Below are 54,147 nucleotides of genomic sequence, written 5' to 3' on the forward strand. Positions count from 1 at the left end.
ACGAAACTGGATTGCCGCGCTTCGCTCGCAATGACGATGGTGAGCTCGACCTCCTCGCCCTCGAGCCGCACGAGCGCGCGGCGGCCGGTCTGTTCCTCGGCTTCCAATATCCGGTCGAGATCCCCGGCATCTCGAACGTCCAGTTCCTGCGCACCGCACTGAACGCGCAGCGCCGCGCGCGCGGCGAGCCCGAGGTCTCGGCCGGCGACTTCCTGCGCATCAGCCGCCAGCAGGCGGACGCGCTCGGCATTTCGATGGACATGCTCAAGCGCAACGTGAACGTCGGCTTCTCGGGCGGCGAGAAGAAGCGCAACGAGATGGTGCAGATGGGCATCCTGAACCCGAAGTTCGCGGTGCTGGACGAGACCGATTCCGGCCTCGACATCGACGCGCTGCGCATCGTCGGCGAGGGCATCAACCGCATCATGCGCGCGCCCGACAAGGCGGTGCTGCTCATCACCCATTACCAGCGCCTGCTCGACTATGTGAAGCCCGACGCAGTCCATATCCTCGCCGACGGCCGCATCGTGAAGACCGGCGGCCCCGAACTCGCGCACGAGCTGGAGCGCGAGGGTTACGCGCAGGTGGCGGCATGATTTTGTTCACGCGAAGGCGCGAAGGCGCGAAGAAGGTTTGTTCACGCAGAGGCGCGGAGAAACGCAGAGGCGCAGAGATGTGGTCGCGCCGCGTCAGCGGCTCTCAACCTCTCGCCGGTTCCGCTTGCCGCCACGCCCGTAATGTGCGGGCGCTTCGCGCAAATCCACACACCTCTGCGCTCTCTGCGCCTCTGCGCGAACCCACTTCTTCTCTTCGCGCCTTCGCGCCTTCGCGTGAACCAATCTTCGCGAGCGTCGCCGCATGAACGCCGCCCTCACGCTCCCCTCCCCGCGCGAGGAAGCGTGGCGCTGGAGCGACCTCGACACGCTCCGCGCTGCTGCCGAAACCACACCCACCACGACGGGGATCGATCCCGCGACGCTGTTTCTCGACATCACCGGCCCGCGCCTGCTGTTCGTCGACGGCGCGTTCGAGCCGGCACATTCGCGACCCGGCCCCGTCCAGCTGACCGCTCTGGAAATGGCCGGCGACCACCCGCTGGGCCGCTTCGCGCAGGGCGAGGGCTGGGTACTGCGCCTCGACGCCGCGGCCGCAACCGATCCGATCCAGATCGTCCATCTCGGCACCGGCGGCGAGAGCCACCTCCCCGCCCACATCGATATGGCCGACGATGCCGTCGCCACGGTGATCGAGACCTATGCCGGCCGCGGCTGGGCCAACCGCCTGCTCCACGCCTCGCTGGGCAAGGGCGCACGCCTCCAGCGCGCCGTCCGCCTGCTGCAGGACGAGGGCTTCGTCTCGCTCCGCGACGAGGCGCAGACCGGCGAAGCGGCGAGCTATGTCGCCACCTTCCTCGGCGCCGGCGGCAGCGGCAGCCGCATCGACGGCTTCCTCCGCCTCGACGGCGCCGGCGCCTATGCCGAGATGGGCGGCGCGCTTCTCACCCGCGCCGAGCAACGCCAGGAAGCCGCGGTCGCGGTCCACCACGCCGAAATCGAGGGCACCAGCCGCCAGATATGGCGCGCGGTCGCCGCCGACGCCTCGACCGCCAGCCTCGCCGCCCGTGCCGAGGTCGCGCGTCACGCGCAGAAGACCGATGGCGAGCAGTCGCTGCGCGGCCTGCTCTTGAAGCGCACTGCGACGGTGAACTTGAAGCCCGAGCTCGAGATCTTCGCCGACGACGTGAAGTGCGCGCATGGCGCCACCGTCGGCGAGCTCGACGCCAGGGCGCTGTTCTACATGCAGTCGCGCGGCATCCCGGAGCCGCAGGCCAAGGCGCTGCTCACCCGCGCCTTCGTCGCCGACGCGCTCGACCGGATCGGCGACGAGGCCGTGCGCGAAGCCTTCGCAGCCGACGCCGGGAAATGGCTGGAGGCCGCGCTGTGAGTGGCATCGATAATATCCTCCCCGGCTGGGCCTATCTCGATACCGCCGCGACCTCGCAAAAGCCGCGCCCCGTCATCGACGCGATCACCCGTGCCTATGACCGCGACTATGCGACGGTGCATCGCGGCGTGTACCAGCGCTCGGCCGACATGACCCTGGCGTTCGAGGCCGCGCGCCGCCGCGTCGCGCGCTTCATCGGGGGCCAAGAGAACGAGATCGTCTTCGTCCGCGGCGCCACGGAAGGCATCAACCTTGTCGCGCAATGCTGGGCCGGCACGGTCCTCAAGCCCGGCGACCGCATCCTGCTCAGCCAGCTCGAGCATCACAGCAACATCGTCCCCTGGCAGATGGTCGCCGAGCATACCGGGGCGGCAATCGATGTGATCCCGCTGACCGAAGACCATCGCATCGATCTCGACGCGATGGAGCGGATGCTGACCCCGGCCCACAAGCTGGTCGCGCTCGCCCATGTCTCGAACGTGCTCGGCTCGGTCCTCGACGCCAGGCGCGCCGCCGCGCTCGCCCATTCGGTCGGCGCCAAGCTGCTGCTCGACGGCTGCCAGGCGGTCCCGCGCCTGCCGGTGAACGTCGCCGATCTCGACTGCGACTTCTACGTCTTCTCGGGCCACAAGCTCTACGGCCCGACCGGCATCGGCGTGCTGTGGGGGCGCTACGCGCTGCTCGATGCGATGCCGCCCTATCAGGGCGGCGGATCGATGATCGACCGCGTGACCTTCGCGAAAACGACCTACGCCCCGCCGCCGGGCCGGTTCGAGGCGGGCACGCCGCATATCACCGGCGTGATCGGCCTCCATGCCGCGATCGACTATGTCGACGGCATCGGCCTCGACCGCATCCACGCGCACGAGACCGCGCTCGTCACCCAGGCGCGCGAGGCGCTGGCTGGACTCAACAGCGTGCGCGTCTTCGGTCCTGCCGACAGCGCGGGCATCGTCAGCTTCGCGGTCGAGGGGGTGCATCCGCACGATGTCGCCACCATATTGGACGAAGCCGCTGTCGCGATCCGCGCGGGCCATCACTGCGCGCAGCCGCTGATGGACTCGCTGGGCGTGACGGCCACCGCCCGCGCGAGCTTCGGGGTCTATAACGGCGCGGCGGACATCGAGGCATTGGTCAAGGGTATCGAACGAGTGACGAGGATCTTCGGGTGAACGAGGCAGGCAAGATCGAGGTCGAGGAAGTGTCCGCGGTGACGCCGCCGCCCCGCGCGCGCGTCGAGGATGCCGAAACCCCGCGCGACACCTTCGAGCGCAAGCGCGACTATCTCGAAGGCTTCCTCTCGCAGAAGCCGAGCGACCTCCCCGCCGGCGAGCCCGGCGGCGCGACGTATGACGCGATCATCGACGCGCTCAAGGAGATCTACGATCCCGAGATCCCGGTGAACATCTACGACCTAGGCCTCATCTACAATGTCGAGGTGACCACCGACGGCCATGCCGTGGTGACGATGACGCTCACCACCCCGCATTGCCCGGTCGCCGAATCGATGCCGGGCGAGGTCGAGCTGCGCGTCGGCGCCGTCCCCGGCGTCGGCCATGCCGAGGTCAACCTCGTCTGGGATCCGCCCTGGGATCCGCAGAAGATGAGCGACGAGGCCCGGCTCGAACTGGGGATGCTGTGATGACCGAGGTGAAGACCCGCGCCCGCCCCGCCGCGATCCTGCTGACTCCCGCGGCTGAGGCGCGCATCGCCGACCTCATGTCGCGCGCGCCCGAGGGGGCGATCGGCGTCAAGCTCTCGACCCCTCGCCGCGGCTGTTCGGGCCTCGCCTATTCGGTCGATTACGTGACGGCCGCGAATCCGATGGACGAGCGCATCGACACCCCCGGCGGTACGCTGTTCGTCGATGGCGGCTCGGTGCTCTACCTGATCGGCTCGACGATGGATTGGGTCGAGGACGACTTCACCGCCGGCTTCGTGTTCATCAACCCCAACGCCAAGGGCGCGTGCGGCTGCGGCGAGAGCTTCACTGTCTGACGAAGCGCCCAAGTCGAATGCAGCTCGCAACGCGGCCATCGCCGCTGCTGTGCTGCTCGCGCCCGGCGGCTTCATCCTTGGCGGCCTGCTGATCGCGCGTGCGTTGAAGAAGCGGCGCGAGGCGAAAGATGCGGCCCCATAAACCCTTCCTGCCAGGGGAGGATCGGAAGCTCCCTTTTCCCTTGCAATGTTGGAATTCGCCTGCTGCACTTCGGCTGCCGGGCCATGTCCCGGCCGCTCTTTGATCCGTGGATCACCCGCCGTGCGAACCCGTTGAATCTGTCAACTTCGTCAACCCGCCGGCGCTCGCGATAGTGTAAAGCTAGTGTAAAGTTTCAGCCCGCGAACGTCTCGATCGCTTCCCCTGGCCCCGCCGCCCGGCCAAAATACCATATGCGATAGCCCAGCCCGCAAAGGGGAGGATTGAGGTCGGCGCTCCGTCCGGAGCCTATACCGCAAACAGCTGCCCGATATCCCTGAACGCCTTGAACTCCAGCGCATTGCCCGCCGGGTCATGGAAGAACATCGTCGCCTGCTCGCCCGGCTTGCCGGCAAAGCGGATATGCGGCTCGATCACGAACTCGGTTCCCGCCCCGCGCAGCCGCTCGGCGAGCGCGTGCCATTCGTCCCAGTCGAGCACCAGCCCGAAATGCGGCACCGGCACCGCATCGCCGTCCACCGCATTGCGCAGCCGCACCCCGGCGCCTTCGCCCTTGTGCAGCACCAGCTGGTGCCCGCGAAAGTCGAAGTCGATCCAGTGCCCCGGATCCTCGCGCCCCTGCGGGCAGCCGAGCAGCCCGCCATAGAAGGCCCGCCCCGCCTCCAGATCGTCGACCGGGATCGCGAGGTGGAACAGCGGGGTGGTCATCACATCCATCCTTCCAGCACCTGATCGGGCGGGCGGTGGCCATCGGCCCAGAAGCGGATATTGGCGATCACCTTCTCGCCCGTCGCGTGCCGCCCCTCGAACGTCGCGCTGCCCATATGCGGGGTCATCACGACATTGGGCAGCGCCAGCAGCCGCGGGTCGATCTGCGGCTCGAAGCGCCACACGTCGAGTCCCGCCCCGGCCAGCCGCCCCGCCTCCAGCGCGTCGACCATCGCCTCCTCGTCGACGATCCCGCCACGCGAGGCGTTGATCAGATAGACCTGCGGCCCGAGCAACCCGATCCGCCGCGCATCGATCAGCTCGCGGCTGTCGTCGTTGAGCGGCGTATGGATCGTCAGGATATCGATCGCGCCCAGCATCGCGTCGAGATCGGCGTGCCAGGTCGCCCCGAACTCGGCCTCGACCACTTGCGGAAGCCGATGCCGGTTGTGATAGTGGATCGACAGGCCGAACGCCCGCGCACGCCGCGCCACCGCCTGGCCGATCCGGCCCATGCCGACGATGCCCAGCTTCTTGCCGCCGATCCGATGCCCCAGCATTCCCCCAGGCGACCAGCCCTTCCAATGGCCCGATCGCACCAATTTCTCGCCCTCGGCCAGCCTCCGCGTGACCGAGACGATCAGCGCCATCACCATGTCGGCAGTGTCTTCGGTCAGCACGCCCGGCGTATTGGTGACCACGATCCCGCGCGCCCGCGCCGCTTTGAGGTCGATATGGTTCACGCCCGCGCCGAAATTGGCGATCAGCTTCAACCGCTCGCCCGCTTGCCCGATCAGCTCGGCATCGATCGTGTCGGTCACGGTCGGCACCAGCACATCGCAATCCGCCATCGCTTTCGCGAGCGCCGCGCGGTCCATCGCCGCATCGGACTGGTTGAGGCTGGCATCGAACAGCTCGCCCATCCGCGCCGCGATCGCGTCGGGCAGCTCGCGCGTCACGGCCACGCGGGGCCGGGCGGGTCGGGGCGATTGTACCATCCCGGCCCGGATGGCCCTCCCGCCGCCGCCAGTCAACGGTTGATGCGGTGCGCACCCTCGACGTAAACGGAGCCTAGGCTTTTGGGGGTTTGGAATGTTGCGGACGTTGCTCGGGATTTTGGTGGCGATCGCCCTCGGCGCCGGCGCAGTCACGCAAGCATGGGCGCAGCAGCGCAAGCCGCCCTATTATGCGTCGATCAGCGCGGGCAAGGCGAACATGCGCACCGGCCCCGGGCGCAACTATCCCACCAGCTGGCTCTATCAGCGCGCGGACCTGCCGGTGAAGGTGGTCGAAATCTACAATGACTGGCGCAAGGTCGAGGATCCGGACGGCACCCAGGGCTGGATGCTCGTCGGCCTGCTCTCCGCCCAGCGGACCGCGGTGGTCGTCGGAACGATCGTCGAGATGCGCGACAACCCGCGCCTCAACGCCCGGGTCAACTGGCGCGCGGCGCCCGGCGTGGTCGGCCGCATCAGCAAATGCCAACGCGGCTGGTGCTGGTTCGACGTCAAAGGCCGCGGCGGCTATGTCGAGCAGAACCGCATCTGGGGCACCGAACCGGGCGAGGAAGTGCCCTGAGGGATCGGTCGCCCCGGCCGATCACGACTGGTTTTCAGCGTCGGGCAGCGCGCGGAAGCGGACCGGTATCCAGTCGCCCAGGCGGACGCCGCTGAGAAAGGCCAGCACGCCCGTCACGAACAATGCGAAGGTCAGCGGAAGCGCCAGGAGGACATCGGTCAGCCGCTGAGCCGAATTTTCCGCGCGCTCGCCGCGATCGATCCCGAACAGGCTGAGGCCGTCCTCGACCGACCAGCCCGGCCACTCGCCGCCCGTCCTCCATTCCCAGAATTCGATCAGCAGGATTCCCGGAGCCGCGAGCGCCGCGACCAATCCCACGCTGACCAGGGCTTCGGCGGCCAGCTGCCGTAGACGCGAACGACCCGATCCCGCAACGTCGCGCTGCAAGGCCGCGCTGTCACCTTTCGCAGCTTGAATCGATCGCGGAGAGGCCTGGTGCAACGGCTCCCCGGCGAGCAAACGCCGCGCATCCGGGTTCAGACGCTCGGCGCAATAGCCGTCGATCCACGCGATCGTCCCGGCGTCGAGATAGTCCGCGAACCCGCCGACCTTGCCGCGCCGCATGCGCGAGGCATCGGCATTGGATCGGTCATAGGCCCGCCCCGGCACGCCCTGGGCCTGCTCCATCCGCCGGAGCTTCTCGAAGCTGGCCGCATCGACCGCCCGTTCGACCAGCTCGCGCGCCACCGGAAGATCGAGAAAACGAAGCGTCGCGATCGTCTCCTCGACCGGCGCGGCGCTCAGCCGTTCATATGCGACCACCTGATGCGGCCGCCAATGCATCGCCAGACCCCAGTTGTTCAGGTAGCGCACAAAGCCGGGCAGGCCATGGCGGCTATCCCGCACGAAATCCTCGATCTCGCCGGCATAGTCCTGCTTGTGGTGCTTGAGATGAAAATAGGAGGAGACGACCACATCGTGCGGATTGCGGACCATGAACAGTACGGGACAGCCATCCGCGGCGAGTTGCTGCGGCATCAGATGCGTCGCCGCGATGAGTGGAAGCCGTGCATCCCTTTCCCGGCGATGGAATGCGGGAATGCCCCGCACGGGATCGAGGTCGTAGTTCGGAACCAGCCCGAACATGCTCGTCAGGTCGATCTGGCTGTGCTGCCGCAGACTGCTGAGGTAGGAAGCAAGGATGAACCGATACCAGGTCCTTCCGCATTTGGGGTAGGAGGCGAGCAGGGTGACGCCGCCCCGCCTTATCCGGGACAGCTCCCTCGCACGATGAATATAGCTGGCGGAATACCGCGAAATTCGCCGAATCATGATGCCGATCTCCACTCGCATCCTAGGGCTGGGGTGGGACCGGCAAAAACGGCTATCGGGATTACTTCAAATGGCCGGCAGGCCGGCAACCGGTGCCAGATGATCCCCAATTGCTCGGGACAGGTTTACTCCGACAAATAGTTGCGGCAGCCTTCCGCTACAGCTAGCGTGCTCCCAGCGCGTCGTGCGCGATGGGAGCAGGATGGATATGTCCGATGGCTGGACTCGGCGGCGCGCGCTCCGCGCCGGCGCCGCGCTGGGCCTCGTGCCCGCAGTTGCGCGGGGCGCGGAACGCCAGGGGGTTCACGCGGAACCCTTCCCGCTTCGCCAGGTCCGCCTCAAGCCCTCGATCTTCCTGACCGCGGTCGAGGCAAACCGCCGCTATCTCCTCTCGCTCGACGCCGACCGCTTCCTGCATAATTTCCGCGCCGGCGCCGGAATGGAACCGAAGGGCGCCGCCTATGGCGGGTGGGAGGCACGCGGCATCGCCGGCCATTCGCTCGGCCATTATCTCAGCGCCCTGTCGCTGATGCATGCGCAGACCGGCGACCCCGCGCTCAAGGAGTGCGCGGCGTATCTCATCGCCGAGCTGGCAGCGATCCAGGCGAAACAGGGGGACGGCTATGCCGGCGGCACGACGGTCGAGCGCGGCGGCAAGACCGTCGACGGCAAGATCGTCTATGAGGAACTGCGCCGCAGCGAGATCAACTCGACCGGCTTCGCGCTGAACGGCGGCTGGGTCCCGCTCTACGCCTATCACAAGGTGTTCGCGGGCGCGCTCGACGCGCACCTTCATGCCGGAATCGCCGGCGCACTGGCCGTCGCCACCGGCCTTGGCGACTATCTCGGCACGATCCTCGAAGGGCTCAGCGACGCCCAGATCCAGCAGATCCTGCACACTGAGCATGGCGGCCTCAGCGAATCCTATGCCGAGCTGCATGCGCGGACCCGCGACCGCCGCTGGCTGGGGCTGGCGGAGCGGTTGCGGCACCGCGCGATCGTCGATCCGCTTGAGGCGGGCCGCGACGAGCTCGCCGGCAAGCACGCCAATACGCAGATACCCAAGATCGTCGGCGACGCGCGGCTGCACGAGCTCACCGGCAACCCCGCTTATGCGCGCACCGCGCGGTTCTTCTGGACGATCGTGACGCGCGACCACAGCTACGTCATCGGCGGCAATTCGGACCACGAGCATTTCGGCCCGCCGCGCCAGCTTGCCGGCCGCCTCGACCAGCAGACCTGCGAGGCGTGCAACAGCTACAACATGCTGCGCCTCACCCGGCACCTTTATGGCTGGAACGGCGACGCCGCCTATTTCGACTTCTACGAGCGCGCGCATCTCAACCACATCATGAGCCAGCAGGACCCGGCGACGGGCATGTTCACCTATTTCACCGCGCTCGCGCCGGGAATGGGGCGAGTCCATTCCAGCCCGACCGAGGATTTCTGGTGCTGCGTCGGCTCGGGCATGGAAAGCCACGCCAAGCATGGCGAGAGCATCTATTGGAAGCGTGGCGATGCCGTCGCGATCAACCTCTATTATGCCTCGACCCTGCACGCGCCCGAGGCGCAGATCGACATCGATACCGATTTTCCCCTCGGCGACGCGGTGCGGATCGCCGTGGCGAAACCGCCGCGCACGCTGGCGTTGCGCGTGCCGGGCTGGTGCGCCGCGCCGCTTTGCCGCGTCAACGGCCGCACCGCGGGCACGCGCGAGGGCAATTATCTGATGCTCACCGGCCTCAAGCCCGGCGACCGGATCACGCTGTTGCTGCCGATGCCGCTTCGGGTCGAGGCCATGCCCGACGATGCCGATCTCGTCGCCTTCCTGAGCGGCCCGCTGGTGCTCGCGGGCGACCTCGGCCCCGCCGCTTCACCCTGGGAGGGAACGGACCCGGCGCTGGTCACCGATCGCGCGGCACCGACGCTGGTGCCCGCCGGCACCCTGCACCGCTACCGGCTGGGCAGTCAGGGCCGCCCCGGCGATCTCGCGCTCGCGCCCTTCTTCGCGCAGCACCGCAATCGCACCGCGGTCTATTTCCGCCGCTTCGCCACCGCCGAATGGCCTGCGCAGGCGGCCGCGTGGGAGCGCGCCGCACGCGAGCGCGCCGATCTCGCGGCGCGGACGGTCGATCTCATCCGGCTCGGAGAACAGCAGCCCGAGGTCGACCATGGCTTTGCTGACAGCGGGGCATCGGCGACCGTGCCCCACATCACCGAGCGCCACCGGCGGGTAAACAAGGGCTGGTTCGAGTTCGACCTTACGACCGGGCCGGGGCCGCTCGCGCTTCAGGTCTCCTATGGCGGACGCCAGCGCGACAAGGATTTCCGCATCCTGGTCGACGGCCATCTGCTCGCGAACGAGCGGTTGCCCGGCCAGCCGACCGTCGCGCGCAACCTCAAGACCTATCCCCTGCCCGCAGACCTCGTGCGCGGCAAGCCGAAGCTGCGCGTGCGATTCGAGACCGACTCCAGGGACCAGGCCGAAGTCTATAGCGTCCGCCTGCTGCGCGCGGTCGATCCGGGCTAGTTCAGCAGCTCCACCGCCATCGCCGTCGCCTCGCCGCCGCCGATGCACAGCGAGGCCAGCCCCCGCTTCTGCCCGTTGTTCTGCAGCGCCGCGAGCAGCGTCGCCAGGATGCGCGCGCCGCTCGCCCCGATCGGGTGGCCCAGCGCGCACGCCCCGCCATTGACGTTGAGCACGTCGTGCGCGATTCCGAGGTCGCGCATCGCGATCATCGCGACCACCGCGAAAGCCTCGTTCACCTCGAACAGATCGACGTCGCCGATCCCCCAGCCCGCCTTGTCGAGCGCCTTCTGCATCGCGAACACCGGCGCGGTGGTGAAGCGCGCAGGCAAGTGCGCGTGCGCCGCATGCGACACGATCCGCGCGACCGGGTCGAGACCCAGCTTCTCGGCGACCGACGCACGCGTCAGCACCAGCGCCGCGGCACCGTCCGAGATCGACGAGGCGTTGGCCGCGGTGATCGTGCCGTCCTTGGCGAAGGCGGGCTTGAGCGTCGGGATCTTGGTGGGATCGCCCTTGGCTGGCTGCTCGTCCTTGTCCACCGTGACCACGCCCTTGCGGGTCGAAATCTCGACCGGCACGATCTCGCGGTCGAACCCGCCCGACTGCTGCGCCTTCTGCGCGCGCGTCAGGCTGGCGATCGCGAACGCGTCCTGCGCCTCGCGCGTGAACTGGTATTCGGTCGCGATCTCCTCGGCATAGGTGCCCATCGCGCGGCCCGGCTCGTACGCGTCCTCGAGCCCGTCGAGGAACATGTGATCGAACAGCCGGTCGTGCCCGATCCTCGCACCGCCGCGATGCTTCATCGACAGATACGGCGCGTTGGTCATGCTCTCGAGCCCCCCCGCGACGAGCAGGTCGACCGATCCCGCCGCCAGCGCCTCGGCGCCCATGATCGCGGCTTGCATGCCCGAACCGCACATCTTGTTGACCGTGGTCGCCTCGACATGGTCGGGAAGGCCTGCCTTGCGCGCCGCCTGCCGAGCCGGCGCCTGGCCCAGGCCCGCGGGCAGCACGCAGCCCATATAGATGCGCTCGACCGCCTCGCCCTTCAGCCCCGCACGCTCGACCGCCGCACCGACCGCCGTGGCGCCGAGCTCGGTCGCGGTCGCATCGGCCAGCGCGCCCTGCATGCTGCCCATCGGGGTGCGGGCATAGGAGACGATGACGACGGGGTCGGTGGACATGAAAGCCTCTCCGCGAGTTTGACGTTGGCCGCGATCTAGGCGCGGGATACCGCAAATGCAAAAAGGAGGCGACATGCCGCTACACGAGATCCTCAGCTGGTTCGCCTCGATCAGCGGCATCATCGCCGCGTTCATGGTCTCGCTCGACAACGGGCGCCGCGTCACCGGCTGGGGGTTCGCGCTGTTCGTCCTGTCCAGCATCGCCTGGATCGGCGGCGCTCTGCTGAGAGACGACGAGCCGCTGCTGTCGCAGAACCTCGTCATGTTCGGCATCAACATCTTCGGCGTCTATCGCTACCTGATCCGGAAGAAACCCGTTGATTGAACCCTGGATGTGGCCCGCCGCGCTCGGCGTGCTCGGCCTGATCTTCGGCAGCTTCATCGCCACGGTCGCGCTGCGCTGGCCGGAGGGGCGGAGCGCGCTGCGCGGCCGCTCCGAATGCGATTCGTGCCACCGAGTGCTGCGCGCGCACGAGCTGGTGCCGCTCTTCAGCTACGCGCTGCAGCGCGGCCGCTGCCGGGCTTGCGGCGGAGCGATCCATCCCGGCCATCCGGGCGTCGAGATCGCGGGCGCGCTCGTCGGAGTCGCCGCCGGCCTCGTCGCGCCGGGCTGGGAAGGCGTCGCGGGCGCGGTGTTCGGCTGGCTGCTGCTCGCGCTCGCCGCGCTCGACCTCGCTGCCTTCTGGCTTCCGAACATCCTGACCGGCCTTCTGGCCGTGACGGGGATCGTCGACGGCCTGTTCTTCGACCCCGGCTGGCCCGACCGCATCCTCGGCGGCCTGCTCGGCTTCGGCCTGCTCTACCTCGTCGCCTTCACCTACGCCCATGTCCGCGGACGCGAAGGGTTGGGCGGCGGCGATCCCAAGATGTTCGGCGGCATCGGCCTGTGGCTCGGTGCGACCATGCTCGCGCCGGTGTTGCTCGCGGCCAGCCTCATCGGCCTCGCGGCTGCGCTCGCCATACGCATCTCGGGCCGCAAAATGGAGATGACGAGCCGCCTCCCGCTCGGCACATTGCTGGCTGTCGCCGCCTTTCCGGCGTGGCTCTATTCGACGGGAATCTAGAGAAGATGCGCGAGATACTCGACCGCCAGCGCGCGGCGTTCATGGCCGAGCTGCCCGTCTCGATCGAGGTCCGGCGCAACCGCCTCCGCCGCGCCGCCGCGATGGTGAAGGATAATGCCGCCCGCTTCTGCGACGCGCTGAGCGAGGATTTCGGCCATCGCAGCCCGCGCCAGTCGATGATCACCGATATCGTCGCCTCGGTCTCCCCGCTCAAACACGCCGAAAAGAATGTCGTGCGCTGGGCGCGGCGCGAGAAGAAGCCGGTGATGTTCCCGCTCGGCCTGCTCGGCGCCCGCGCCTGGGTCGAGTACCAGCCCAAGGGCGTGGTCGGCATCATCGCGCCGTGGAACTTCCCGGTGAACCTGGTCATGTCGCCGCTCGCCGGGGTGTTCGCCGCGGGCAACCGCGCGATGGTCAAGACCAGCGAGTTCACCCCCGCCACCGCCGCATTGTTCGAGGAGCTCTGCCCCCGCTATTTCGACCCGGCCGAGCTCGCCTTCGTCAGCGGTGGCCCCGATGTCGGGCAGGCCTTCTCCGCCCTGCCCTTCGATCACCTGCTGTTCACCGGGGCCACCGGCATCGGCCGCCACATCCTCCACGCCGCCGCCGACAATCTCACCCCGGTGACGCTCGAGCTCGGCGGCAAGTCCCCCGCAATCCTCGGCCGCTCGGCCAATCTCGCCCAGGCGACCGAGCGGGTGGCGATGGGCAAGATGCTCAACGCTGGGCAGATCTGCATCGCACCCGACTATCTGATGGTCGCCGCCGAGCAGGAGGCCGAAGCGGTCGACGGTCTGGTCCGCGCCGCGTCCGCGATGTACCCGGCGCTGCTCTACAACCCCGATTACACCGCGATCATCAACGACCGGCATTTCGCCCGCCTCACCGCGGCGATCGACGACGCCCGCGCCAAGGGCGCCGAAGTGATCGCGGTCAACCCGGCGAACGAGGACTTCGCCGCGTCCAACGCGCGCAAGCTCCCGCTCCACATCATCCGCAACGCGACCGACGACATGACGGTGATGCAGGAGGAGATCTTCGGCCCGGTCCTGCCCGTCCGCAAATATGACAGCATCGACGGCGCGATCGCCGAGGTGAACCGCCGCGACCGCCCCCTCGCCCTCTATTATTTCGGCGCGGACGAAGCCGAGCGCCGCCGCGTGCTCGACCGGACGATCTCGGGCGGTGTCAGCCTCGACGACACGATCTTCCACGTCTCGATGGAGGAACTGCCCTTCGGCGGCATCGGCCCCTCGGGCATGGGCGCCTATAATGGCGAGCCGGGCTTCCGCACCTTCAGCCACGCCAAGTCAGTGTTCAAGCAGTCGCGGCTCGACGTCGCCGGTCTGGGCGGCCTCAAGCCGCCCTATGGCAGGAAGACCGACGCCGCGATCAGGCGGCAGCTCGGCTAAGATAGAGTGGGTATTCTTCTCATCCTCCCCCGCCAGGGGGAGGTGGCAGCCGAAGGCTGACGAAGGGGGAGGAAGCACAGCGATAGCGGCGGCCGTCCGCCCACTCCGTCGCTGCGCGCCACCTCCCCCTGGCGGGGGAGGATCGAAGCAGGTTCTCTAAAACCCCCGCAGCCACTCCGCGATCATCGCCCGCCCCGCCGCGACCGCATCCGGCCCGTGCCGCTCATGCTGGGCGCGCAATTGATCGAGCGTCAGCCCGGCCTCCCCGACATAGTCCTCGGCCCCGTCGAGCCACTCCTCGAAGCGCCGATCCTCGCCCATCTCGGCATGGAACTGCAGCGCCAGCAGCTCCGGACCCCGGCGGAACGCCTGATGGCGATAGGCGTCGGTCGAAGCAAGCAGCTCGACATTCTCGGGCAGCGGGAAGGTGTCGCCATGCCAGTGCAGCACCGGCACGCCCGCGACATGCCGCAACGGCGACTCCGCCCCCGCCGCATTCAGCGCGACCGGCGCGAAGCCCACTTCCTTGACCGGCCCCGGATAGACCTTCGCCCCCATCGCCGCGGCGATCATCTGCGCGCCCAGGCATACGCCCAGCGTCGGCAGGCCGAGCGAGATGCGGCTCGCCAGCCGGTCGATCTCGCAATCGATCCACGGGTTGGCGTCGCGCTCGTACACGCCCATCGGCCCGCCCATCAGGATCAGCAGGTCGGGCGCGTTGAAGTTGACCCGCGCGAACTCCGGGTCGGTCACGTCGATCCGGTCGAGCGCATAGCCCGCTTCCTCCACCGGCTGGCGGAACCCGGCGATGCCCTCATAGGGCGTGTGGCGGATGATCAGACCCTTCTTCATGCCGCCAACGTAACCAGATTGCAGCTCCGCTCGAAACAAGCGTTCATTTCCCCGGTTCGTGCTGAGCTTGTCGAAGCACTGCCTTCTTCCTGCCGGACGCGGACAGACCCTTCGACAGGCTCAGGGCGAACGGGGTCGCGCGATCAATCCCCGGTCAGGATACGGTCGACCAGCTGCTTCACCGTCGGCACGAACCCGTTTGAATAGAAGGGGTCGCGCTTGAAATTATACGCGGCGTGGCCGGCGAACATCAGATTCTGGTCAGTGTCGCCGCCATGCGCGATGTCCTGCAGCGTCTTTTGGATGCAGAAGCTGCGCGGATCGGCCAGGCGCCCGGTCGAATTGGTCTCGGTATCCGCCCAGGACGAGAAGCTGCACTGGCTGAGGCAGCCCATGCAGTCGGCCTGATCCTTGCGGATCGTCTGCTTCTCCGCCGTATCGACGAAGATCAGCGTGTTGTCGGGGGTCTTGAGCGCGTCGGTGAAGCCCAGCCCAACCCATTCACGCGCGCGCAGCAGGTCGCCCCGCGTCACCCAGAAATTCTTGCCCTTGACCCCCGCGTCGAGCTGGAAGGTGTGGTCGCCCGCCTCTTCGGTCGAATAGGGGATCTGGCGCTCCGAGCGCGCCTCGAGGTTGCGCAGGAACGGGTTGCGCACCGCCGATGAATAGAATCCGGTGGGGGAGAAGCGGTGGAGCAGCACGTCGCCCTCCTCGATCTCCATCAGCTTGGCCTTCCACCCCTCGGGAATCGGGCTTTCCTGAGTCAGCAGCGGGCGCGTGCCGAACTGGAAGGCGATCGTGCCCAGCTCGGGATTGTCGATCCAGTCGTTCCAGTCGCGCAGATACCAGACGCCGCCCGCCATCACGATCGGCACGTCGTCCGAAATGCCGCCCTCGCGCATCACCGCGCGCAGCTCTTTCACGCGGGGGTAAGGATCCTGCGGCGCGCGCGGGTCCTCGGCGTTGGACAGGCCATTGTGCCCGCCGGCCAGCCACGGATCCTCGTAGACCACCGCCGCCAGCCATTCCGACGCCTTGGAATAGGCGCGCTTCCACAGCGCGCGGAACGCACGGCCCGAGGAGACGATCGGCAGATAGTTGACGCCATAGGACGCCGCGATCTCGCTCAACTTGTAGGGCATGCCCGCACCGCAGGTGACGCCCGCGACCATGCCGCGCGTGCGCTCGAGCACGCCGTGCAGCACCCGCTGCGCGCCGCCCATCTCCCACAGCACGTTGATGTTGATGGCACCCTTGCCCCCGGCGATCTCGAACGCGCGCTTCACCTGCTGCACCGCGCCCTCGATGGCGTAGGCGATCAGCTCCTCATGCCGCTCGCGGCGGGTCAGCGCGTTATAGACCTGCGGGATGATCTTGCCTTCGGCGTCGTAGCTGTCGGCGTTGACCGCGCTCACCGTGCCGATCCCGCCCGCCGCTGCCCAGGCCCCCGCCGAGGCATGATTGGTCGCCGCAACCCCCTTGCCGCCCTCCACGAGAGGCCAGACTTCCTGACCATTGTAGATGATCGGCTTCAAACCCTTGAACAACGAAGACCCTCCGGAAAAATTCGCGCGACTCTAGCCGCGATCGCCCCGCTTAGCGAGGGGAATCAGGAGACCTTATCCCAAGGCCCCGGGGCGCCCCACGGCCTCCGCATAGAGCGCGGCATAGGCGGCGATCATCGCCTTCTCGTCGAACAACGCACGGGCGCGCGCCTGGTTCGCCTTGCCCAGTGATGCGCGCACTTCGGGCATCGATGCCAGCGTCTCGATCCGGTCGCGCAACTGCACCGCGCTCCAGTCCTCGGAGATCAGGATCTGGTTCTCCGGCGCGATCATCTGCGCGACGTCACCCACCGGGGTCGACGCGACCGGCAGGCCCGCCGCCATCGCTTCCATCACCGCGATCGGCTGCTGCTCGCTCTTGGACGAGAGCGCGAAGATGTCGAACAGCCCCATATAGCGATGCGGCTCGGGCACGAAGCCGGGCAGCAGCACGGTCTTCTCCAGCCCCATATTGTCGATCGCATCCTGGATCGCCTCGCGCTCCGGCCCCTCGCCGACGATCACAAGCTGCGCGCGGCTCTTCATCCCGCCCATCGCACGCACCAGCATCGGCAGATCCTTGACCTCGCGCAGCCCCGCCACGGTGCCGACCACGACATGACCGGGCAGCCGCTTGAAGCCGGGGATCGCCCGCGCGTCGGGCTTGCGCGCATAAGCCGCGACGTCGATGCCGTTGGAGATGCGATGGACGCGCGCCGCAGGCTGCTTCCATGCCTTCTGCGCCACGCGCTCGAGCAGGTGCGAGGGCACCACCAGGCCATGCGCCGCGGGCAGCGCGATGCGGCGGTACATGTTGCGCACCGGATTGAGCCGCGCCGCCTCGTCGGCGTTGAAGCCGTCCTCGTGATGGATCACCGGCGGCACGTTCTTCGCGAACACCCGCTTCGCCATCACCCCGTCGATCGCACCCCAATTATAGGTGAGCACGAGGTCGAACCGCGCCATGAACCTGGCGATCGCCTCATAGCGCGCGACCGAAGGCTTGCCCGTCAGCGGCGGCGGGTTCTGCGCGATCTCGTAGCGGATGCCCCTGGCGATCGCGTCGTGCGCGCCATAGGCGCCCTCGACGCCCGAGACGATGACATGCTTCGCCCGGTCGCCGAACGCGTTCATCAGGCGGACGGCGCGCGCTTCCTTGCCGCCCAGGTCGAAGCTCGAATGCAGATGGAGGATGTTGAGAGCCATGCTGGGCGTGCTGCTTAACGCCCAATCCCGTGCCTTGCGAAAAAAAATCTGCGCGCCCGTCGATTCCGCCATCCTTCGCTCGTCGGGAAGATGACAGCGCGATCCCGCGCTGGCCAACGAAGGAGACCATCATGCGCAAGATCAACGCGACCGCCTTTGTCAGCCTCGACGGCGTGATGCAGGCACCCGGCGGCCCGGAGGAAGACCCCACCGGCGGCTTCGCATTCGGCGGCTGGACCGCCAGCTATTGGGGTCGGGACGAAATGCTGTGGCGCGCGATCGACGGCGTGTTCACCCGCCCGATCGACCTGCTGCTCGGCCGCAAGACCTACGACATCTTCGCCGCGCACTGGCCGTATATCCCGACCGATCCCGCTGCCGAAGGCTATGTCGAGGATCACGCCAGGATCGCCACGTTGTTCCGCCGCATCACCAAATATGTCGCCAGCCGCTCGCCGCTCGATCTCCAGTGGGAGAATAGCGAACAGCTTCAGGGCGATGTCGTCGATGCCCTGCGCAGCCTCAAGCAAAGCGACGGGCCTGATCTGCTCACCCAGGGATCGAGCGACCTGCTCCAGACCTTGTGGGCGGCGGATCTGATCGACGAGCTGCGGCTGTTCATCTTCCCGGTGACGCTCGGCAAGGGCAAGCGCCTGTTCGGCGCCGGCACGATCCCGGCCAGCTTCGAGATGGTCGAATCGCAGGTCTCGCCCAGCGGCGTCGTCATCGCCAGCTATCGCCGCGCGGGCGATGTCGAGGTCGGGTCGTTCGAGCTGCCCGAGCCGACCGAGGCCGAACTCAAGCGCCGCGCCGCGCTCGGCGATTGATGCCGGACGGGGCGGGCTCGCGTCCCGCCCTGCCGGTCAGGCGACCCGCGCCAGCAGCCGCTCGATCCCCGCGACGGCCTCGGGCTCGTCGAGCGTCGGGGCATGGCCGGTGCCGGGCACCGTCACCAGATCGCACCCCCTGGCCCGTTCGCGCATCGCCTCCGCGGTGGCAGGGGCGAGAATGTCCGAATTGGCGCCGCGCACCACCAGCAGCGGCTTGTCCCTGAGGCCATCGAAGGCGCGCCACATGTCCGGCCCCGCCTCGTTGCCCGGTACGCGGAACGGCTCGGCGATCTTCATGTCATAGTCGAGGACGATCCGGCCCGCGCTGTTGAGCCGGTAGAGCCGCTTGGCCATCGCCAGCCAGTCCTCGATCCCGTACGCCGGATAGACGTCGCCATTGGCCTCGGCGAGCGCGCGCGCCGCGTGGATCCAGGTCGGATGCCAGTTGGCCTTGCCGACATAGCCGCGAATCCGGCCCAGACCCGCCGCATCGATCTCCGGGCCGACGTCGTTCAGCACCGCGCCCGCGATCCGCTCGGGATGGGTCGATGCCATCAGCATCGTCAGGATCCCGCCGAGCGAGGTGCCGACCGCGACGAACCGCTCGAGCTTCAGCTCGGTGATCAGCGCCTCGATGTCCTGGAGATAGGTCAGCGGCACATAGCTCATCGGGTCCTTGGCATAGGCGCTCTCGCCCCGCCCGCGCAGCTCGACCGCGATCACCCGCCATTGCCCCGCCAGCCGCGCCGCGAGCGCCTCATAGTCGCGCGCATTGCGCGTCAGGCCCGGAATGCACAGCAAGGGCGGCTTGCCGTCCGGCCCCGGATAGTCGCGATAGTGCAGCCTCAGGCCGTCACCCGACCACCAATAGCCGTCGGTATAGGGAGCAAGGTTGCGCGCAGTCGCCATCGCGCCCCATATCGCCGCATGGCCGATTTCCCGCAAGCGCCGAGCTACGTTGCCGATCCCGCGATCCTCAAGCTCGGCGACGCCTTCTACGACGCGGTGGAGGCGGCCGACTTCCCCCGGGCCATCCTCCGCTTCCGCAACGATCGCGCGGCAGCCGAGATCGGGCTTGCAGGGCTGAGCGACCGCCAGTGGCTCGATCATTTCGCCCGCTTCCGGCCGCTCCCCGGCAACCTGCCCCGCCCGCTGGCGCTGCGCTATCACGGCCACCAGTTCCGCACCTACAATCCCGAGCTGGGCGACGGCCGCGGCTTCACCTTCGCGCAGATGCGCCGGCTTGACGGTGCACTGCTCGAACTCGGCACCAAGGGCTCCGGCCACACGCCATGGAGCCGCTTCGGCGATGGCCGCCTCACGCTCAAGGGCGGCGTGCGCGAGGTGCTGGCGACCGAGATGCTCGAGGCGCTGGGTGTCAAGACGTCGCGCAGCTTCTCGCTCATCGAGACCGGTGAGGCGCTTCAGCGCAACGACGAGCCCTCGCCCACCCGCTCGGCGGTGCTGGTGCGCATGAGCCTCGGCCATATCCGCATCGGCACCTTCCAGCGTCTCGCCTATTTCGGCGACACCGAGAATATGCGGCGGCTGGTCGATTATTGCCTGGCGGAGATGTACGGCGTCGAGCCGGGCGAGGATCCTGTCGCGCAATTCTTCGAGCTGGTGGTCGAGTCCACCGCCGCGCTGGCGGCGAGCTACATGGTCGCCGGCTTCGTCCATGGCGTGCTCAACACCGACAATATCAACGTGATGGGCGAGAGCTTCGACTATGGCCCATGGCGCTTCGCTCCGACCTTCGACCCCGGCTTCACCGCCGCCTATTTCGACCATGCCGGGCTCTACGCCTTCGGCCGCCAGCCCGACGCGATCCTGTGGAACGTGGCGCAGCTTGCCGTCTCGCTGCGCCTGATCAGCGAGGCGCCGCCGCTGATCGAGCGGCTCGAGCGGTTCGAGCCGCTCTACCGCCGCCACTATGCCGCCCCGCTCCTGCGTCGCCTCGGCCTCGCCGGCGGTGAGGCGGATGCGGATCGCGCCTGGCAGCTCAAGGACGCGATCGACGAGACGCTGATCGCGACGCAATGGCCGATCGACCGCTTCTTCTTCGATGGTTTTGGCGGCGCGCTGCCCGCCGGCTACGGCGCCGAGTGGGACAGGGTTCGCACAGCACTCGCCGGCTTCCCTCCCCTTCCCAGCGGCCGCGCGCATCCCTATTTCTCCGATGCCGAGCCATGCTCGATGCTGATCGACGAGGTAGAGACGATCTGGTCCGCAATCGATCGCGACGACAACTGGAGTCCGCTCCACGCCAAGGTCGCGGCGATCCGCCGCCTGGGTGAGGCACTGGGCAGTCGGACAGCGCATCGGTGAGGTGGAATCGCGCCGTCACTTGGTGCTAGAGCGGCCTCATCCTCAGGGGTCCAATCCGAAGAAAGAACAAATGTCCGGATCCGAAATCATCTCGACCGAACCTGCGACGGGCGCGGTCCTCTGGCGCCGCCAGATCGGCGACGTCGATGCCGAGGTCGCCGCGGCGCGGGCCAGCTGGGCCGATTGGGCCGCACGCCCGCTCGCCTACCGGATCGAGGCGCTGCGCCGCTTCGCCAACGTCGTCCGGCAGAAGTCCGACGCCTTCACCGACCTGATCGCGCGCGAGACCGGCAAGCCGATCTGGGAAGCGCGGACCGAGGTCGAGACCGTGATCGCCAAGGTCGACATCTCGGTCACCGCCTTCTCGGAACGCACCGGCCAGCGGCGGATCGATGCGCCGATGAACACCCGCCTCGCATTGCGGCACAAGCCGCATGGCGTGCTCGCCGTGCTCGGCCCCTATAACTTCCCGGCGCACCTCCCCAACGGCCACATCGTCCCGGCGCTGCTTGCGGGCAATGCGGTGGTGTTCAAGCCCTCCGAGAAGACCCCGGCAAGCGGCGCCTTCCTGGTCGAGTGCTTCCACGCCGCGGGCATTCCCGAAGGCTGCGTCCGCCTCCTGATCGGCGGGCCGGACGAGGGCAAGGCGCTCGCCGGGCATGACGGGATCGACGGGCTGCTCTTCACCGGCTCGGCGCGCACCGGCATCGCGCTCAACCGCGCCTTCGCCTCGAAGCCCGAGAAGATCCTTGCGCTGGAGATGGGCGGCAACAACCCGATCCTCGTCTGGTCGACGCCGGACATCTATTCCGCCGCGGTGCTCGTCATCCAGTCGGCCTTCACCTCCGCCGGCCAGCGCTGCACCGCCGCGCGGCGGCTGATCGTCGACGAGAAGCTCTACGACCCGCTCCTCGAGGAGGTGAACAAGCTGATCGGCCGCCTCATCGTCGGCGAGCCGCACGCCGATCCCGCGCCGTTCATGGGCCCGGTGATCGACAACGACACCGCCGACCTGCTCACCGAAAGCTTCCTCGAGCTGTCCTTCCGCGGCGGCCGGCCGCTGCGCCACATGGAGCGCCCGGTCGACGGCCGCCCCTTCGTGACTCCGGCGCTGATCGACATGACCGAGGCGAAGGAGAAGCCGGACGTCGAGCTGTTCGGGCCGATCCTTCAGGTGATCCGCGCCAGGACCTTCGAGGACGCGATCGCCGAGGCGAACAACACCCGCTACGGCCTTTCCGCATCGCTGGTGAGCCAGGATCCCAAGCTCTACGACCAGTTCTGGGCAAATATCCGCGCCGGCATCGTCAACTGGAACCGGCCGACCAACGGCGCCAGCTCGGCGGCGCCCTTTGGCGGGATCGGCTGGTCGGGCAATCACCGCCCGAGCGCCTTCTACGCCGCCGACTATTGCGCCTACCCGGTCGTGTCGTCCGAAGCGGAGCAGGCGCGCGTCAGCATCGGCATCGGCCTGCGCGAGGGGTGAGCGCACGGGCAAAGTCGCTGATCGTCACCGGGGGCGGCCGTGGCATTGGGCGCGCCACCGCGCTCGCCGCGGCGAGCGCGGGCTGGGCGGTGACGCTCAGCCATGTGTCGGACGCGCAGGCGGCGCAGGCGACCGTTGCCGAGATCGAGGCCAAAGGTGGCGCCGCGCAGGCGCTGCGCGCCGATGTCCGCGACGAAGGTGAGGTGATCGCCCTGTTCGACGCCGCTTCCGCTCGCTTCGGCGGGATCGACGGCGTGGCGGCCAATGCCGGCATCGTCGATCAGGCCGCGCCGCTCGCCGACATGACGCTCGACCGGTGGCGCCGGATGATCGACATCAACCTGATCGGTGCGCTGCTCACCGCACGCGAGGCGGCACGGCGGATGCCGCTAGACCGGGGCGGGCGCGGCGGCGCGATCGTGCTGGTCTCGTCGATCGCCTCGCGCCTCGGCGCACCCTTCGAATATGTCGACTATGCCGCGACCAAGGGCGCGGTCGACACGCTCACCGTCGGCTTGTCGAAGGAACTTGCTCCCCATGGGGTGCGCGTCAACGCGGTGCGCCCCGGCCTGATCGAGACCGATATCCACGCCAGCGGCGGACGGCCCGGCCGCGCCGGAGAGCTGGGCGCGCAGACGCCGATCGGTCGCCCCGGCACCGCGCAGGAAGTCGCCGATGCGATCCTCTGGCTGCTCGGCGAGGAGGCTTCCTATGTGACCGGCTCCTTCCTCGATATCGGCGGCGGCCGCTAGTGTATCCACTGCCCTGCGACGAACCGCGGAACCATGCCCCCCGCAAATGAATTATGCGCCGCGTGACCTTCCTGCCCGACGCATCTCCCCGTTTCACCCGTGCCCGACGCCTCCACCGCGAAGCCGCCAACTGCCTGGCGCTTGCCGTGGCGCAGAAGGACCTCGCCTTCGCGGGCGAGCTGATCGACGAAGCGATGCGCCTTACCCGGCGCGCCCGCGAGCTTGCCGCCTAGGGTTCCCAAAGATTCCCTAGGCTAGCCCCAAGCAACCATCGGTTGCCGCGAACGTCACCGCGGCCCATCTGCCACCCATGGCTTCCCTGCTCGATCCTTCCGCGCGCGGGCGCGTGATTCTGGTCGGTGCTGGCCCGGGCGATCCGGGCCTGCTCACCGTGCGCGCCGTCGAGGCGCTGAAGGCGGCCGACTTGCTCGTCCATGATGGGCTGGTCGATCCGCGCGTGCTCGACCTCGCGCCCCAGGCGCACCGCATCTCGGTCGCCAAGCGCCGCTCGAAGCACACCGTGCCGCAGGACGGGATCAACGCGCTGATCATCGCGCATGTGAAGACCGGTGCGATCGTCGTTCGCCTCAAGGGCGGCGACCCCTTCATCTTCGGCCGCGGCGGCGAAGAGGTCGAGGCGGTGCGCGCCGCCGGCCTGCCCGTCGAGGTCATCCCCGGCGTCAGCGCCGCGCTCGGCGGCGCGGCCGAAGCGATGCTCCCGCTCACCCATCGCGACTGGTCGAGCGCGGTCACCTTCGTCGCGGGCCAGTGCAAGGGGCTGACCGATCAGGACTGGTCGGGCCTCGCCGGCAAGGGTCGTACCCTGGTCATCTACATGGGCGTGCAGACCTGTCCTGACATCGCCGAGAAACTGATGCGCGACGGCGTCGCCCCCGACATGCCGGTGGCGGTGCTCGAGCGCGCCACGCTCGACGGCAGCCGCGCGATGAAGACGCTGCTCGCCGATCTCGGCCCGATGGTCGAGCGCGAGAAGGTCCAGAGCCCCGCGATCATCGTCGTCGGCGAGGTCGTCGCGCTCTCCGACGCGCAGGACAAGCTCGCCAACTGGGCGAAGAAGGCCGAACTGATGCACGGATTCGACTTGTGAAGATCCTCACCGGAAACGACCTGCCCACGGGCGACGTCACTTGGTGGACCGGCACCGGCTGGTCGCGCCATGTCGAGGACGCCGTCGATGTCGGCGACCAGGGCGAGGCGATCGCCCATGCCGAGGAAGGCGCGCGCCGCGTCAACGGCCCCTACGTGATCGACGCCACGCAAACCCCCAAGGGCCCGCGCCCCGCGCACATCAAGGACCGCATCCGCGCGCTCGGCCCCACCGTGCGCCCGGACCTCACCTTGAAGCCCGCGGATCCGAATGCGGGGAGCTGGGTGATATGATCCAGATCCGTCGCCCCAGCGGAAGCTGGGGCCTCCCTCCCCAAGCGATGCGTTCGCGGCGCGAGACCCCAGCTTTCGCTGGGGTGACGAGGTAAGCGATGTACAAATACGACGAATATGACCACTCGATCGTGGCCTCGCGCGTCGAGGAGTTCCGCGACCAGGTGAATCGCCGCCTCGCCGGCCAGATCACCGAGGACCAGTTCAAGCCGCTCCGGCTGATGAACGGCCTCTACCTCCAGCTCCACGCCTATATGCTTCGCGTCGCGGTGCCCTATGGCACGCTCGACAGCCGCCAGATGCGTATGCTCGCCCACATCGCGCGCAAGTACGACCGCGACTACGGCCATTTCACCACGCGCCAGAACATCCAGTACAACTGGATCAAGCTCGAGGACGCGCCCGACATCCTCGCCGAGCTGGCGACAGTCGAGATGCATGCCATCCAAACCTCCGGCAATTGCATCCGCAATATCAGTTCGGACCAGTACGCCGGTGCCGCTGCAGACGAGCTAACCGATCCGCGCCCTTGGGCCGAGCTCCTGCGCCAGTGGAGCACTTTCCACCCCGAATTCAGCTACCTCCCGCGCAAGTTCAAGATCGCGGTGATCGCCGCGGAGGAGGATCGCGCCGCGATGCGCCTCCACGATATCGGCCTCCAGATCGTCGAGAAGGATGGCCGCCACGGCGTCGCCGTCTATGTCGGCGGCGGCATGGGCCGCACCCCGATGATCGCGCCGCTGATCAAGGATTTCGTGCCGTTCGAGGAGTTCGTCAGCTATCTCGAGGCGTGCCTGCGCGTCTACAATCGCTATGGCCGCCGCGACAATATCTACAAGGCGCGGATCAAGATCCTCGTCCACGAGATTGGCGCGGAGAAATATGCCGCCGAGGTCGAGGCCGAGCATGCGCAGGTCAGGAAGCTCGACATCGATCCGCCCCGCGCGGAGTTCGACCGCATCGCCGCGCATTTCGCCGACCCTGCGTTCCAGACCGGCCTGTCCGACGACATCGACCGCAGCGATCCCGACTTCGCCGTCTGGCTCGACCAGAATGTCGCCGCGCACAAGCAGCCCGGCTACGCCATCGTCAACATCAGCCTGAAGCCCACCGGCGGCATTCCCGGCGACGCTTCCTCCGCGCAGATCGACCTGATGGCCGACCTCGCCGAGAAGCACAGCTTCGACGAACTGCGCGTCACCCACGCCCAGAACATCGTGCTGCCGCATGTGAAGAAGGCCGATCTCTACACCATCTGGCAGCAGCTGCGCGAAGCCGGCCTGGCCGAGGCGAACCTCGGCCTCGTCACCGACATCATCGCCTGCCCCGGCCTCGATTATTGCAGCCTCGCCAACGCCCGCTCGATCCCGGTGGCGCAAAAGATCGCGACCCGCTTCGCCGATCTCGACCGCCAGCGCGACATCGGCGAATTGAAGCTCAAGATCAGCGGCTGCATCAACGCCTGCGGCCACCACCATGCCGGGCATATCGGCATCCTCGGCGTCGACCGGAAGGGCGTCGAGAACTACCAGCTCTCGCTCGGCGGCTCGGGCGCAGAAGACGTGTCGCTTGGCCAGATCACCGGCCCGGGCTTCAGCGAGGACGGCATCGTCGATGCGGTCGAGAAGGCGACCAACGTCTATCTCGCGCAGCGTCAGCAGGGCGAGCGCTTCGTCGACACCTATCGCCGCATCGGCATGGCCCCGTTCAAGGAGGCCATCTATGGCTGATCCGCATCTGCGCTTCCGTACCGACGACGCGCATGACGAGCCGGCGGTGACGCTCGACTCGTTCCTCGGCCAATCCAACGCCACCGCGGTCCGCATCGAAAGCGGTGAGGATGCGCGCGCGCTCCTGCCCCACCTCGACCGGCTGTCGCTGGTGGAAGTCAGCTTCCCCAAGTTCCGCGACGGCCGCGGCTACAGCTCCGCGCGCATCCTGCGCGAGGCTGGCTATACCGGCGAGTTGCGCGCGCAGGGCGATGTGCTGGTCGACCAGATCCCGCTGATGCGCCGCTGCGGCTTCGACAGCTTTGCGCCTGAAGCGCCGGTCGACGAAGCGACGCTCGCCGCCAGCCTCGCGCGCTACGACTATGTCTATCAGGGCGCGGCCGACCTCGCCGTGCCGGTCTGGAAACGGCGGCATGGCTAGCGTGACCGCCCGCAAGATCGACCGCATCGATACGGCTCCGGCCTTCACGGAGCGCGACGCCCTGCGTCTCAACAACCTCTTCCGCGGGGTGCCCACGGTCGAGATGCTGCGCACCGTGCTCGCCGAGCAGATGGTCGGCGAGGTCGCGATCGTCTCCTCTTTCGGCGCGGAATCGGCCGTCCTCCTCCACCTCGTCGCCTCGATCGATCCGTCGGTGCCGGTGATCTTTCTCGATACCGGCAAGCATTTCCCAGAAACGCTCGCCTATCGCGATGAACTGGTCGCGCGCCTCGGCCTCACCGATCTGCGCATCGTCACGCCCGATGCCGAGACGATCGCGAAGAGGGACGAGACCGGCCTGCGCTGGTCCTACGATCCCGATGGCTGCTGCGAGATCCGCAAGGTGATCCCGCTCGACAAGGCGATGGCCGGCTTCGACGCCAGCATCACCGGGCGCAAGGCGTTCCAGGCATCGACCCGCAATGCCCTTCCCCGGTTCGAGGTGGACGCGGCGGGCAAGCTCAAGATCAACCCGCTCGCCGACTGGACCAAGGCCGATCTCGACGCCTATTTCGTCGAGCACGATCTGCCGCCGCATCCGCTGGTGGCCGAAGGCTATCTCTCGATCGGCTGCGCGCCCTGCACCAGCAAGGTGAAGCCGGGCGAAGACCCGCGCTCGGGCCGCTGGGTCGGCTGGGACAAGACCGAATGCGGCATCCACACCCCCGTCGCGGACGGCGATCCCGACCAGCCGGTATTCTGATCGGTCACGCGAACAGCGGCGCGCTCACCAGCATCAGCAGCAGGCTTCCGATCATCGCGATCGACGCATGCCCGAAGCCGGCGGCGAGACCGCGATCGAGATGTTGCGCGAACCAGCGCGCCTGCACCGATCCGAAGATGAGCAGCGTAATCGCGCCAAGCGCCAGACCGGCAAGCTGGACCTCGAACCAGTCGATCTGGATCAATATCCCCGCCACGCTCATCATCAGCGCGAACGGCGCAGCGGCATAGCATTGCGCATAGAAGGGGCGGCGCAGCGTATCGCGGGTCAGCCCGCGGTGCTGGGCCCGCACCATCTCGGTCGCGAACACGAGCGGGAAGACGCTGAAGACCACAAGGCGCATCAGTAGCAAGCTGGTGTCATCGTCCACCAGAGCGGCCAGCCGCTGGTGGCTGGCGATCAGCGGGCTGTCCCCCACCACGAGCAGCTCGAGCGCATGCGCGAGAAGAAGCGAAACCAGCAGGAAGAGCGGCGGACGCAGCGTATCGACATATTGCTCCGCCTCGGCCTGTCCGAGCTCATGGTCCGAATAGTCCATCATCCGGACCGGCCGGGTCAGCGCGCGCCACAGCGTGACCGGATAGAAGATCAGCCACGACATGACTTCGTAGAGGAGTTCGTCGAGCGACTTCAGCAATTGCGCGAAATGCATTGCGACGAACCCTTTCGTGCCGGGAGCAGCGCTTCTATTCCTCATTCATGGGCTGCGGAACCGCGACTCGGCAAGTGCCGTATCGCTGCTGCAACGACAGGGAGCACATTGATGAAGACCGGATATCCTTTCCTTGCCGCAGCAGCGCTCGCGGGGACGGGCTTGCCCGCCGCCGCGGCGGCGCAGGACACGCCTTATGACCTTCGCGACATGGTCTATGCCCGCGCTGGGCAGGCCGAAGCCGAATTGCAGCGGCGCGGCTATGTCGCCGTGCGCTCCGAGACGGGCAGCGACCGCATCTGGACCAATTGGTGGAACGCCGATCGCCGCCAGTGCGTCTCGATCGTGACGCGCAACGGCCGCTACGATTCGATCGTCACCGCGCCCGCAGCCGATTGCCGCGGCGGCAACCGGCCCGGCCGTCCCGATCGCCCGGGCTGGGGCGGCGGCCCCAACTGGCCCGGCGGGCGGCCGATCTCGCTCGGCCTCGTCTGCTTCGGCGAGGGACAGAAGCCCGGCGCGGCCAATCGCTGGGGATGGCAGTGGAATTGGGACAGCGGCCGCTACGACTTCGGCAACCGCACCCAGCTCACGACGCAACAATTCGATGCGTCGGTGATGATCCAGCTGTGGGACGGCGGCGGCCGCATCCGCCTGCCGCGCGCGCTGATCCCGCCGATCCATTCGGGCGGCAGCACGCGCGACGGCTGGTGGGACCTGTACGATGTCTCTCAGGACCGCGGCCAGATCCGTGCCACCTATCGCCTGAATGGTCCCAACAGGCCGCGCGTGACGATCGACCGGCGCAGCGGGCGAATCCGCATCCAGGGCATCTACAACTACGGTTTCAACGGCAGCTGCGACACGATCGACGGCGCGCGCCACCAGCGTTTCTGACCCGGTTTCCGCCGGTCGCCGCGCTCCGCGCACCGTTGGTCGCGGGCCATCGGCCGGTCCTGCCGCCAAATCGCCCCTTGTCCGTTGGGAGGCCGCCGAAGCGCGCGGGAATCTCCCGTGCGCCGGAAAAAGGGATGCCTTCTATGCGTAAAACCACCCTGGTGCTGACGGGCCTGGCCGCGCTCACGCTCGCCGCCTGCTCGAAGAATGACGAGGCCGTCGCCTCCGCGCCGCCGCCCCCGCCCGGCGCGGTCGCCGGATCGGTCGCCGCCGACCGCGACGGGGACGGCATCATCGACGGCTATTACACCGCCGATGGCATCTATCACCCCAACGCACCCGCGCTTCCGCCGCCTCCGCCGCCGGCGCCGACCCGGCGGGGAGAACGGGGCTGATCGTCATGCTTCGGGGGATGCGGCACGCCCGCATTCCCGTCGCTTTCGCCGCCGTCCTGCTTTGCGCCGCCGCGGGCGGCGCTGCCACGGCGCAACGCGCACGGGTGGCAGACGCCCGGATGGGACCGGTCGCCACGGCGATCCGGGCCGAAGCCGGCGGCGATCTCCGGAAATTCTACGCCGCGCGCAACTATCGTCCGCTCTGGGCCGCCACGGGCCGGATCGGTCCTGAGGCCGCGACCTTGCTCGGCTATCTCCGCTCGGCGCGGCTCGATGGCCTCGATCCCGCGGACTATGACGTCGATGGCCTCCGCCAGTCGATCGCCGCGGCGCGGACTCCGCAGCAGATCGCCCGCGCCGAGCTCGCTTTGTCCGCCGCCTTCGCCCGCTACGTCCGCGATCAGCGCGAGCCGGGCGACGCGGAGATGACCTTCGCGGACAAGAAGCTGCGCCCGGGCAAGCTCTCGGAAGAGACCGTGCTGCGCGCCGCTGCCTTCCCGAAGAATTTCACCGCCTATGTCGCCGGCATGGGCTGGATGAGCGAGCATTATGTCCGCCTCCGCGCGCTGATGAAGCGCGCCCGCGACGACGGTGCGACGCGCGCGACGCTCGACCGGCTCGCGCTCAACCTCGATCGCGCGCGCCTGCTACCCGGCCCCGCGGTGCGCCACATCGTTGTCGACGCCTCCTCCGGGCGCCTCTGGTACTATCAGGCGGGCAAGCAGGTCGGCACGATGCGCGTCGTGGTCGGCGCGCCCGAAACGCAGACGCCGATGCTCGCCGGTATGCTGCAATGGGCGGTCCTCAACCCCTATTGGAACGTGCCCGACTATCTCGTCCGCGACGATGTCGCGCCCAAGGTGCTGGCCGGGCGCTCGCTCTCCTCGCTCAAGATGGAGGCGCTCGACGGCTGGGGCAGCAATGCCGCGAAGATTCCCTCCGCCAGCATCGACTGGAGTGCCGTTGCCGCCGGCCGCAGGATCCCCCGCGTGCGCGAGCTGCCCTGGGCGGGCAATTCGATGGGCAAGGCCAAGTTCCTGTTCCCCAACAAGCTCGGCATCTACCTGCACGACACGCCCAAACGCGATCTGCTCAAGAAGGAAAACCGCCATTTCAGCAATGGCTGCATCCGGCTGGAGGATGCGGCGACACTCGGCCGCTGGCTGCTGCAAAGGCCGCTACGCGCGCCGTCAAAGGCACCCGAGCAGGCCGTGGCGCTGCCGGTTCAGGTCCCGGTCTACCTAACCTATCTCACCGCCACCCCGACTAAGAAGGGCATCGGCTTCCGCAAGGACGTCTATGGCCGCGACGGCTGAAGCCTCCCAATCCTCCCTCGCCAGGGGGAGGTGACGCGCGTAGCGCGACGGAGGGGGAGGAATCACGACACTCGAGCATGCTGGCATCCGCTCCCTCCGTCAGTTGCGCTGACACCGTGCGAGGTCGGTCGTGCCCCCAGCACGACCTTGGATTGCCGGGGGCAATCCAACCTCGCGCTCCCCGCCAAGGGGAGGATAGGGCTTTCTCAATCCCCGTACGGGCTGCTGACATCGCCCGCATAGTCGCTGAACCGGGTGATGTTCGGCTCGAATTTGAGCGTCACCTTGCCGGTCGCGCCGTGGCGCTGCTTGGCGATGATCAACTCGGCCAGGCCGAACACGCGCTCCATCTCTAGCGCCCATTTCGCGTGGTCCTCAAACGTCTTGGGATCGTCGCCCTCGCGCGGCCTTTTGGGCTCGCGCGCCGCCACGTAGTAATCCTCGCGGAACACGAACCACACCATGTCGGCGTCCTGCTCGATTGAGCCCGATTCGCGCAGGTCCGACAGCATCGGTCTTTTGTCCTCGCGCGACTCAACGGCACGGCTCAGCTGCGACAGCGCGATCACCGGCACGTTGATGTCCTTGGCCAGCGTCTTGAGGCCGCGGCTGATCTCCGAAATCTCCTGCACGCGGTTGCCGTCGCGATTGTTGCCGCTGCCCTGCAGCAGCTGGAGATAATCGACGATCACCATGCCCAGCTCGCCGTCATGCTTGGACTGGAGTCGGCGCACGCGGCTGTGCAGCGCGCTGATCGTCAGGCCGGCGGTATCGTCGATATAGAGCGGCAGCTGCTCCAGATCCGCCGCCGCCGCTGCCAGCTGCGCGAACTCCGCCTTGCTGATATTGCCCATGCGCAGCGCTTCGGAGGCGATCTTCGATTGCTCGGACAGGATGCGCAGCGCCAGCTGGTCCGCCGACATTTCGAGGCTGAAGAACGCCACCTTCGCCCCGATCGACTGCTTCGGCGGGATTCCCAGCCGGATGTCGTCCATCAGCCGCCGCGCGGCGTTGTAGGCGATGTTCGTCACGAGCGAGGTCTTGCCCATGCCCGGGCGCCCGGCGAGGATGATCAGGTCCGAATGGTGCAAGCCGCCGATCCGGCTGTTGACCGAATCGAAGCCGGTGGTGACGCCCGCCACGCCGCCGCCCGCGCTTTGCGCCTTCTTGGCGTTCTCCAGCGCGATCTTGGTCGCCTCGTTGAACGTCTTGACGGTGTTCGCCGTCCCGCCGTCCGCCGCGACCTTGAACAGCGCCTCCTCGGCCTTGTCGATCTGCTCGCGCGGGTTGACGTCCTCGCTGGTGTCGAGCGCCTTCTCGACCATGTTGCGCCCGACCGTGACCAGCTCGCGCAGCAAGGCGAGGTCATAGATCTGCCGCGCGAACTGCCGCGCGCCGATCAGCCCCGCGCCCGATCCGGTGAGCTGAGCGAGATAGGCCGGCCCGCCCAGCGTCGCCATGCCCTCGTCCTTCTCGAACAGCGGCCGCAGCGTCACCGGCGTCGCCAGCATGTCGCTTTTGCGCAGCGTCTTGATCGCCTTGAAGATGCGCCCGTGCACCGGCTCGAAGAAGTGCTGGTCCTGGATCACCTCGACGATGTCGTCGGCCAGCCGGTTGTCGATCATCATCGCGCCGAGCAGCGCCGCCTCGGCCTCGACATTCTGGGGCAGCCGCGGGGCGGCATCCGCCGGAGCGGGTGGAATCGATGCAAGCGTGGCCATGCCCGCTTATCCACCCCCGCGGCCCGGCGCTCAAGCGCCACGCGGCTGTTTAACATGTGGACGAGTGACCGGCACCGACCCTAGATGGCACAGCATGAGCGACCCGCGGATCATCGACGTCACGCTGGACGAGCGCACGATCCTGTGGCGCTCGGCGGATATCGAGCAGGAGCGCCGCATCGCGATCTTCGACCTGATCGAGGAGAACAGCTTCGCCCCGCAGCGCGCCTATCCCGATGGCTATGCCGGACCCTACCGCATCGCCCTGTCGGTGCAGGAAGGGCGGCTTCAGCTCGACATCAAGCGCGACGACGACAGCCTGCTGGAGACGCTGATCCTCGGCCTGGCGCGCTTTCGCCGCCCGATCCGCGACTATTTCGCGATCTGCGACAGCTATTTCCAGGCGATCCGCCATTCCACGCCGGCCCAGATCGAAACGATCGACATGGCGCGCCGCGGCATCCATGACGATGCCGCACGCACGCTGATCGAGCGGCTGGAGGGCAAGATCGAGATCGATTTCGCGACCGCGCGGCGGCTGTTCACGCTGATCTGCGTGCTGCATATCAAGGCTTGAACCAGGGGGAAGACGGAAGGTGCGGCGGGGGCTGATTTGGGCCGGGATCATCTTCATGATCCTGGCGGCGGCGGGTCTGTTCGGCTGGCGGTTCGCGGTGAACTGGGCGCCGGCGCGGACCGACTATGCCGTGCAGGGAATCGATGTTTCGGAAGCCAGCGGCGAGGTCGATTGGGCGACCGTCAAGGCGAAGGACGTCGATTTCGCCTATGCCCGCGCGACCGAGGGCGCGGCGGCCCGCGACGCGCGCTTTGCGCAGAACTGGGCGGGGATCGAGGACGCGGGGCTGCGCCGCGGCGCGATCCATGTCTTCTCCCTCTGCAATCCCGCCGAGGCGCAAGCGGGCGCCTTCGTCGCGACCGTGCCGCGCGACCCCGGCGCGCTGCCCGCCACGATCGACCTCAGCTTCCACGAGACCTGCCCCGCCCGCCCCTCGCGTGAAGTGGTGCTGACCGAGATCCGCCGCCTCGCCGCGGTGATCGAGACGCATAGCGGCAAGCCCGCGATCCTGCGCATCGCGCCAGCGTTCGAGGCGCAGTATCAGGTGAGCGCCGCGATCCCGCGTCCGCTGTGGAGCATCGGCCTGTTCCGCAAGCCCGACTATCTCGCCCGACCCTGGGCGATGTGGCAGAGCAGCACGATCCGCCGTATCGAGGGCATCGAACGGCCGGTGAACTGGAATGTGGTGGCATCATGAGTGACGAGATCAGCGACGAGATTGCCGACACCCTGATCGCCGCCGCGCGCGAGGCTGCGCGCAACGCGCACGCTCCCTATTCCAACTTCGCGGTCGGCGCCGCGTTGCTGCTGACCAACGGCGAGATCGTCACCGGCACCAATTTCGAGAATGCGAGCTACGGCCTGTCGCTCTGCGCCGAGACGGTCGCTGTGGCGCGTGCCAATGCGGAAGGGAAGCTGCGTCAGATCGTCGCGGTGGGGATCGTCGGCGGGATGATGCGCGGCGGCGTCGCGCACGGCACGGACCCGATCCGCCCGTGCGGGCGCTGCCGCCAGGTGCTCAACGAAGCCGCGCAGATGGGCGGACGCGATCTCGCCGTCTATTGCGCCGGGGCGGAGGGCGGGGCGGTCGAGGCGCACCGCCTGTCCGACCTGCTCCCCCACGCATTCGGCCCCGGGGATCTGGGCATCCGATGACGCTCGCCAGCTCGATGATCCGCACCTTCGTGCCCGGCGGCAAGGATTTCGCCGCGTCGGAGGCGTTCTACAGCGCACTCGGTCTCGAGCAGATCTTCGACGCAGGCGACGTGGTCGGCTTCCGTCACGGCGCGCACGAGTTCCTGCTCCAGGACTTCTGGAGCGAGGAATACGCCAACAACTTCATGATGCAGCTGATCGTCGCGGATCTCGACGCCTGGTGGCGGCATATCGAGACGCTCGACCTGCCCGGCCGCTTCGGCGTGCGCCCGCCGCGCGCGCCGGAGATGATGCCCTGGGGGCTGCGCGAGATCCATCTGATCGGGCCGGGCGGCGAGCTCTGGCACATCGTCCAAGCCTGACCTACGAGGACCGAATGAGCATTCTTTCCGACCGCTGGATTCGCGAACAGGCCCAGAACCACGGCATGATCGAGCCGTTCGTCGAGGCACAGCGGCGCGAGGGGTGCATCAGCTACGGCCTCTCCTCCTACGGCTATGACGCGCGCGTCGCCGACGAGTTCAAGATCTTCACCAATATCGACAGCGCGGTGGTGGACCCCAAGGACTTCGCCGGCAACAGCTTCGTCGATCGCCAGACCGATGTCTGCATCATCCCGCCCAACAGCTTCGCACTGGCGCGGACGGTCGAGTATTTCCGGGTGCCGCGCGACGTGCTGGTGATCTGCCTCGGCAAATCGACCTATGCGCGTTGCGGGATCATCGTGAACGTGACCCCGCTCGAGCCCGAATGGGAGGGGCATGTCACGCTGGAATTCTCCAACACCACGCCGCTGCCCGCAAAGATCTACGCGAACGAGGGCGCGTGCCAGTTCCTGTTCCTCAAGGGGAACGAGCCGTGCGAGACCAGCTATGCCGATCGCGCGGGCAAATATATGGGGCAGCGCGGGGTCACCCTGCCCCGGCTCTGATCCGAACGGGCAAGTTTCATTCGCCCTGAGGGACCTGACGGGCGGGCTCGCGCCCGCCCCTTCGTTCAGCGCGACGCCTGGCGCGCGGCGTTGTCGAGCAGCCGCAGGCCGCGATGGGCCACCAGATGCGACGGCGCGACCTGGCCGTCCGCCACATCCATCGCCACCGGATCGAGCGTCAGCACGCGATCATAGATCGCCCGCGCCTCCGCATGACGGCCCGTCTTGGAATAGACCGCCGCAAGGTTGAGCAGCACCTCAGGACGCGCCGGGAAAATCTTGCGCTCCGCCAGCAGCTTGCGCTCGGCGGTTGCATAGTCGCCATTCTGGATCGCGACCTTGGCATAGGGATCGGCGCGAACCTGCGCCTGCGCCGCCGGGCTCAGCGCCAGCGGCGCCGCAAGGACAATTGAGGCAAGAGCAATACGCACGACATCTTCTCCTGTTTGTTACAATTCAATGACACAAACGTGTCACTGATGTTGCAAACCGGCAAGTGCGTATGTTGCACTTTTATGACGACGCTTGTGCGGGGCATCGATTGCGGATCGCGCATGCGCAAGTTGACGGCACAAAAAAGGGGCGGCCCAGGCCGCCCCCTCTGATCGAGTTCGGATGCGCTTCGCGCGGTCAGAAGTCGTTGCGATACTGCTCGTTCCCGACGAAGCCGAGCTTCGTCACGCCGGACCGCTTGATCACGGCGAGCGCTTCATCGACCACCTCGTACCGCGCCTGCGGATCGGGCTGGAAGTGCAGTTCGGGCTCAGGCTTCATCTGAAGGCTCTGGTCCAGATACTGGCGCATCGTGAGCAGATCGATCGGGCTGCCGTTCCAGAACATGTTGCCCTGGGGGTCGATCGTGATCTTGTTCTTCTGCGGCTCCACCGGGGGTGGAGTCGAAGGCTGGTTGTTCTGAGGCAGGTCGACCTTCACCGCGTGCGTCTGTGCGGGGATGGTGACGATCAGCATGATGAGGAGCACGAGCATGACGTCGATCAGCGGCGTCGTGTTCATTTCCATCATCGGCTGGCCATCGTCCTGACCTCCGGCGCTCATTCCCATGACGTGTACTCCTGAACCTTATTGCGCCTGGACGCCAGGGGTGGGCTGCGAAACGAACCCGACCTTGACGAAGCCCGCCGTCTGCATCGTGTAGATCACGCCGCCCACGCAACGGTAGGGCGTGTTCACGTCACCGCGGATATGCACTTCCGGAATATCGTCCGGCGTGATCTTGTCGCCAAGACGATCGACCACCGCCTTCAGCTTGTCCGAGCTCTTCTTGAGCAGGTCTGCGCTGTTGATCGGCGACATGCCCCAGAATACCTGGCAGCTATTGTCGGTCGGGCTTCCGCGCACCGCGAGCAGCACGTTCTCCGGCTTGGTCTCGTTCGGCTCGAACTGCACCTTGGGCAGTTCCAGCTCGACCGACTGGATAGCCACCGGAATCGCGATCAGGAAGATAATAAGGAGCACCAGCATGACGTCCACGAGGGGCGTCGTGTTGATGTCCGACATCGGTTTTTCTTCGGCGGAGTCTCCGCCTACACTCATCGCCATTGGCGCAATCCTATCTTTCGCATCCTGTCCCCGGACCTGGGGTCCGGAAGGCGGCCGCGCGGTGCGGCTGGCGCCGCGCGGCCGTCAAGTCGAATGTCAGGCCTTGGCAGTGGTGGTCGCGACCGGGGGCGCCTTGGGCGCAGCGGCCGGGGCCTTCTTGCCCGTCGACGGGCGCACGCGGCCGTCCGAAGCCAGGTAGCCGAGCACGTCGTTCGCGAAGCCGCTCATCTGCTCCTGGATCGCCTTGTTGCGGCGCTGCAGCCAGTTGTAGGCAAGCACGGCCGGAACGGCGACGACGAGGCCGAGCGCGGTCATGATGAGCGCCTCACCGACCGGGCCGGCGACGGTGCCGATCGACGCGTCACCCGCCGCACCGATCTTGATCAGCGCGCGGAAGATGCCGACGACGGTGCCGAACAGGCCGATGAACGGCGCGGTCGAACCCACGGTCGCGAGGAACGCGAGGCCGCCGTTGAGCTGCGAGTTGATCGAGTCTTCCGAGCGCTTGAGCGAGCCGTGCAGCCAGTCATGCGCTTCGATCGGATCGGTCAGTTCCTTGTACTGGTCCTGCGCGGTCAGCGCGTCATCGACCAGCTGGCGATAGGCCGAGTCCTTCTCGAGCTTGGCAGCGCCTTCGCGCAGGCTGTTGTTGCTCCAGAACGACGCGCGGACGCGCTTGTACTGGTTGAGGATCTTCTGCTGCTCGAACACCTTGGTGAACAGGATGTAGAGCGAGAAGAAGAGCATCACCGTCAGGATGGTGGCGGTGCCCCAGGCGATCACGCCGCCTTCGTTCATCGCGTGCAGGATGTCGAAGTTGGTGGGCGGCGGGGCTCCGGCAGCGGCTCCGGCGGCGAGGATGGTCGTCAGCATGTTCAGTTCTTTCCCTTGCAAGAATGTTGGTCAGCGCGGGGGCGGCGGACCGGATTCACGTTCAACTACTCTTGGATCTGCCACCGGAAGCGGAGTGACTTGCGCCCGCCATTGGTGGGATTTCCGGCCGCGTCGAGCGCGGGCGAATAACGGCCGCGGCGCTCCACCAGACGACAGGTCGCCTGATCCAGTGCGGACGAGCCCGACGACGAACTGACGGTGCAGCCCTCGATTCGGCCTTGCGCATTCACGTTGAACGAGATGCCGACCGAACCCTGCTCGCCGGCGCGCAGTGCGGACGGCGGATAGTCGTCGTTGGTCACCCAGCTCGCCGGATTGCCCTTGGCAGCCGCGGCCTTGCTGATCGCCGGCGGAGGCGGCGGGGGCGGCGGTGCAGGCGGAGCCGGCGGCGCGGGCGGCGTCGGCGGCTGGCTCGGCGGGATCACCGTGGTGGTCGCGATCGGCGGTGCCACGCTCGGCACCGGAACGACGGACGGCGGCACGACGACCGTGGTCGGCGGCGGCGGAACCGGCGTGTCGGGCGGCGGCGGCGGAGGCGGCACCTCCTCCGGCGGAGGCGGCGGCTCTTCGATGTCGAAGACGTCCATCTGTTCCGCCTTCTTCTTGATATATTGGTAAGCGAGGCCGGTTACGAACACGTAACCCAATGCCGCCAGAATCACCGCCACGATCACGCTCGCGACGATACGGCTGCCTCCTACATCACGATCTGCGTAGGCCATTCAGCAACTTAACTCCTTCATTCGGCCGCGCCGTTGCCCGGCACCTTGGCATCTTTATCGGCGTGGCTCGACCGTGCAGTCGTCGCGCGACTGTCGGCAGAGGCGCGAGTCCTATCGCGGCGATTTGCGTGACGCAAACGCTTTGTCGGACGCAATAAACGTATAATCCGCCCATGGCAGAAATATTTCTGTATGCCGCAAGCACATTCGCCTAGGCTGGTGGCCATGTTCCGGACCCGTTTCGTTTTGCTTTCCGCCGCGATTGCCGCAACTTCGCCGCAATTGTTAACGTCCGCCTCTGCGCAGGCCGTTGCGCAACCCGCAACGATCGTCCCCCCCTATGCAGAAGTCGCCGATCTGATCCTCGACTCCCCCGTCGTGCTCGATGCGCAGGTGCGCAGCGCCGCGCGAATCAAGGGCGCGGAGGCCGCTAACGTCGCCGCAGGGCGCGTGCGCTACTATGTCGAGGCCGATGTGCTGGCGCTGATTCGCGCGCCCGGCGCGATGCCGACGCGGGTCGGCTATGTCGTCGACGTCCCGTTGGATAGCCGCGGCAAGGCGCCCAAGCTCAACAAGCGGCGCGTGCTGCTGTTCGCGCGTCCCGTTACGGGGCAGGCGACGATGGTGCAGCTCACCACGCTCGATTCGCAGCGCGACTGGTCGGCGGATCTCGACGCCCTGGTACGCCGCGTCGCGCAGGAAGTCGTCGCCCCTGGCGCGCCGCCCGCGATCACCGGGCTCGGCAATGCGTTCCATGTCCCCGGCACGCTGCCGGGCGAGGGGGAGACGCAGATCTTCGTCCAGACCGCGACCGGCGCGCCGATCTCGCTGTCGATCCTGCGCCGCCCGGGCGAGCAGCGCCGCTGGGCGGTGGCGCTGGGCGAGGTGGTCGACGATGCCGCCGCGCCGCCGCCGCGCGACACGCTATTGTGGTATCGCCTCGCCTGCGGCCTGCCGCGTGCGTTGCCCCAGGCGAGCACCGCGAACGAGGATCCGGCCAACGCCGCGCTGGCGCGCGAGGATTACGCATTCGTGCTACAGCAGCTCGGGGCCTGCCGCCGTTAGGCCCGTGCAGATCATGGGAGAAGGCCGATGCGATCCTTGCCGCTGGTTCCGCTGTTCGTGAGCCTGGCCGCCTGCGCCACGCCGCAGCCGGGCCCCGGCGCCGGCATGGTGACGCTGAACGGCACCGCGAGCTATCGCGAACGCATCGCGCTGCCGCCCGATGCGCGGCTGATCGTCACCGTCAGCGATGTGTCGCTCGCCGACGCGCCCTCGGTCACCATCGCGCAGACCGAGGTGAAGACCGAAGGCCGGCAGGTGCCGCTCCCCTTCGCGCTCAGCTATCACCCGGCACGGATCGAGCCGCGGCGCAGCTACGCGGTGGCGGCGCGCATTCTCGATGGCCGGGGCGAGCTCGCCTGGATCACCGACAAGCGCAATCCGCTGCCCCCGCCGGGCCAGCCGATCGAGCTCCGGCTGGTGCAGGTCCGGCGATAGCATTTGTTGGTGCCCTTACGGCGCGTGGCACCGACCCGCTCAAACGCGAACTAACGCCGGTGGCGCACCATGGTGATGCCGATCCTCTCGTCCGCCTCGGCAATGGCGAGCTTGACGATCTCGACCTGCACGCGCTGCACCCGCTGGTCGCCGGCGAACAGCGTCTCGGCGATATGATCCGCCACGCCCTCGATCAGCGTGAAATGCACGCCCTGCGGCAGCGCGGTCGAGGCGGCGTGCTTGAGGTCGAGATAGCTTTTCGACGCGCTCAGCGGCGTATCGGGCTCGAAATGCGCGGGCGGCACCATGTCGACGGTGATCGAGATGCGCAGCGGCTGCGGCAAATGGGTCTCCTCGGAATAGACGCCGGTGAGAACCTGAACCTCGAAGTCGCGGACCTGAAGCTGGAGAAGATCGTGCAAGAAACCATGCCTTCCGGAAGGATGCCGCGCCCATAGCAGAACGCGCGGCGGCGGAAAGCCTCTAGGCTGGTTGGATTCAGCAGCGCTGAACCAGACACTAAGCCCCCGCGCTGGGCCTCGCCGCCGCCGCCGCATGCCAGCGGCGCAGCTGCGCCAGCCGCTCGGGCACGACGAGCTTGGCGGCGCGCGCGAAATCGATCGTCACCAGCGCGGTGATGTCGGCGAAGCTGTAGCCGTCGCCCGCGATCCATTCGCGGTCCGCAAGGCGCGCGTCGAGCGCTTGCGCGAACCCTTCCCACATCACCGCGCCGCGCGCCGCGAGTTCGGGGATCTGCGCGACCGTCAGGCCCGCGCCGGGGATCGCGCGATCCTTGAACGCGGGCACGGTGTTGCGCAGCACATAGACCGCGGCGGCATAGCCGTCCGCCTCGATCCGCCGGGTCCAGCTTTCGATCCGGCCGATCTCGATCGGCGTCGTCCCGAACAAGGGCGGCTCGGGATGCAGTGCCTCGAAATAGCGGCAGATCGCGGCCGATTCGCACAGCACCTCGCCATCGTCGAGCTCGAGCGCGGGAACCGCGCCGCGCGGGTTGATGCGCAGATAGGCGTCGCCCAGATGCTCGCCGCCGCGCAGGTCGATCGCCTCGCACGGCACGTCGATGCCCTTCTCGGCAAGGAAGATGCGCACGCGGCGCGGGCTGGGCGCCCAGGGTGCGTCATAGAGCTTCATCGCGGGCCTCCTTGCGGAATCGCTTTGAGTCCATCCCGATGACGGCTAAAGGCGCGCGCCCCCGGCGTCCACCCCCGGCGGGCGGGAGACGCGATTGTTCGATCTGGTGCCGCTTGCCGATATGCCCGCCGGGGAAGTCGAATCGCTGCTCGACGCTGCGTTCGGCACGGATCGTCATGGCCGCACTGCCTATCGCGTGCGCGCGGGCATGCGCGCGATTCCCGAGCTGAGCTTCGCTGCGGTCGAAGGCGGCACGCTGGTCGGCAGCATCCAGTGCTGGCCGGTCGCGCTCGCCTGCGACGACGGCAGCCGCGTGCCGATGGTGATGGTCGGCCCGGTCGCGGTCTCGCCGGCGCGGCAGAATGTCGGCATCGGCCGCGCGCTGATGTGGAAGGCGATCGAGGTCGCCCAGCCACGCGGCGAGCCGCTCATGCTGATCGGCGATCCCGAATATTACGCCCAATTCGGCTTCGATGCGGAGGCGACCGGTCAGTGGCGCCTGCCCGGCCCGTTCGAGCAGCGCCGCCTGCTCGCGCGCGACCGCGCGCCGGACCGTGCCGGCATGGTCGGCCCGCGCTAGCGCGCATCGCGGCGGGAGGTTTGGTTCACGCGAAGGCGCAGAGGCGCAGAGAGCGCAAAGCTGGCATGCCCGGACGCGCGCAGCGCCCCCCTACTCTGCCGTTGCAGCACGCGCTGCCGTCGAACAATGCGGGCCGCTGAAGCGGCAGAACGACATCTCTGCGTCTCTGCGTGAACCAGCTTTCTCTTCCTCCTTCGCGCCTTCGCGCCTTGGCGTGAACAACCCCCTCTTCGTCGCCCGCCCTTTACCGGAACACGCAAATCAGCCTAACGGCTTGGCAATGCCGATGCCCGCCCAACCCGATCTCGCCAGCCTCTCCCTTGCGGAGATCGCAAGGCTGGCGGACGAGCAGAAGCTGCCTCCGGTCGCCAGCTGGGACCCGGCGCATTGCGGGCACAGCGACATGCGCATCGCGCGCGACGGCACCTGGTTCCACCAGGGGTCGCCGATCGGCCGCCCCGCGATGGTCCGGCTCTTCTCCACCATCCTGCGGCGTGAGCCGGACGGCCGGCATGTGCTGGTCACCCCGGTCGAGAAGCTCGACATCGATGTCGAGGACGCCCCCTTCGTCGCGGTCGAGATGAAGGTCGAGGGCGTCGGCGCGGATGCCGAGATCGCCTTCCGCCTCAACACCGGCGATCTCGTCCCCGCCGGCCCCGACCATGCCATACGGTTCGAGGAGCGCGAGGACGGCCCCCACCCCTATCTCCACGTCCGCGCGGGGCTCGAGGCGCTGATCGCGCGCCCGGTCTATTACGAGATCGCCGCGCTCGCGCTCGACAACGGCTCCAACCCGCCCGGCATCTGGAGCCGCAGCGCCTTCTTCCCGATCGAGCCGGCATGACGCTGCCCGTCAATTCACTGGCAGATCGCCTGCGCGCCGCGCTCGCCGCAGAACATGAGCATGCTCCCGTCCTCTTGTCGGGCGACCTGCGCGACGTGGCCGCGGAGAGCGACGGCGTGCCGACCCCCGCCGCCGTGCTGGTCGCCGTCACCGACCGGCCCGCGCCCGGCGTGATCCTGACCCAGCGCACCGATTCGCTGCGCCGTCATGCCGGGCAGATCGCCTTTCCCGGCGGCCGCATCGATCCCGGCGATGCCGATGCCGCCGCCGCGGCGCTGCGCGAGGCGCAGGAGGAGATCGGCCTGCCCCCGCACGCCGTCGAGCTGGTGGGCGAAGCCGACCGCTATCACACCGTCACCGGGTTCGAGGTGCAGCCGGTGGTCGGCGTGATCGCGCCCGACCTGATCTTCACCCCCCAGCCCGACGAGGTCGCCGCGGTGTTCGAGGTTCCGCTGGACTTCGTCCTCGACCCCGCGAACCATGTCGAGACCAGCGTCGAATGGCAGGGGCGGGACCGGCATTATTATGAGATCGCGTGGCGCGACCATCGCATCTGGGGGGCGACCGCGGCGATGCTGGTCAACCTCTCGCGGCGCCTGAGGTGGGCGCGATGATCCTCCCCGACGCAGCCTGGCGCCGCCAGCCCGGCCTCGATCGTCTCGCCGCGACGCTCGGCCCCGGCAATGCCCGCTTCGTCGGCGGGGCGGTGCGCGACACGCTGCTCGGCCTGCCCGTCACCGATGTCGACGTCGCGACCCCGCTTGCGCCGGAGGACGTCGTCGCGCTGCTCGAGCGCGCCGGGATCAAGGCCGTCCCCACCGGCATCGCGCACGGCACGATCACCGCGGTCAGCAGCGGCACGGTGATCGAGGTGACGACCTTGCGCCGCGACGTCTCGACCGACGGCCGCCGCGCCACCGTCGCCTTCACCGGCGACTGGCGCGAGGACGCGGCGCGGCGCGACTTCACGATCAACGCGCTCTACGCCGATCCGCACACGGGCGAGATCTTCGACTATTTCGGCGGCCTCGCCGATCTCGAGGCGCGCCACATCCGCTTCATCGGCGACCCGCTCCAGCGCATTGCCGAGGATCACCTGCGTATCCTGCGCTTCTTCCGCTTCCTCGCGCGCTTCGGCGATGCGCCCGACCAGGCCGCGCTCGACGCCTGCACCGCGCGCGCGAACGACCTGATGGCGCTCTCGCGCGAGCGGATCCGCGACGAGCTGCTGAAGCTCTTGGTCGCGCCCGATGCCGTGCGCGTGTTGCGGCTGATGGTCGAGCGCGACATCCTCAAGCCGGTGGTGCCGGAGATCGATAGGGCGGGCGTCGACCGGCTCGCAGCGCTTGCGGGATATGAGGCTGCGGCAGATCTCCCCCCGGAACCCGTCCGCCGCCTCGCCGCGGTCCTTCCGGCAGACGCCGCGGCCAACGAAGCGGTCGGCGCGCGGCTCAAGCTCTCCAACGCCGAGCGGCAGGCACTGGCGAGCGCGATCCGCGCCGATTTCGCCGAAGGCCCGCTCGCGCTCGCCTATCGCATCGGCCCCGATCGCGCGGCGGACCGGCTGCTGCTCGCAGGCGATGCGGCGGGGGCACGTCAGGCCGCAGGCTGGGTCCCGCCGCGCCTCCCGCTCAGCGGCGGCGCGTTGATCGGGCGCGGCCTGTCCAAGGGGCCGGACGTCGCGAAGGCACTCCGCCGGATCGAGGATCGCTGGATCGCGGAAGGCTTCCCCGGCGCCGAGCGCGCGGGTCAGATCGCCGACGCAGTGGTCGCCGAACTGCTGTCGCGCGGGTGAGATCGCCGTCTGAAACGGTGTTCCGCATTTGGATGACAACAGAGAGCAGGGATGATGGCGGAGAGCCGTCTCTCAAGCGGCGCTGCTGCTGTCGCGCGACAGCAGCGCATAGGCATCCGCCGCCGCCAGCGGGCGCGCATAGAGATAGCCCTGGCCATAGGTGCAGCCGAGCGCCGCGAGCGTCTGGGCAAGCTCGTTGGTCTCGACGCCCTCCGCGGTGGTCCGCATCCCCAGCGCCTGCGCCAGGCTCAGGATCGCGCGCACGATCGCGATCTTGTCGCGGTCGGCGAGCATGCCGGTCACGAAGCTGCGGTCGATCTTGAGCACGTCGATCGGCAGCCGCTGCAGATAGGCAAGGTTCGAATAGCCCGTGCCGAAATCGTCCATCGCCAGCGTCGTGCCGAGCGCCTTCAGCGCGTGCATCGTCCGCGCGATATGGTCGGGATCGGTGACCAGCGCGCTTTCGGTCAGCTCGAGCGTGATGCGGCGGCCGTCCACGTCATTGGCGGCAAGCGCCGCTTCGACCATCGGCGCGATCTGGTCGCGCTGCAGCTGGATCGCCGAGAGGTTGACCGCGACATTGACCCCGCAATCGCCGCCCGCGGCCGCATCCCATAGCGCGACGGTGCGCGCCGCCTCGTGCATCGCCCAGCGGCCGAGCGGGACGATCAGCCCGGATTCCTCGGCGACCGGGATGAAGTCGCCCGGCGGCACCACCTTCCCGCTTTCGGTGGTCCAGCGCGCGAGCGCCTCGAACGAGACGATCCGGCCGGTGGCAAGGTCGCAGATCGGCTGGAAGCTCAATGACAGCCCGCCATTGTCGATAGCGCGGCGAAGCTCGGTCTCGATGCTGAACTGCTGGCGCGCAAGGTCGAGCGCGAGCGTCTGGTAGATCTCGGTGCGCCCGCTCTTCTTGGCGCGCTTCATCGCGAACTGGGCGTGGCGGATCAGCTCCTCGGCATCCGCCACCGACTCGTCGCCCACCGCGATGCCGATCGAGCAGTCGACGCGGATCTCGAAGTCGGAGAGGCGGAACGGCGTGGTCAGCGCGTTCTGGATGCGCTTGGCGACATGGAAGGCATCGCTCGTCCCCTCGTCCAGCGCGAGTTGGATCGCGAATTCGTCGCCTCCCGTTCGCGCCAGCACGTCATGCGCGCGCAACGCCCCCTTGACGCGCCGCGCGACCGAAATCAGCAATTCGTCGCCCGAAAGCCCGCCCATGCACGCGTTCACGCGGCTGAACCGGTCGAGGTTGATGATGAGCACCGCGAATTCGCTCATCCCGCCGCGCTCGATCTCCTCCTCCAGCCGCTCGGCGAAGCCGGCGCGGTTGGGCAGGCCGGTCAGGCTGTCGCTCAGCATCTCGCGGCGCAGGCTGCGCTCGGTGCGCAGCTCGGAGGTCCGATCGATCAGCGTGACGAGGCAGCGCCCGTTCGCCTTGTTCGATGCACGCCGCGCCAGCTTGACCCGGAAGCGCCGGCAATCGACCGCTTCACCCAGCTCCCAATCCAGCTCCTGCTCGGTCGCGTCCGAATCGATGAAATCCGCGATCCGGGCGCCGAGCAGGCGGATCAGGGGCGACTGGTCGGCGATCGTGCCCAGCCCGGCGAGGCGGAAGGGGCGGTTCACCGTCTCGAAGGCGAAGCGGCCTTCCTTCCATTCGACCACCGCGGCGGCAACCGGAAGCATGTTGAGGATCTGCGCCGCGCCGCTCGGGCCAAGCAGGCGCGCGTCCTCGCCCTCGACCGGGATGGAGGGGCGCACGGTCTTGTCCTTGCTTCGGCGGGACAGCAGCATCACTGAGGGGTGCTACCGCGATTTGGTTAAGAGCGGCTAAAGGCGAAGCGGCAAAAGCACCCGATTCAGAAGCGGTTATCGCGCGGGAAGCCCATCGGCGGCATCCGTCCCGCAGCGCCGCGCGCGGCGCGCCACGGCGCCAGGTCGGTCTCGCTGCGCGTCCGCCCCTGCTCGCCGCCCATCCGCCAGGACAGGCCGTCGGCAAAGCGGAAGGTGACCGCGTCGCTGAGCCCGCCGTCGCGATAGCGCTGCAGCTGCACCCCCTGCCCCCGCGCCAGCTCGGCCAGCTCGGTCATCGGGAACACCACCAATTTCCGGTTGTCGCCGATCGCCGCGACATAATCGTCCTCGGGCCTGACCGGCTTGACCAGCTTGAGCACCGCGCCGGTGCGCGGCGTCACCACCTGCTTGCCCTTGCGCGTCTCGGCGATCACGTCCTCGGTCTTGACCAGGAAGCCGCGCCCGTCGCTCGCCGCGACCAGCAATTTCGCCGCCGCGCTCGCGGGCAGCAGCCCGGCGATGCCGGTGCCGCCGTCAAGGTCGATCATCAGCCGCACCGGCTCGCCGAACCCGCGCCCGCCGGGCAGCTTGTCCGCCGCCAGCGTGTAGAAGCGGCCATTCTCCGCCGCGAGCAGCAGCTTGTCCGTCGTCTGCGCGTGAAAGGCGATGAACGGGCCGTCGCCTTCCTTGAACTTGGCGGCGTCGGCGCTGGCCAGCTCGGCATGCCCCTTCATCGCGCGGATCCAGCCGCGCTGCGACAGGATCACGGTGATCGGCTCGCGCTCGATCATCGCCTCCAGCGGGATCTCGCGCGCCGGCGCTGCCTCGGCGACCAGCGTCCGCCGCGCGCCCAGCGCGGTCTCCGGGCCGTAGCGGTCGCGGATCCTGGTGAGGTCGCGCTTCATCCGCGTCCGCTGGCGCGCGTCGCTCGACAGCAGCGCCTCCAGCTCGGCCTGCTCCTTGGCCAGCGCCTCGCGCTCCTTGCGCAGCTCCATCTCCTCGAGCTTGCGCAGTGCGCGCAGCCGCATGTTGAGGATCGCCTCGGCCTGGCGGTCGGTCAGCTCGAACTCGGCCATCATCACCGGCTTGGGCTCGTCCTCGGTGCGGATGATCTGGATCACCCGGTCGAGGTTGAGATAGGCGATGATATAGCCGTCGAGCAGCTCCATCCGGTCGGCGATCTTGGCCAGGCGATGCTCGGACCGGCGGCGCAGCACGATGAACTGGTGGTCGACCCAGGCGGACAGCGCCTGTCTGAGGCTCATCACCCGCGGCGTGCGCGTATGATCGAGCACGTTGAGGTTGAGCGGCACCCGCACTTCGAGGTCGGACAGGCGGAACAGGCTCTCGATCAGCGTGTCGGGATCGACGGTGCGCGCGCGCGGCTCCAGCACGATGCGGATCTCGGCATCGGATTCGTCGCGCACATCGGCCAGGATCGGCAGCTTCTTGTCGTTGATCAGCGCCGCGATCTGCTCGATCAGCTTGCCCTTCTGGATGCCGTAGGGGATCTCGGTGACGACGATCTGCCAGGTGCCGCGCCCCTGGTCCTCCAGCGCCCATTTGGCGCGGACGCGGAAGCCGCCGCGGCCGGTGGCATAGGCCTCGGCGATCGCCGCGGGGCTATCGACGACGATGCCGCCGGTCGGGAAGTCCGGCCCGCGCACCAGCTCCAGGATCTGCGCGTCCTCCGCCCTGGGCTGGTCGATCAGCAGGATCGCGGCGTCGATCAGCTCGGCGGCGTTGTGCGGCGGGATGCTCGTCGCCATGCCCACCGCGATGCCGCTGGCGCCGTTGGCGAGCAGGTTGGGGAACAGGCCCGGGAACAGCTCGGGCTCGTTCTCCTCGCCATTATAGGTCGGCTTGAACTCGACCGCGTCCTCGTCGAGCCCGTCCATCAGGTCGATCGCGACCTGGGTCAGCCGCGCCTCGGTATAGCGATAGGCGGCCGCATTATCGCCGTCGATATTGCCGAAATTGCCCTGCCCGTCGACCAGCGGGTAGCGCAGCGCGAAGGTCTGCGCGAGCCGCACCATCGCGTCGTACACCGACTGGTCGCCATGCGGATGGTATTTGCCGATCACGTCGCCCACGACGCGCGCGCATTTCTTGTAGCCCTGGCTCGGATCGAGCCGCAGCAGCCGCATCGCCCACAACAGCCGCCGGTGCACCGGCTTCAGGCCGTCGCGCACGTCGGGGAGCGAGCGCGCGGTGATCGTCGACATCGCATAGACGAGGTAGCGCTCGCTCAGCGCGCTATCGAACGGGGCATCGACGATCTGGTCAAACGGGTCGGAAAGGTCGGTGGACATCCGGGGTCGATAGCAGGGCGATTGCAGCCTTGCGAGGGGGCGCCACGCGCCGGCGGGTTAGGAATTCGGTTCACGCGAAGGCGCGAAGGCGCGAAGGCGCGAAGATGTTGTGCTGCCGCGCAGTGGCCTTCATTCCCCGATCGATCCAGCATGGCGCGAAGGCGGGGAAACATGGGGCGCTTCGCGCCGCGAGAAGACATCTTCGTGTCTTTGTGCGAAAAAAATTCCTCCTCTTACTTCTCTTCGCGCCTTCGCGCCTTCGCGCCTTCGCGTGAACCAACCTTCTCCAAACCCTCTCCGCCGATCGCCAACCGCCGCTCATCCCGGCGGCACCAGCGCGCCATAGGGATCGTCCCCCAGCGACGCGCGCACATCGGCGAGCAGCCAGTCGCGAAAGGCGCGGATCTTGGGCAGGTTGCGCTTGTGCTCCGGATAGACCAGCCAGAAGCTGTTCTTGTAGTACACCATTTCCGGCAGCACCTGCACCAGCCGCCCCTCTGCGATCGTCGACAGCCACATCGGCGGGGACAGCATCGCAAGGCCATGCCCGGCAACCGCGGCGTTGCCGATATGCACCTGCGACTGGAAATCGACGCCCGGCTGCGACGCCACCACCGCATCGCCGAACACCGATCGGAACCACAGATCCCACCAGCTGTCGTCGGGCGACACGCGCGGCAGGCCGAGCAGGTCGGCGGGCGAGCGGATCGGCGGATGCGCCGCGAGAAACTCCGGGCTCGCCATCACCGTGAACGGCATGCGCATCAGGAAATGCGAGACCAGCCCCGGCCACGGCCCATGCGCGCCGCGGATCGCGACATCGGCATCGCTCGCGGCAAGGTCGATGATCTCGTCCGACACCAGCACCCGCACCGCGAGCTCGGGCCGGGCGACCTGGAAGCTGCCCAGCCGCCGCGCCAGCCAGTTGGTCGAGAAGGTGCCGGGTGCGGAGATCGTCATCACCGCCTCGTCCTCGGCGCGCGCGCTGGCAAAGGCTTCTGACAGGCCGTCCAGCGCCGCGCTCACCTGCGGCGCGATGCGCTCCCCGGCGGGCGTCAGCACCACCCCGCGCCCGCTCTTGCGGAACAGCGCGATCCCCAGCCGTTCCTCCAGCAGCTTCACCTGATTGCTCACCGCCGCCTGGGTCATCCCCAGCTCCTCGGCGGCCCGGGTAAAGTTGCCCCGCCGCGCCGCGGCCTCGAAAACCCGGACGGCGGCAAGTGGCGGAAGCTGGCGCATCGCCGATTCATAATCTCCAATGATGGTTCGCGTCGATCCTTTTGTTGGTCCTGCGCAACGGAAGCCGCCATTTCAGCGCTCGGGAACAGGCCCCTCGAACATTGGGAGCAAGACGATGCACGAACCCTATGCAGACCGCTTCTGGGCGGAGAACCATCAGGTGCTGAGCGACGGGATAGACCGCGGTTTCTCGCAGATCGGCAAGGCGCTTCGCCGCCTCATCGGCCGCGTGGTGCCGCCCGACGCGAGCGAGGCGGCGCGCAAGCGGACCTATTGCATCGGCTGAGCCGAGGCAGGGCGCAAGACGTGGTGCCGATCCATAGCGATTGGTCATCGATCAAATGTGGCGAAAAAAGGGCATTGCCGAACACCCTCCAATGTGATGTTCTATCACTGCACGACGAGTCGTGCCTTGTGAGCGATGAAACGAGCATTATCGGAGAGGGAGTACGGCCATGCGATGGACTTCGGGTTCGGCACTTCTGGTTCTGGCATTGGCGACCGCAGGCTGCGGCCCGGCCCCGCAGGGCGAGAGCCGGTCGGGATCGGAAGGGTTGACGGCGCAGGAACGGCCAGCCGCCGAACCGGCGCGGGAAGTCGTGGCCGACGTCGCTTCTGGACCCGCCGGCATCGCCGTCACCGCGGCTCCCGGCGTCGCCTTCAACTATCACTACGCCTTCTCGCTCCCCGCCGCCCGGATCTCCGCCGCGCAGGAGGGGCATGCCGCGGCGTGCGAGAAGCTCGGCATCGCCCGCTGCCGCATCACGGGCATGCGCTACCAGCTGCTCGGCGAGGACCGGGTCGAGGCGATGCTGGCGTTCAAGCTCGATCCCACCCTCGCCCGGCAATTCGGCAAGGAAGGCATCGCCGCGATCCAGAAGGCCGAAGGCACGCTGATCGATGCCGAGATCACCGGCACCGATGCCGGCGCGGAGATCACCCGCCTCGCCGCCGAGCGGGCGCGCGCGCAGGAGGAACTCGCGCGGATCGACCGCGAGCTCGCCCGCTCCGGCCTGCCCGCCAGCGAGCGCGCCGAGCTGCAACGCCAGCGCGCCGAGATCGCCCAGCGGATCGAGGGCGCGCGCAGCGCCAGCAGCGAGCAGCGCGAATCGCTCGCCAACACGCCGATGACCTTTGACTATCGCTCGGGCCGCGCCGTCCGCGGCTTCGATGCCGGCGCGCCGCTCACCAGCTCGCTCGACCTGCTCGCCGCCTCGGCGCAGGCGACGCTCGCCTTCGTGCTCGGCGCGATCGCGGTGCTCGGCCCGCCCGCGCTGGTGGCGCTGCTCGGCCTGCTCGTCTGGCGCCGCTTCCGCCCGCGCGTGCGCCGCCCCAAAGCGGCGGAGGTTGAGGCCAGTGACTAAGGCGGGCACGGCGGCTGGAATAATCCTCCCCCGCCAGGGGGAGGTGGCGCCGAAGGCGACGGAGGGGGAGGACTCCCAACCAACGTTATCGCGTCCGCCCCCTCCGTCAGCCTCTGGCTGACACCTCCCCCTGGCGGGGGAGGATCGAAACGGGCCTCTCGGCCCAACCTCCAATTGCACCCAGGGCCTGCTTCCGATATAGGCCCACGCCAAGCCCCGGCGTCCGCGCGAAACCCAAGCGCCGCCGGGGCACCGTGTTTCTGAAGGACCGCAGCACCGATGGCACGCCGCCGCCAGATCTACGAGGGCAAGGCCAAGATCCTCTACGAAGGCCCCGAACCCGGCACGCTGATCCAGTATTTCAAGGACGACGCCACCGCGTTCAACGCCCAGAAAAAGGGCACGATCAGCGGCAAGGGCGTGCTCAACAACCGCATCAGCGAGCATATCTTCACGCTGCTGGGCAGCATCGGCATCCCGACGCACTTCATCCGCCGCCTCAACATGCGCGAGCAGCTGATCCGCCAGGTCGAGATCGTCCCGATCGAGGTCGTCGTGCGCAACGTCGCCGCCGGCTCGCTGTCGAAGAAGCTCGGGATTGAGGAAGGCACGCAGCTCCCGCGCACCATCGTCGAATATTATTTCAAGGACGATGCGCTGGGCGACCCGATGGTCACCGACGAGCATATCCTGTGCTTCGGCTGGGCCAGCCAGGAAGAGCTGCACGACATGGCCGACATGGCGATCCGCGTGAACGATTTCATGTCGGGCCTGTTCGCCGGCATCGGCATCCGGCTGGTCGACTTCAAGCTCGAATTCGGCCGCATCTGGGACAACGACTACAGCCGCATCATCCTCGCCGACGAGATCAGCCCCGACGGCTGCCGCCTGTGGGACATGGTCAGCGGCGAGAAGCTCGACAAGGATCGCTTCCGCCGCGATCTGGGCGGCGAGGTCGAAGCCTATCAGGAAGTCGCCCGCCGCCTCGGCCTGCTGCCCGAAGGCGCCGATTCGGCGGTGCTCGACCTCGAAAGCCACCGCAAGCGCCGGGGCAAGTAAGCCCCGGCCTGCCCGCCTGGGGCGGATCGGCATTTGGACACCAGTCCTCCCCCGCCAGGGGGAGTGTCAGGTTGACCGTGCCCCGCACGGTCAAGGATCGTCCGGGGGACGATCCGACCTGACACTCGCCGAAGGCGACGGAGGGGGAGGAAGCGAACCGCTGATGTTCCGCTGCCCGCTCCCTCCGTCAGCCTGCGGTCGATACCCCCTGGGGAGGATTGAACACTAGATATCGATCCGCCCTACCCCTGCGCCTTCATCCCGGCGATGATCCCGAAGATGAACGAACAGATCAGCGCGATCGTCGTCATCCCGCCCGGGTCGGTCCAGCCGAAATAGCCGCGGCCGAACGCCATCAGCGCCACGAACAGCGCGATTGCCAGAAACGCCATTGCACGCACTCCCCCGGTCGCGCCCCCGCGGGCGCGACTCGGCAGCGCCGAGTGTCGCCGCGGCCGGTAAACGACTGGTGAAGCCCCTTGCGTTCCCGCCTGAGTGCGGCACCGGCCCGCTCCCCCACCAGTGTGGGGTGAACAGCGCCCCGCGCTGTTCAGGTCATGCTGGGGGCATGACCGGCCCCACACTCCCATATGATACTGCCGTTGGGTGGCCGGGTGGGGGAGCGGGCGGAGCAGCCCAAGGTTCCGGCGATGCGAAGCATCGGTGGAATGGCTGCGGAGGGTGGTGCCGTTCGGCAACGCCGAACACCGGGCTTGAACCTGCGCGCTACCCGGCCCATAGGGCGCGGCAAATCCCCGGAGGCAAATCCATGAAGCTGCGCATCGTCGTCACCCTCAAGAACGGCGTGCTCGACCCGCAGGGCAAGGCGATCGAGCATGCGCTCGGCTCGCTCGGCTTCTCGGGCGTGGGCGAGGTTCGCGTCGGCAAGCTGATCGAGCTCGACGTGGCGGACGGCACCAGCGATGCGGACATCGACGCGATGTGCCAGAAGCTGCTCGCCAACACCGTGATCGAGAATTACCGGGTGGAAAAGCCATGAAGACCGCGGTCATCGTCTTCCCCGGCTCCAACTGCGACCGCGATCTCGCCGTCGCGATGGAGAGCGTCACGGGGGTCAAGCCGTACATGGTATGGCACGGCGAGAGCGAGCTTCCGCAAGGCCTCGGCCTGATCGCGCTACCCGGCGGCTTCTCCTATGGCGACTATCTGCGCTGCGGCGCGATCGCGGCGCGCTCGCCGGTGGTGAAGGCGGTGGTCGCCGCGGCCGGGCGCGGCACGCCGGTGATCGGCATCTGCAACGGCTTCCAGGTGCTGACCGAGACCGGGCTGCTGCCCGGCGCGCTGATGCGCAACGAAGGCCTCAACTTCGTGTGCCGCGACGTGGATTTGACGGTCGATAACAGCCAGACGATCTTCACCAGCCGCTATGCCGCGGGCGAGACGCTGTCGGTCCCGGTCGCGCATCACGACGGCAACTATTTCGCCGACAAGGAGACGCTCGACCGGCTCGAGGGCGAAGGCCGCGTCGCCTTCCGCTATGCCGGCGACGTCAACGGCTCGGCACGCCAGATCGCGGGCATCGTCAACGCAGGCGGCAACGTGCTCGGCATGATGCCGCACCCGGAGCGCAAGATCGAGGCCGCGCATGGCGGCACCGACGGCCGCCGCCTGTTCGAGGGGCTGCTCGAAGCGGTCGCCTGACCGCCCGCCGGCACGGCGGTTCGGCCGGCCCCGCTTCGCCCTCCGCGACGCGGACTCGCATCGGCGGCACCGCAGCGCATCGGGCGTGGCGATGCTCCACCTTCCCCACCGCAACGCGGAAACGCGATTCCGGCAAAAGCAAACTTCGTCACCGACTTGTTCCACTTTCCCCACCGTGCGCCCGCACCGCCGGGCGCGCCAAAGCCCCTTGACTCCGACGCAAAAATAACCTATATGGTTATCGTGATATGCGATTCTGGAACAATCTGGTGGCACGGGCGAGCAGCAGGATCGCGCTCGGCCAGAGCATCGTATTCCAAATGTCCTTCCAATTGCCGGAAGGAACGATTCGGCGCCCTTCGGCGACCGAATCCCAAAGGTCCCACGCCTCGCCCGCCAGCGCGGCGGCGAGCGCCGCCGCCCATGGCTTCCAGCTTCTGAGCGGCCAGCGAAAGGCCAGCGCCGCGGCGAAGAAGACGATCAGCCCGACATGGATGTGCAACGCATCCTTGGCGAGGCCGGTGGCATCGACCAGCCAGAACTTGGCCGCCTGGAAAACGCTGTCCTTCATTCAAGCCTTCATTCAGACGCGGGTGCGGAAGGGCGTGAAGTTGGTGCCCTCGTCGAACACGTCCACGCCCTCGCGCCGCTTGAGGAAGCCGACCACGGCATAGGTGACCGGGGTGAGCACGACTTCCCACAGCACCTTGAGGCCCCAGTTGGTGAGCATCACCGTCACCACCTGCCCGGTCGTCCACTCGCCGAGAAAGGCGAGCGGGTAGAAGATCAGGCTGTCGACGCCCTGGCCGAACACCGTCGATCCGATGGTGCGGCTCCAC

Annotated in this window: 62 protein-coding genes (1 of these 62 only partly in view); 39 read left to right on the plus strand and 23 right to left on the minus strand. The window is 68.0% G+C overall.

Features of this window, described 5'->3' with window-relative positions; translation table 11 throughout:
* From sufC to VGD28_RS07680, 5 genes are all read left to right on the plus strand, one after another.
* Positions 1 to 596 (plus strand): Fe-S cluster assembly ATPase SufC (sufC, locus tag VGD28_RS07660; protein WP_331027743.1); only part of this gene is annotated, 596 nt, incomplete at its 5' end.
* A 262-nt stretch (positions 597 to 858) separates the two neighbouring features.
* Positions 859 to 1,944 (plus strand): SufB/SufD family protein, encoded by a 1,086-nt coding sequence (locus tag VGD28_RS07665; protein ID WP_331027744.1) that lies wholly within the window; start codon positions 859 to 861, stop codon positions 1,942 to 1,944.
* Positions 1,941 to 3,116, plus strand: coding sequence for a cysteine desulfurase (locus tag VGD28_RS07670; protein ID WP_331027745.1), 1,176 nt, complete (start codon positions 1,941 to 1,943; stop codon positions 3,114 to 3,116). Before VGD28_RS07665 ends, VGD28_RS07670 begins: the two co-directional genes overlap by 4 nt.
* Entirely contained in the window at positions 3,113 to 3,586 is a 474-nt protein-coding gene (locus VGD28_RS07675) for an SUF system Fe-S cluster assembly protein (RefSeq protein WP_331027746.1), read from the plus strand. Before VGD28_RS07670 ends, VGD28_RS07675 begins: the two co-directional genes overlap by 4 nt.
* On the plus strand, positions 3,586 to 3,942 hold the full coding sequence (locus VGD28_RS07680) for an iron-sulfur cluster assembly accessory protein (RefSeq protein ID WP_331027747.1): 357 nt from the start codon (positions 3,586 to 3,588) through the stop codon (positions 3,940 to 3,942). The genes VGD28_RS07675 and VGD28_RS07680 overlap by 1 nt, the downstream gene beginning before the upstream one ends.
* 448 nt (positions 3,943 to 4,390) lie before the next feature.
* Here the strand turns inward: VGD28_RS07680 and VGD28_RS07685 are convergent, their stop codons facing one another.
* Positions 4,391 to 4,810, minus strand: coding sequence for a VOC family protein (locus VGD28_RS07685; protein WP_331027748.1), 420 nt, complete (start codon positions 4,808 to 4,810; stop codon positions 4,391 to 4,393).
* The gene (locus VGD28_RS07690) at positions 4,810 to 5,808 is read right to left on the minus strand and encodes a D-glycerate dehydrogenase (protein ID WP_331027749.1); all 999 of its coding nucleotides are present in this window, start codon (positions 5,806 to 5,808) and stop codon (positions 4,810 to 4,812) included. The genes VGD28_RS07685 and VGD28_RS07690 overlap by 1 nt, the downstream gene beginning before the upstream one ends.
* Positions 5,809 to 5,902: 94 nt before the next feature.
* Here VGD28_RS07690 and VGD28_RS07695 point away from each other — a divergent pair, with 94 nt between their 5' ends.
* Positions 5,903 to 6,388, plus strand: coding sequence for an SH3 domain-containing protein (locus VGD28_RS07695; RefSeq protein ID WP_331027750.1), 486 nt, complete (start codon positions 5,903 to 5,905; stop codon positions 6,386 to 6,388).
* A gap of 21 nt (positions 6,389 to 6,409) precedes the next feature.
* On the opposite strand, the gene VGD28_RS07700 is transcribed toward VGD28_RS07695, so the two are convergent.
* Complete coding sequence (locus tag VGD28_RS07700) at positions 6,410 to 7,675, minus strand: sulfotransferase domain-containing protein (protein ID WP_331027751.1); 1,266 nt, start codon at positions 7,673 to 7,675, stop codon at positions 6,410 to 6,412.
* A 187-nt stretch (positions 7,676 to 7,862) separates the two neighbouring features.
* On the opposite strand from VGD28_RS07700, the gene VGD28_RS07705 reads away from it, so the two are divergent.
* The gene (locus VGD28_RS07705) at positions 7,863 to 10,190 is read left to right on the plus strand and encodes a glycoside hydrolase family 127 protein (RefSeq protein WP_331027752.1); all 2,328 of its coding nucleotides are present in this window, start codon (positions 7,863 to 7,865) and stop codon (positions 10,188 to 10,190) included.
* Here VGD28_RS07705 and VGD28_RS07710 read toward each other — a convergent pair.
* A complete protein-coding gene (locus tag VGD28_RS07710) occupies positions 10,187 to 11,374 on the minus strand; it encodes an acetyl-CoA C-acyltransferase (RefSeq protein WP_331027753.1) in 1,188 nt (395 codons plus the stop codon). The genes VGD28_RS07705 and VGD28_RS07710 overlap by 4 nt on opposite strands.
* Before the next feature lie 73 nt (positions 11,375 to 11,447).
* Between VGD28_RS07710 and VGD28_RS07715 the strand changes: the two genes are divergently transcribed.
* The 3 genes from VGD28_RS07715 to VGD28_RS07725 are packed head-to-tail and all read left to right on the plus strand — an operon-like array spanning position 11,448 to position 13,850.
* Positions 11,448 to 11,699: a hypothetical protein gene (locus tag VGD28_RS07715; RefSeq protein ID WP_331027754.1), complete on the plus strand. Its 252-nt coding sequence runs from the start codon at positions 11,448 to 11,450 to the stop codon at positions 11,697 to 11,699.
* Positions 11,692 to 12,438: a prepilin peptidase gene (locus VGD28_RS07720; protein ID WP_331027755.1), complete on the plus strand. Its 747-nt coding sequence runs from the start codon at positions 11,692 to 11,694 to the stop codon at positions 12,436 to 12,438. The genes VGD28_RS07715 and VGD28_RS07720 overlap by 8 nt, the downstream gene beginning before the upstream one ends.
* A 5-nt stretch (positions 12,439 to 12,443) precedes the next feature.
* On the plus strand, positions 12,444 to 13,850 hold the full coding sequence (locus VGD28_RS07725) for a coniferyl aldehyde dehydrogenase (protein ID WP_331027756.1): 1,407 nt from the start codon (positions 12,444 to 12,446) through the stop codon (positions 13,848 to 13,850).
* A gap of 156 nt (positions 13,851 to 14,006) precedes the next feature.
* Here VGD28_RS07725 and VGD28_RS07730 read toward each other — a convergent pair whose 3' ends face one another.
* The 3 genes from VGD28_RS07730 to VGD28_RS07740 form a co-directional block, all read right to left on the minus strand.
* Positions 14,007 to 14,702 carry a glutamine amidotransferase gene (locus VGD28_RS07730; protein WP_331027757.1) on the minus strand — a complete coding sequence of 232 codons (696 nt, stop codon included), beginning with the start codon at positions 14,700 to 14,702 and terminating at the stop codon, positions 14,007 to 14,009.
* A 143-nt stretch (positions 14,703 to 14,845) separates the two neighbouring features.
* The gene (locus VGD28_RS07735) at positions 14,846 to 16,249 is read right to left on the minus strand and encodes an NAD(P)H-dependent flavin oxidoreductase (protein WP_331027758.1); all 1,404 of its coding nucleotides are present in this window, start codon (positions 16,247 to 16,249) and stop codon (positions 14,846 to 14,848) included.
* Positions 16,250 to 16,321: 72 nt separating this feature from the next.
* Positions 16,322 to 17,452 (minus strand): glycosyltransferase family 4 protein, encoded by a 1,131-nt coding sequence (locus VGD28_RS07740; RefSeq protein ID WP_331027759.1) that lies wholly within the window; start codon positions 17,450 to 17,452, stop codon positions 16,322 to 16,324.
* 131 nt (positions 17,453 to 17,583) lie between these two features.
* Here VGD28_RS07740 and VGD28_RS07745 point away from each other — a divergent pair, with 131 nt between their 5' ends.
* Positions 17,584 to 18,279, plus strand: coding sequence for a dihydrofolate reductase family protein (locus VGD28_RS07745; protein ID WP_331027760.1), 696 nt, complete (start codon positions 17,584 to 17,586; stop codon positions 18,277 to 18,279).
* 36 nt (positions 18,280 to 18,315) lie between these two features.
* Here the strand turns inward: VGD28_RS07745 and VGD28_RS07750 are convergent, their stop codons facing one another.
* On the minus strand, positions 18,316 to 19,191 hold the full coding sequence (locus VGD28_RS07750; RefSeq protein ID WP_331027761.1) for an alpha/beta hydrolase: 876 nt from the start codon (positions 19,189 to 19,191) through the stop codon (positions 18,316 to 18,318).
* A gap of 18 nt (positions 19,192 to 19,209) precedes the next feature.
* Between VGD28_RS07750 and VGD28_RS07755 the strand changes: the two genes are divergently transcribed.
* From VGD28_RS07755 to VGD28_RS07795, 9 genes are all read left to right on the plus strand, one after another.
* Complete coding sequence (locus VGD28_RS07755; RefSeq protein ID WP_331027762.1) at positions 19,210 to 20,610, plus strand: protein adenylyltransferase SelO family protein; 1,401 nt, start codon at positions 19,210 to 19,212, stop codon at positions 20,608 to 20,610.
* Positions 20,611 to 20,680: 70 nt separating this feature from the next.
* The gene (astD, locus tag VGD28_RS07760; RefSeq protein ID WP_331027763.1) at positions 20,681 to 22,096 is read left to right on the plus strand and encodes a succinylglutamate-semialdehyde dehydrogenase; all 1,416 of its coding nucleotides are present in this window, start codon (positions 20,681 to 20,683) and stop codon (positions 22,094 to 22,096) included.
* Positions 22,093 to 22,848 carry an SDR family oxidoreductase gene (locus VGD28_RS07765; RefSeq protein WP_331027764.1) on the plus strand — a complete coding sequence of 252 codons (756 nt, stop codon included), beginning with the start codon at positions 22,093 to 22,095 and terminating at the stop codon, positions 22,846 to 22,848. The genes astD and VGD28_RS07765 overlap by 4 nt, the downstream gene beginning before the upstream one ends.
* A gap of 53 nt (positions 22,849 to 22,901) precedes the next feature.
* Positions 22,902 to 23,081 (plus strand): hypothetical protein, encoded by a 180-nt coding sequence (locus VGD28_RS07770; RefSeq protein ID WP_331027765.1) that lies wholly within the window; start codon positions 22,902 to 22,904, stop codon positions 23,079 to 23,081.
* Between the two features lie 77 nt (positions 23,082 to 23,158).
* Entirely contained in the window at positions 23,159 to 23,956 is a 798-nt protein-coding gene (cobA, locus tag VGD28_RS07775) for a uroporphyrinogen-III C-methyltransferase (RefSeq protein WP_331027766.1), read from the plus strand.
* Positions 23,953 to 24,249: a DUF2849 domain-containing protein gene (locus tag VGD28_RS07780; RefSeq protein WP_331027767.1), complete on the plus strand. Its 297-nt coding sequence runs from the start codon at positions 23,953 to 23,955 to the stop codon at positions 24,247 to 24,249. Before cobA ends, VGD28_RS07780 begins: the two co-directional genes overlap by 4 nt.
* 98 nt (positions 24,250 to 24,347) lie before the next feature.
* The gene (locus VGD28_RS07785; RefSeq protein WP_331027768.1) at positions 24,348 to 25,979 is read left to right on the plus strand and encodes a nitrite/sulfite reductase; all 1,632 of its coding nucleotides are present in this window, start codon (positions 24,348 to 24,350) and stop codon (positions 25,977 to 25,979) included.
* Entirely contained in the window at positions 25,972 to 26,400 is a 429-nt protein-coding gene (locus tag VGD28_RS07790) for a DUF934 domain-containing protein (RefSeq protein ID WP_331027769.1), read from the plus strand. The genes VGD28_RS07785 and VGD28_RS07790 overlap by 8 nt, the downstream gene beginning before the upstream one ends.
* Positions 26,393 to 27,163: a phosphoadenylyl-sulfate reductase gene (locus VGD28_RS07795; RefSeq protein ID WP_331027770.1), complete on the plus strand. Its 771-nt coding sequence runs from the start codon at positions 26,393 to 26,395 to the stop codon at positions 27,161 to 27,163. Before VGD28_RS07790 ends, VGD28_RS07795 begins: the two co-directional genes overlap by 8 nt.
* A gap of 4 nt (positions 27,164 to 27,167) precedes the next feature.
* Here VGD28_RS07795 and VGD28_RS07800 read toward each other — a convergent pair whose 3' ends face one another.
* Positions 27,168 to 27,881, minus strand: coding sequence for a hypothetical protein (locus VGD28_RS07800; RefSeq protein ID WP_331027771.1), 714 nt, complete (start codon positions 27,879 to 27,881; stop codon positions 27,168 to 27,170).
* A gap of 66 nt (positions 27,882 to 27,947) precedes the next feature.
* Between VGD28_RS07800 and VGD28_RS07805 the strand changes: the two genes are divergently transcribed.
* The 3 genes from VGD28_RS07805 to VGD28_RS07815 all read left to right on the plus strand — a co-directional run bounded on the left by VGD28_RS07805 (position 27,948) and on the right by VGD28_RS07815 (position 30,444).
* Positions 27,948 to 28,733: a hypothetical protein gene (locus VGD28_RS07805; RefSeq protein ID WP_331027772.1), complete on the plus strand. Its 786-nt coding sequence runs from the start codon at positions 27,948 to 27,950 to the stop codon at positions 28,731 to 28,733.
* Positions 28,734 to 28,876: 143 nt separating this feature from the next.
* Positions 28,877 to 29,128, plus strand: a complete 252-nt coding sequence (locus VGD28_RS07810; protein ID WP_331027773.1) for a hypothetical protein — start codon at positions 28,877 to 28,879, stop codon at positions 29,126 to 29,128.
* Positions 29,129 to 29,145: 17 nt separating this feature from the next.
* Positions 29,146 to 30,444, plus strand: a complete 1,299-nt coding sequence (locus VGD28_RS07815; protein WP_331027774.1) for a L,D-transpeptidase family protein — start codon at positions 29,146 to 29,148, stop codon at positions 30,442 to 30,444.
* Between the two features lie 206 nt (positions 30,445 to 30,650).
* Here the strand turns inward: VGD28_RS07815 and VGD28_RS07820 are convergent, their stop codons facing one another.
* Positions 30,651 to 32,165, minus strand: coding sequence for a replicative DNA helicase (locus VGD28_RS07820; protein WP_331027775.1), 1,515 nt, complete (start codon positions 32,163 to 32,165; stop codon positions 30,651 to 30,653).
* 94 nt (positions 32,166 to 32,259) lie between these two features.
* On the opposite strand from VGD28_RS07820, the gene VGD28_RS07825 reads away from it, so the two are divergent.
* Genes VGD28_RS07825 through dcd form a run of 5 tightly spaced genes read left to right on the plus strand, consistent with a single transcriptional unit; the run spans position 32,260 to position 34,828 of the window.
* Positions 32,260 to 32,742, plus strand: a complete 483-nt coding sequence (locus VGD28_RS07825) for a UPF0262 family protein (RefSeq protein WP_331027776.1) — start codon at positions 32,260 to 32,262, stop codon at positions 32,740 to 32,742.
* A gap of 19 nt (positions 32,743 to 32,761) precedes the next feature.
* A complete protein-coding gene (locus VGD28_RS07830; protein WP_331027777.1) occupies positions 32,762 to 33,439 on the plus strand; it encodes a GH25 family lysozyme in 678 nt (225 codons plus the stop codon).
* Positions 33,436 to 33,897: a cytidine deaminase gene (locus tag VGD28_RS07835; RefSeq protein WP_331027778.1), complete on the plus strand. Its 462-nt coding sequence runs from the start codon at positions 33,436 to 33,438 to the stop codon at positions 33,895 to 33,897. The genes VGD28_RS07830 and VGD28_RS07835 overlap by 4 nt, the downstream gene beginning before the upstream one ends.
* Positions 33,894 to 34,259: a glyoxalase gene (locus VGD28_RS07840; protein WP_331027779.1), complete on the plus strand. Its 366-nt coding sequence runs from the start codon at positions 33,894 to 33,896 to the stop codon at positions 34,257 to 34,259. The genes VGD28_RS07835 and VGD28_RS07840 overlap by 4 nt, the downstream gene beginning before the upstream one ends.
* 14 nt (positions 34,260 to 34,273) lie before the next feature.
* Positions 34,274 to 34,828, plus strand: a complete 555-nt coding sequence (dcd, locus tag VGD28_RS07845; protein WP_331027780.1) for a dCTP deaminase — start codon at positions 34,274 to 34,276, stop codon at positions 34,826 to 34,828.
* Between the two features lie 65 nt (positions 34,829 to 34,893).
* On the opposite strand, the gene VGD28_RS07850 is transcribed toward dcd, so the two are convergent.
* From VGD28_RS07850 to VGD28_RS07870, 5 genes are all read right to left on the minus strand, one after another.
* Positions 34,894 to 35,259: a tetratricopeptide repeat protein gene (locus VGD28_RS07850; protein WP_331027781.1), complete on the minus strand. Its 366-nt coding sequence runs from the start codon at positions 35,257 to 35,259 to the stop codon at positions 34,894 to 34,896.
* 199 nt (positions 35,260 to 35,458) lie between these two features.
* Entirely contained in the window at positions 35,459 to 35,890 is a 432-nt protein-coding gene (locus VGD28_RS07855; protein ID WP_331027782.1) for a biopolymer transporter ExbD, read from the minus strand.
* An 18-nt stretch (positions 35,891 to 35,908) separates the two neighbouring features.
* On the minus strand, positions 35,909 to 36,388 hold the full coding sequence (locus VGD28_RS07860; RefSeq protein WP_331027783.1) for a biopolymer transporter ExbD: 480 nt from the start codon (positions 36,386 to 36,388) through the stop codon (positions 35,909 to 35,911).
* A gap of 96 nt (positions 36,389 to 36,484) precedes the next feature.
* Complete coding sequence (locus VGD28_RS07865) at positions 36,485 to 37,261, minus strand: MotA/TolQ/ExbB proton channel family protein (RefSeq protein WP_331027784.1); 777 nt, start codon at positions 37,259 to 37,261, stop codon at positions 36,485 to 36,487.
* A gap of 65 nt (positions 37,262 to 37,326) precedes the next feature.
* Positions 37,327 to 38,004: a TonB family protein gene (locus VGD28_RS07870; RefSeq protein WP_331027785.1), complete on the minus strand. Its 678-nt coding sequence runs from the start codon at positions 38,002 to 38,004 to the stop codon at positions 37,327 to 37,329.
* A gap of 282 nt (positions 38,005 to 38,286) precedes the next feature.
* On the opposite strand from VGD28_RS07870, the gene VGD28_RS07875 reads away from it, so the two are divergent.
* Both VGD28_RS07875 and VGD28_RS07880 read left to right on the plus strand, forming a co-directional pair.
* Positions 38,287 to 39,069, plus strand: coding sequence for a hypothetical protein (locus VGD28_RS07875; RefSeq protein WP_331027786.1), 783 nt, complete (start codon positions 38,287 to 38,289; stop codon positions 39,067 to 39,069).
* Between the two features lie 27 nt (positions 39,070 to 39,096).
* Complete coding sequence (locus tag VGD28_RS07880; RefSeq protein WP_331027787.1) at positions 39,097 to 39,504, plus strand: YbaY family lipoprotein; 408 nt, start codon at positions 39,097 to 39,099, stop codon at positions 39,502 to 39,504.
* 50 nt (positions 39,505 to 39,554) lie between these two features.
* On the opposite strand, the gene VGD28_RS07885 is transcribed toward VGD28_RS07880, so the two are convergent.
* Together VGD28_RS07885 and VGD28_RS07890 are read right to left on the minus strand one after the other, a co-directional pair.
* On the minus strand, positions 39,555 to 39,926 hold the full coding sequence (locus tag VGD28_RS07885) for a dihydroneopterin aldolase (RefSeq protein ID WP_331027788.1): 372 nt from the start codon (positions 39,924 to 39,926) through the stop codon (positions 39,555 to 39,557).
* A gap of 97 nt (positions 39,927 to 40,023) precedes the next feature.
* Complete coding sequence (locus VGD28_RS07890) at positions 40,024 to 40,656, minus strand: glutathione S-transferase family protein (RefSeq protein ID WP_331027789.1); 633 nt, start codon at positions 40,654 to 40,656, stop codon at positions 40,024 to 40,026.
* A 94-nt stretch (positions 40,657 to 40,750) separates the two neighbouring features.
* Between VGD28_RS07890 and VGD28_RS07895 the strand changes: the two genes are divergently transcribed.
* From VGD28_RS07895 to VGD28_RS07910, 4 genes are all read left to right on the plus strand, one after another.
* Positions 40,751 to 41,236 (plus strand): N-acetyltransferase, encoded by a 486-nt coding sequence (locus tag VGD28_RS07895; protein ID WP_331027790.1) that lies wholly within the window; start codon positions 40,751 to 40,753, stop codon positions 41,234 to 41,236.
* A gap of 280 nt (positions 41,237 to 41,516) precedes the next feature.
* Positions 41,517 to 42,080 carry a DUF1285 domain-containing protein gene (locus VGD28_RS07900; protein WP_331027791.1) on the plus strand — a complete coding sequence of 188 codons (564 nt, stop codon included), beginning with the start codon at positions 41,517 to 41,519 and terminating at the stop codon, positions 42,078 to 42,080.
* A complete protein-coding gene (locus VGD28_RS07905) occupies positions 42,077 to 42,694 on the plus strand; it encodes a CoA pyrophosphatase (protein WP_331027792.1) in 618 nt (205 codons plus the stop codon). The genes VGD28_RS07900 and VGD28_RS07905 overlap by 4 nt, the downstream gene beginning before the upstream one ends.
* Entirely contained in the window at positions 42,691 to 43,875 is a 1,185-nt protein-coding gene (locus tag VGD28_RS07910) for a CCA tRNA nucleotidyltransferase (protein ID WP_331027793.1), read from the plus strand. The genes VGD28_RS07905 and VGD28_RS07910 overlap by 4 nt, the downstream gene beginning before the upstream one ends.
* A 72-nt stretch (positions 43,876 to 43,947) precedes the next feature.
* Here VGD28_RS07910 and VGD28_RS07915 read toward each other — a convergent pair whose 3' ends face one another.
* From VGD28_RS07915 to VGD28_RS07925, 3 genes are all read right to left on the minus strand, one after another.
* A complete protein-coding gene (locus VGD28_RS07915) occupies positions 43,948 to 45,564 on the minus strand; it encodes a putative bifunctional diguanylate cyclase/phosphodiesterase (protein WP_331027806.1) in 1,617 nt (538 codons plus the stop codon).
* A gap of 173 nt (positions 45,565 to 45,737) precedes the next feature.
* Complete coding sequence (parC, locus tag VGD28_RS07920) at positions 45,738 to 47,984, minus strand: DNA topoisomerase IV subunit A (RefSeq protein WP_331027794.1); 2,247 nt, start codon at positions 47,982 to 47,984, stop codon at positions 45,738 to 45,740.
* A gap of 318 nt (positions 47,985 to 48,302) precedes the next feature.
* Positions 48,303 to 49,223 (minus strand): LysR substrate-binding domain-containing protein, encoded by a 921-nt coding sequence (locus VGD28_RS07925; protein WP_331027795.1) that lies wholly within the window; start codon positions 49,221 to 49,223, stop codon positions 48,303 to 48,305.
* 115 nt (positions 49,224 to 49,338) lie between these two features.
* Here VGD28_RS07925 and VGD28_RS07930 point away from each other — a divergent pair, with 115 nt between their 5' ends.
* The 3 genes from VGD28_RS07930 to purC all read left to right on the plus strand — a co-directional run bounded on the left by VGD28_RS07930 (position 49,339) and on the right by purC (position 51,646).
* A complete protein-coding gene (locus VGD28_RS07930; protein WP_331027796.1) occupies positions 49,339 to 49,509 on the plus strand; it encodes a hypothetical protein in 171 nt (56 codons plus the stop codon).
* Between the two features lie 169 nt (positions 49,510 to 49,678).
* Positions 49,679 to 50,587 (plus strand): hypothetical protein, encoded by a 909-nt coding sequence (locus tag VGD28_RS07935; RefSeq protein WP_331027797.1) that lies wholly within the window; start codon positions 49,679 to 49,681, stop codon positions 50,585 to 50,587.
* Positions 50,588 to 50,866: 279 nt separating this feature from the next.
* Positions 50,867 to 51,646: a phosphoribosylaminoimidazolesuccinocarboxamide synthase gene (gene purC / locus VGD28_RS07940; protein WP_331027798.1), complete on the plus strand. Its 780-nt coding sequence runs from the start codon at positions 50,867 to 50,869 to the stop codon at positions 51,644 to 51,646.
* Positions 51,647 to 51,888: 242 nt separating this feature from the next.
* On the opposite strand, the gene VGD28_RS07945 is transcribed toward purC, so the two are convergent.
* Entirely contained in the window at positions 51,889 to 52,038 is a 150-nt protein-coding gene (locus VGD28_RS07945; RefSeq protein ID WP_331027799.1) for a hypothetical protein, read from the minus strand.
* A 377-nt stretch (positions 52,039 to 52,415) separates the two neighbouring features.
* On the opposite strand from VGD28_RS07945, the gene purS reads away from it, so the two are divergent.
* Both purS and purQ read left to right on the plus strand, forming a co-directional pair.
* Positions 52,416 to 52,646, plus strand: a complete 231-nt coding sequence (purS, locus tag VGD28_RS07950) for a phosphoribosylformylglycinamidine synthase subunit PurS (protein WP_331027800.1) — start codon at positions 52,416 to 52,418, stop codon at positions 52,644 to 52,646.
* Complete coding sequence (purQ, locus tag VGD28_RS07955; RefSeq protein ID WP_331027801.1) at positions 52,643 to 53,308, plus strand: phosphoribosylformylglycinamidine synthase subunit PurQ; 666 nt, start codon at positions 52,643 to 52,645, stop codon at positions 53,306 to 53,308. Before purS ends, purQ begins: the two co-directional genes overlap by 4 nt.
* Positions 53,309 to 53,546: 238 nt before the next feature.
* Here purQ and VGD28_RS07960 read toward each other — a convergent pair whose 3' ends face one another.
* Both VGD28_RS07960 and VGD28_RS07965 read right to left on the minus strand, forming a co-directional pair.
* Positions 53,547 to 53,879, minus strand: a complete 333-nt coding sequence (locus VGD28_RS07960) for a hypothetical protein (protein WP_331027802.1) — start codon at positions 53,877 to 53,879, stop codon at positions 53,547 to 53,549.
* Positions 53,880 to 53,891: 12 nt separating this feature from the next.
* Positions 53,892 to 54,147, minus strand: partial view of a queuosine precursor transporter gene (locus VGD28_RS07965; protein ID WP_331027803.1) — the 3' end only. Its footprint extends 467 nt past the window's final position; the window shows 256 of its 723 coding nt (coding positions 468-723); the start codon falls outside the window, past its right edge; its stop codon occupies positions 53,892 to 53,894.

It is taken from the genome of Sphingomonas sp. (assembly GCF_036402235.1).
In the GTDB taxonomy this organism is placed as follows: Bacteria; Pseudomonadota; Alphaproteobacteria; order Sphingomonadales; family Sphingomonadaceae; genus Sphingomonas.

Bases quoted from the DNA above. Each gene is read 5' to 3' on its own strand.
- VGD28_RS07785 (WP_331027768.1), top strand. From the start codon at position 24,348: ATGTACAAATACGACGAATATGACCACTCGATCGTGGCCTCGCGCGTC.
- purS (WP_331027800.1), top strand. From the start codon at position 52,416: ATGAAGCTGCGCATCGTCGTCACCCTCAAGAACGGCGTGCTCGACCCG.
- purC (WP_331027798.1), top strand. From the start codon at position 50,867: ATGGCACGCCGCCGCCAGATCTACGAGGGCAAGGCCAAGATCCTCTAC.
- VGD28_RS07725 (WP_331027756.1), top strand. From the start codon at position 12,444: ATGCGCGAGATACTCGACCGCCAGCGCGCGGCGTTCATGGCCGAGCTG.
- astD (WP_331027763.1), top strand. From the start codon at position 20,681: ATGTCCGGATCCGAAATCATCTCGACCGAACCTGCGACGGGCGCGGTC.
- VGD28_RS07745 (WP_331027760.1), top strand. From the start codon at position 17,584: ATGCGCAAGATCAACGCGACCGCCTTTGTCAGCCTCGACGGCGTGATG.
- VGD28_RS07690 (WP_331027749.1), bottom strand. From the start codon at position 5,808: ATGGTACAATCGCCCCGACCCGCCCGGCCCCGCGTGGCCGTGACGCGC.
- VGD28_RS07925 (WP_331027795.1), bottom strand. From the start codon at position 49,223: ATGCGCCAGCTTCCGCCACTTGCCGCCGTCCGGGTTTTCGAGGCCGCG.
- VGD28_RS07945 (WP_331027799.1), bottom strand. From the start codon at position 52,038: ATGGCGTTTCTGGCAATCGCGCTGTTCGTGGCGCTGATGGCGTTCGGC.
- VGD28_RS07865 (WP_331027784.1), bottom strand. From the start codon at position 37,261: ATGCTGACGACCATCCTCGCCGCCGGAGCCGCTGCCGGAGCCCCGCCG.
- VGD28_RS07835 (WP_331027778.1), top strand. From the start codon at position 33,436: ATGAGTGACGAGATCAGCGACGAGATTGCCGACACCCTGATCGCCGCC.
- VGD28_RS07805 (WP_331027772.1), top strand. From the start codon at position 27,948: ATGAAGACCGGATATCCTTTCCTTGCCGCAGCAGCGCTCGCGGGGACG.
- VGD28_RS07825 (WP_331027776.1), top strand. From the start codon at position 32,260: ATGAGCGACCCGCGGATCATCGACGTCACGCTGGACGAGCGCACGATC.
- VGD28_RS07870 (WP_331027785.1), bottom strand. From the start codon at position 38,004: ATGGCCTACGCAGATCGTGATGTAGGAGGCAGCCGTATCGTCGCGAGC.
- VGD28_RS07770 (WP_331027765.1), top strand. From the start codon at position 22,902: ATGCGCCGCGTGACCTTCCTGCCCGACGCATCTCCCCGTTTCACCCGT.
- VGD28_RS07815 (WP_331027774.1), top strand. From the start codon at position 29,146: ATGCGGCACGCCCGCATTCCCGTCGCTTTCGCCGCCGTCCTGCTTTGC.
- cobA (WP_331027766.1), top strand. From the start codon at position 23,159: ATGGCTTCCCTGCTCGATCCTTCCGCGCGCGGGCGCGTGATTCTGGTC.
- VGD28_RS07730 (WP_331027757.1), bottom strand. From the start codon at position 14,702: ATGAAGAAGGGTCTGATCATCCGCCACACGCCCTATGAGGGCATCGCC.
- VGD28_RS07715 (WP_331027754.1), top strand. From the start codon at position 11,448: ATGCCGCTACACGAGATCCTCAGCTGGTTCGCCTCGATCAGCGGCATC.
- VGD28_RS07935 (WP_331027797.1), top strand. From the start codon at position 49,679: ATGCGATGGACTTCGGGTTCGGCACTTCTGGTTCTGGCATTGGCGACC.
- VGD28_RS07790 (WP_331027769.1), top strand. From the start codon at position 25,972: ATGGCTGATCCGCATCTGCGCTTCCGTACCGACGACGCGCATGACGAG.
- VGD28_RS07900 (WP_331027791.1), top strand. From the start codon at position 41,517: ATGCCGATGCCCGCCCAACCCGATCTCGCCAGCCTCTCCCTTGCGGAG.
- VGD28_RS07680 (WP_331027747.1), top strand. From the start codon at position 3,586: ATGACCGAGGTGAAGACCCGCGCCCGCCCCGCCGCGATCCTGCTGACT.
- VGD28_RS07880 (WP_331027787.1), top strand. From the start codon at position 39,097: ATGCGATCCTTGCCGCTGGTTCCGCTGTTCGTGAGCCTGGCCGCCTGC.
- purQ (WP_331027801.1), top strand. From the start codon at position 52,643: ATGAAGACCGCGGTCATCGTCTTCCCCGGCTCCAACTGCGACCGCGAT.
- VGD28_RS07795 (WP_331027770.1), top strand. From the start codon at position 26,393: ATGGCTAGCGTGACCGCCCGCAAGATCGACCGCATCGATACGGCTCCG.
- VGD28_RS07960 (WP_331027802.1), bottom strand. From the start codon at position 53,879: ATGAAGGACAGCGTTTTCCAGGCGGCCAAGTTCTGGCTGGTCGATGCC.
- VGD28_RS07905 (WP_331027792.1), top strand. From the start codon at position 42,077: ATGACGCTGCCCGTCAATTCACTGGCAGATCGCCTGCGCGCCGCGCTC.
- VGD28_RS07910 (WP_331027793.1), top strand. From the start codon at position 42,691: ATGATCCTCCCCGACGCAGCCTGGCGCCGCCAGCCCGGCCTCGATCGT.
- VGD28_RS07800 (WP_331027771.1), bottom strand. From the start codon at position 27,881: ATGAGGAATAGAAGCGCTGCTCCCGGCACGAAAGGGTTCGTCGCAATG.
- VGD28_RS07810 (WP_331027773.1), top strand. From the start codon at position 28,877: ATGCGTAAAACCACCCTGGTGCTGACGGGCCTGGCCGCGCTCACGCTC.
- VGD28_RS07840 (WP_331027779.1), top strand. From the start codon at position 33,894: ATGACGCTCGCCAGCTCGATGATCCGCACCTTCGTGCCCGGCGGCAAG.
- VGD28_RS07710 (WP_331027753.1), bottom strand. From the start codon at position 11,374: ATGTCCACCGACCCCGTCGTCATCGTCTCCTATGCCCGCACCCCGATG.
- VGD28_RS07930 (WP_331027796.1), top strand. From the start codon at position 49,339: ATGCACGAACCCTATGCAGACCGCTTCTGGGCGGAGAACCATCAGGTG.
- parC (WP_331027794.1), bottom strand. From the start codon at position 47,984: ATGTCCACCGACCTTTCCGACCCGTTTGACCAGATCGTCGATGCCCCG.
- VGD28_RS07915 (WP_331027806.1), bottom strand. From the start codon at position 45,564: ATGCTTCCGGTTGCCGCCGCGGTGGTCGAATGGAAGGAAGGCCGCTTC.
- VGD28_RS07890 (WP_331027789.1), bottom strand. From the start codon at position 40,656: ATGAAGCTCTATGACGCACCCTGGGCGCCCAGCCCGCGCCGCGTGCGC.
- VGD28_RS07665 (WP_331027744.1), top strand. From the start codon at position 859: ATGAACGCCGCCCTCACGCTCCCCTCCCCGCGCGAGGAAGCGTGGCGC.
- VGD28_RS07750 (WP_331027761.1), bottom strand. From the start codon at position 19,191: ATGGCGACTGCGCGCAACCTTGCTCCCTATACCGACGGCTATTGGTGG.
- VGD28_RS07855 (WP_331027782.1), bottom strand. From the start codon at position 35,890: ATGGGAATGAGCGCCGGAGGTCAGGACGATGGCCAGCCGATGATGGAA.
- VGD28_RS07705 (WP_331027752.1), top strand. From the start codon at position 7,863: ATGGATATGTCCGATGGCTGGACTCGGCGGCGCGCGCTCCGCGCCGGC.
- dcd (WP_331027780.1), top strand. From the start codon at position 34,274: ATGAGCATTCTTTCCGACCGCTGGATTCGCGAACAGGCCCAGAACCAC.
- VGD28_RS07860 (WP_331027783.1), bottom strand. From the start codon at position 36,388: ATGGCGATGAGTGTAGGCGGAGACTCCGCCGAAGAAAAACCGATGTCG.
- VGD28_RS07820 (WP_331027775.1), bottom strand. From the start codon at position 32,165: ATGGCCACGCTTGCATCGATTCCACCCGCTCCGGCGGATGCCGCCCCG.
- VGD28_RS07740 (WP_331027759.1), bottom strand. From the start codon at position 17,452: ATGGCTCTCAACATCCTCCATCTGCATTCGAGCTTCGACCTGGGCGGC.
- VGD28_RS07695 (WP_331027750.1), top strand. From the start codon at position 5,903: ATGTTGCGGACGTTGCTCGGGATTTTGGTGGCGATCGCCCTCGGCGCC.
- VGD28_RS07755 (WP_331027762.1), top strand. From the start codon at position 19,210: ATGGCCGATTTCCCGCAAGCGCCGAGCTACGTTGCCGATCCCGCGATC.
- VGD28_RS07685 (WP_331027748.1), bottom strand. From the start codon at position 4,810: ATGACCACCCCGCTGTTCCACCTCGCGATCCCGGTCGACGATCTGGAG.